At 60.2% G+C, this 57,671-nt stretch carries 48 protein-coding genes and 1 pseudogene (1 of these 49 cut by a window edge); 19 read left to right on the forward strand and 30 right to left on the reverse strand.

The window, feature by feature from the left end; genetic code table 11:
• Positions 1–12: 12 nt before the first annotated feature.
• Together C5J24_RS28855 and C5J24_RS28860 are read left to right on the forward strand one after the other, a co-directional pair.
• Positions 13–1,659: a GMC oxidoreductase gene (locus C5J24_RS28855; RefSeq protein ID WP_105422902.1), complete on the forward strand. Its 1,647-nt coding sequence runs from the start codon at positions 13–15 to the stop codon at positions 1,657–1,659.
• Positions 1,643–2,656, forward strand: coding sequence for an NAD(P)-dependent oxidoreductase (locus C5J24_RS28860; protein ID WP_105422904.1), 1,014 nt, complete (start codon positions 1,643–1,645; stop codon positions 2,654–2,656). Before C5J24_RS28855 ends, C5J24_RS28860 begins: the two co-directional genes overlap by 17 nt.
• 45 nt (positions 2,657–2,701) lie before the next feature.
• Here C5J24_RS28860 and C5J24_RS28865 read toward each other — a convergent pair whose 3' ends face one another.
• From C5J24_RS28865 to C5J24_RS28875, 3 genes are all read right to left on the reverse strand, one after another.
• Positions 2,702–2,995, reverse strand: a complete 294-nt coding sequence (locus C5J24_RS28865; protein ID WP_105422906.1) for a hypothetical protein — start codon at positions 2,993–2,995, stop codon at positions 2,702–2,704.
• 140 nt (positions 2,996–3,135) lie between these two features.
• Positions 3,136–4,470 (reverse strand): polysaccharide biosynthesis/export family protein, encoded by a 1,335-nt coding sequence (locus C5J24_RS28870; protein WP_371674849.1) that lies wholly within the window; start codon positions 4,468–4,470, stop codon positions 3,136–3,138.
• Between the two features lie 27 nt (positions 4,471–4,497).
• Positions 4,498–5,616: a glycosyltransferase gene (locus tag C5J24_RS28875; RefSeq protein ID WP_245446834.1), complete on the reverse strand. Its 1,119-nt coding sequence runs from the start codon at positions 5,614–5,616 to the stop codon at positions 4,498–4,500.
• A gap of 284 nt (positions 5,617–5,900) precedes the next feature.
• Here C5J24_RS28875 and C5J24_RS28880 point away from each other — a divergent pair, with 284 nt between their 5' ends.
• The 4 genes from C5J24_RS28880 to C5J24_RS28895 all read left to right on the forward strand — a co-directional run bounded on the left by C5J24_RS28880 (position 5,901) and on the right by C5J24_RS28895 (position 11,693).
• Positions 5,901–6,620, forward strand: coding sequence for a sugar transferase (locus C5J24_RS28880; RefSeq protein WP_105422908.1), 720 nt, complete (start codon positions 5,901–5,903; stop codon positions 6,618–6,620).
• Between the two features lie 287 nt (positions 6,621–6,907).
• Positions 6,908–8,938: a glycosyltransferase family 1 protein gene (locus tag C5J24_RS28885; protein ID WP_245446839.1), complete on the forward strand. Its 2,031-nt coding sequence runs from the start codon at positions 6,908–6,910 to the stop codon at positions 8,936–8,938.
• Positions 8,935–10,608, forward strand: a complete 1,674-nt coding sequence (locus C5J24_RS28890) for a Wzz/FepE/Etk N-terminal domain-containing protein (protein ID WP_105422910.1) — start codon at positions 8,935–8,937, stop codon at positions 10,606–10,608. The genes C5J24_RS28885 and C5J24_RS28890 overlap by 4 nt, the downstream gene beginning before the upstream one ends.
• Complete coding sequence (locus tag C5J24_RS28895; RefSeq protein ID WP_245441282.1) at positions 10,605–11,693, forward strand: glycosyltransferase family 2 protein; 1,089 nt, start codon at positions 10,605–10,607, stop codon at positions 11,691–11,693. Before C5J24_RS28890 ends, C5J24_RS28895 begins: the two co-directional genes overlap by 4 nt.
• A 5-nt stretch (positions 11,694–11,698) precedes the next feature.
• On the opposite strand, the gene C5J24_RS28900 is transcribed toward C5J24_RS28895, so the two are convergent.
• Both C5J24_RS28900 and C5J24_RS28905 read right to left on the reverse strand, forming a co-directional pair.
• The gene (locus C5J24_RS28900; RefSeq protein ID WP_105422912.1) at positions 11,699–13,135 is read right to left on the reverse strand and encodes an oligosaccharide flippase family protein; all 1,437 of its coding nucleotides are present in this window, start codon (positions 13,133–13,135) and stop codon (positions 11,699–11,701) included.
• Between the two features lie 85 nt (positions 13,136–13,220).
• Complete coding sequence (locus C5J24_RS28905; RefSeq protein WP_105422914.1) at positions 13,221–15,185, reverse strand: hydrolase; 1,965 nt, start codon at positions 15,183–15,185, stop codon at positions 13,221–13,223.
• Between the two features lie 307 nt (positions 15,186–15,492).
• Between C5J24_RS28905 and C5J24_RS28910 the strand changes: the two genes are divergently transcribed.
• Both C5J24_RS28910 and C5J24_RS28915 read left to right on the forward strand, forming a co-directional pair.
• Positions 15,493–16,911, forward strand: a complete 1,419-nt coding sequence (locus tag C5J24_RS28910) for an NAD(P)-binding protein (protein ID WP_105422916.1) — start codon at positions 15,493–15,495, stop codon at positions 16,909–16,911.
• 7 nt (positions 16,912–16,918) lie between these two features.
• Positions 16,919–17,995 (forward strand): glycosyltransferase family 4 protein, encoded by a 1,077-nt coding sequence (locus C5J24_RS28915; RefSeq protein ID WP_105422918.1) that lies wholly within the window; start codon positions 16,919–16,921, stop codon positions 17,993–17,995.
• A gap of 21 nt (positions 17,996–18,016) precedes the next feature.
• On the opposite strand, the gene C5J24_RS28920 is transcribed toward C5J24_RS28915, so the two are convergent.
• The 8 genes from C5J24_RS28920 to C5J24_RS28960 form a co-directional block, all read right to left on the reverse strand.
• On the reverse strand, positions 18,017–18,748 hold the full coding sequence (locus C5J24_RS28920) for a hypothetical protein (RefSeq protein ID WP_105422919.1): 732 nt from the start codon (positions 18,746–18,748) through the stop codon (positions 18,017–18,019).
• Between the two features lie 985 nt (positions 18,749–19,733).
• Positions 19,734–20,117 (reverse strand): nucleoside hydrolase, encoded by a 384-nt coding sequence (locus C5J24_RS28930; protein WP_105422923.1) that lies wholly within the window; start codon positions 20,115–20,117, stop codon positions 19,734–19,736.
• 18 nt (positions 20,118–20,135) lie between these two features.
• The gene (locus C5J24_RS28935; RefSeq protein ID WP_245446841.1) at positions 20,136–21,194 is read right to left on the reverse strand and encodes an ABC transporter ATP-binding protein; all 1,059 of its coding nucleotides are present in this window, start codon (positions 21,192–21,194) and stop codon (positions 20,136–20,138) included.
• A gap of 49 nt (positions 21,195–21,243) precedes the next feature.
• Positions 21,244–22,980, reverse strand: coding sequence for an ABC transporter permease subunit (locus C5J24_RS28940; RefSeq protein ID WP_105422927.1), 1,737 nt, complete (start codon positions 22,978–22,980; stop codon positions 21,244–21,246).
• Positions 22,981–23,100: 120 nt separating this feature from the next.
• Positions 23,101–24,171 (reverse strand): ABC transporter substrate-binding protein, encoded by a 1,071-nt coding sequence (locus C5J24_RS28945; protein WP_105422929.1) that lies wholly within the window; start codon positions 24,169–24,171, stop codon positions 23,101–23,103.
• A 69-nt stretch (positions 24,172–24,240) separates the two neighbouring features.
• Positions 24,241–25,446 carry an acetylornithine deacetylase gene (gene argE, locus C5J24_RS28950; protein WP_205836986.1) on the reverse strand — a complete coding sequence of 402 codons (1,206 nt, stop codon included), beginning with the start codon at positions 25,444–25,446 and terminating at the stop codon, positions 24,241–24,243.
• Positions 25,443–27,785, reverse strand: a complete 2,343-nt coding sequence (locus tag C5J24_RS28955; protein WP_205836987.1) for a glycoside hydrolase family 3 C-terminal domain-containing protein — start codon at positions 27,783–27,785, stop codon at positions 25,443–25,445. The genes argE and C5J24_RS28955 overlap by 4 nt, the downstream gene beginning before the upstream one ends.
• A gap of 121 nt (positions 27,786–27,906) precedes the next feature.
• On the reverse strand, positions 27,907–28,860 hold the full coding sequence (locus tag C5J24_RS28960) for a LysR family transcriptional regulator (protein WP_046669338.1): 954 nt from the start codon (positions 28,858–28,860) through the stop codon (positions 27,907–27,909).
• 283 nt (positions 28,861–29,143) lie between these two features.
• Between C5J24_RS28960 and C5J24_RS28965 the strand changes: the two genes are divergently transcribed.
• The 4 genes from C5J24_RS28965 to C5J24_RS28980 all read left to right on the forward strand — a co-directional run bounded on the left by C5J24_RS28965 (position 29,144) and on the right by C5J24_RS28980 (position 33,972).
• Positions 29,144–30,394 carry an NAD(P)/FAD-dependent oxidoreductase gene (locus tag C5J24_RS28965; protein WP_105422933.1) on the forward strand — a complete coding sequence of 417 codons (1,251 nt, stop codon included), beginning with the start codon at positions 29,144–29,146 and terminating at the stop codon, positions 30,392–30,394.
• A 54-nt stretch (positions 30,395–30,448) separates the two neighbouring features.
• Positions 30,449–30,862, forward strand: a complete 414-nt coding sequence (locus C5J24_RS28970) for a RidA family protein (protein ID WP_105422935.1) — start codon at positions 30,449–30,451, stop codon at positions 30,860–30,862.
• Between the two features lie 89 nt (positions 30,863–30,951).
• Positions 30,952–31,629, forward strand: a complete 678-nt coding sequence (locus C5J24_RS28975) for a DUF1028 domain-containing protein (protein WP_105422937.1) — start codon at positions 30,952–30,954, stop codon at positions 31,627–31,629.
• Between the two features lie 771 nt (positions 31,630–32,400).
• A complete protein-coding gene (locus tag C5J24_RS28980; protein ID WP_105422939.1) occupies positions 32,401–33,972 on the forward strand; it encodes a BCCT family transporter in 1,572 nt (523 codons plus the stop codon).
• 412 nt (positions 33,973–34,384) lie between these two features.
• Here C5J24_RS28980 and C5J24_RS28985 read toward each other — a convergent pair whose 3' ends face one another.
• The 3 genes from C5J24_RS28985 to C5J24_RS32125 all read right to left on the reverse strand — a co-directional run bounded on the left by C5J24_RS28985 (position 34,385) and on the right by C5J24_RS32125 (position 37,003).
• The gene (locus C5J24_RS28985; protein WP_105422941.1) at positions 34,385–35,587 is read right to left on the reverse strand and encodes a hypothetical protein; all 1,203 of its coding nucleotides are present in this window, start codon (positions 35,585–35,587) and stop codon (positions 34,385–34,387) included.
• Positions 35,588–35,600: 13 nt separating this feature from the next.
• A complete protein-coding gene (locus tag C5J24_RS28990; RefSeq protein ID WP_105422943.1) occupies positions 35,601–36,608 on the reverse strand; it encodes an ABC transporter substrate-binding protein in 1,008 nt (335 codons plus the stop codon).
• A gap of 74 nt (positions 36,609–36,682) precedes the next feature.
• Positions 36,683–37,003, reverse strand: coding sequence for a hypothetical protein (locus C5J24_RS32125; protein ID WP_172724179.1), 321 nt, complete (start codon positions 37,001–37,003; stop codon positions 36,683–36,685).
• 64 nt (positions 37,004–37,067) lie between these two features.
• Here C5J24_RS32125 and C5J24_RS29000 point away from each other — a divergent pair, with 64 nt between their 5' ends.
• Together C5J24_RS29000 and C5J24_RS29005 are read left to right on the forward strand one after the other, a co-directional pair.
• Positions 37,068–37,958 (forward strand): hypothetical protein, encoded by an 891-nt coding sequence (locus tag C5J24_RS29000; RefSeq protein ID WP_105422947.1) that lies wholly within the window; start codon positions 37,068–37,070, stop codon positions 37,956–37,958.
• Positions 37,959–38,150: 192 nt separating this feature from the next.
• Positions 38,151–38,735, forward strand: a complete 585-nt coding sequence (locus tag C5J24_RS29005; protein WP_105422949.1) for an N-acetyltransferase — start codon at positions 38,151–38,153, stop codon at positions 38,733–38,735.
• Between the two features lie 372 nt (positions 38,736–39,107).
• Here the strand turns inward: C5J24_RS29005 and C5J24_RS29010 are convergent, their stop codons facing one another.
• The 11 genes from C5J24_RS29010 to C5J24_RS29060 all read right to left on the reverse strand — a co-directional run bounded on the left by C5J24_RS29010 (position 39,108) and on the right by C5J24_RS29060 (position 49,956).
• Positions 39,108–39,998, reverse strand: a complete 891-nt coding sequence (locus C5J24_RS29010) for a creatininase family protein (RefSeq protein ID WP_105422951.1) — start codon at positions 39,996–39,998, stop codon at positions 39,108–39,110.
• A 58-nt stretch (positions 39,999–40,056) separates the two neighbouring features.
• A complete protein-coding gene (locus tag C5J24_RS29015) occupies positions 40,057–40,437 on the reverse strand; it encodes a hypothetical protein (RefSeq protein ID WP_105422953.1) in 381 nt (126 codons plus the stop codon).
• A 47-nt stretch (positions 40,438–40,484) separates the two neighbouring features.
• The gene (locus tag C5J24_RS29020; RefSeq protein WP_172724180.1) at positions 40,485–41,774 is read right to left on the reverse strand and encodes an FAD-binding oxidoreductase; all 1,290 of its coding nucleotides are present in this window, start codon (positions 41,772–41,774) and stop codon (positions 40,485–40,487) included.
• A gap of 65 nt (positions 41,775–41,839) precedes the next feature.
• Complete coding sequence (locus C5J24_RS29025) at positions 41,840–42,556, reverse strand: GntR family transcriptional regulator (protein ID WP_105404514.1); 717 nt, start codon at positions 42,554–42,556, stop codon at positions 41,840–41,842.
• A 131-nt stretch (positions 42,557–42,687) separates the two neighbouring features.
• A complete protein-coding gene (locus C5J24_RS29030; protein ID WP_105422957.1) occupies positions 42,688–44,181 on the reverse strand; it encodes an amino acid ABC transporter permease/ATP-binding protein in 1,494 nt (497 codons plus the stop codon).
• Positions 44,182–44,185: 4 nt separating this feature from the next.
• Entirely contained in the window at positions 44,186–45,283 is a 1,098-nt protein-coding gene (locus C5J24_RS29035) for a hypothetical protein (protein WP_105422959.1), read from the reverse strand.
• Between the two features lie 25 nt (positions 45,284–45,308).
• Entirely contained in the window at positions 45,309–46,016 is a 708-nt protein-coding gene (locus C5J24_RS29040) for an amino acid ABC transporter permease (RefSeq protein ID WP_105422961.1), read from the reverse strand.
• 17 nt (positions 46,017–46,033) lie between these two features.
• On the reverse strand, positions 46,034–46,870 hold the full coding sequence (locus C5J24_RS29045) for an ABC transporter substrate-binding protein (RefSeq protein WP_105422963.1): 837 nt from the start codon (positions 46,868–46,870) through the stop codon (positions 46,034–46,036).
• Between the two features lie 122 nt (positions 46,871–46,992).
• Positions 46,993–47,919 carry a dihydrodipicolinate synthase family protein gene (locus C5J24_RS29050; protein WP_105422965.1) on the reverse strand — a complete coding sequence of 309 codons (927 nt, stop codon included), beginning with the start codon at positions 47,917–47,919 and terminating at the stop codon, positions 46,993–46,995.
• Positions 47,920–47,921: 2 nt separating this feature from the next.
• Entirely contained in the window at positions 47,922–49,292 is a 1,371-nt protein-coding gene (locus C5J24_RS29055) for a dihydroorotase family protein (protein ID WP_105422967.1), read from the reverse strand.
• 4 nt (positions 49,293–49,296) lie between these two features.
• Positions 49,297–49,956 (reverse strand): aspartate/glutamate racemase family protein, encoded by a 660-nt coding sequence (locus C5J24_RS29060; RefSeq protein WP_105404521.1) that lies wholly within the window; start codon positions 49,954–49,956, stop codon positions 49,297–49,299.
• Between the two features lie 273 nt (positions 49,957–50,229).
• Here C5J24_RS29060 and C5J24_RS29065 point away from each other — a divergent pair.
• Positions 50,230–50,538 (forward strand): annotated as a pseudogene (locus tag C5J24_RS29065) (ATP-binding cassette domain-containing protein); the annotation flags it as partial.
• 36 nt (positions 50,539–50,574) lie between these two features.
• Here the strand turns inward: C5J24_RS29065 and C5J24_RS29070 are convergent.
• From C5J24_RS29070 to C5J24_RS29080, 3 genes are read right to left on the reverse strand one after another with little or no spacing between them, the layout of a single operon-like run.
• Positions 50,575–51,573: a LacI family DNA-binding transcriptional regulator gene (locus C5J24_RS29070; RefSeq protein WP_245441285.1), complete on the reverse strand. Its 999-nt coding sequence runs from the start codon at positions 51,571–51,573 to the stop codon at positions 50,575–50,577.
• 44 nt (positions 51,574–51,617) lie between these two features.
• Positions 51,618–52,607: an ABC transporter permease gene (locus tag C5J24_RS29075; RefSeq protein ID WP_105422969.1), complete on the reverse strand. Its 990-nt coding sequence runs from the start codon at positions 52,605–52,607 to the stop codon at positions 51,618–51,620.
• A 12-nt stretch (positions 52,608–52,619) separates the two neighbouring features.
• On the reverse strand, positions 52,620–53,297 hold the full coding sequence (locus C5J24_RS29080; RefSeq protein WP_205412894.1) for an ATP-binding cassette domain-containing protein: 678 nt from the start codon (positions 53,295–53,297) through the stop codon (positions 52,620–52,622).
• A gap of 219 nt (positions 53,298–53,516) precedes the next feature.
• Here C5J24_RS29080 and C5J24_RS29085 point away from each other — a divergent pair, with 219 nt between their 5' ends.
• The 4 genes from C5J24_RS29085 to C5J24_RS29100 form a co-directional block, all read left to right on the forward strand.
• Complete coding sequence (locus C5J24_RS29085; protein ID WP_105422973.1) at positions 53,517–54,497, forward strand: NAD(P)-dependent oxidoreductase; 981 nt, start codon at positions 53,517–53,519, stop codon at positions 54,495–54,497.
• A gap of 41 nt (positions 54,498–54,538) precedes the next feature.
• The gene (locus C5J24_RS29090) at positions 54,539–55,531 is read left to right on the forward strand and encodes a substrate-binding domain-containing protein (RefSeq protein WP_046669331.1); all 993 of its coding nucleotides are present in this window, start codon (positions 54,539–54,541) and stop codon (positions 55,529–55,531) included.
• A 145-nt stretch (positions 55,532–55,676) separates the two neighbouring features.
• On the forward strand, positions 55,677–56,624 hold the full coding sequence (locus tag C5J24_RS29095; protein ID WP_046669330.1) for a sugar-binding protein: 948 nt from the start codon (positions 55,677–55,679) through the stop codon (positions 56,622–56,624).
• 82 nt (positions 56,625–56,706) lie between these two features.
• A protein-coding gene (locus tag C5J24_RS29100; RefSeq protein WP_105422975.1) for a sugar ABC transporter ATP-binding protein crosses the window boundary here: on the forward strand, positions 56,707–57,671 show its 5' portion. 541 nt of this gene lie beyond the right edge of the window; 965 of the gene's 1,506 nt are visible here — the first part of the coding sequence; its start codon is at positions 56,707–56,709; its stop codon lies off the right edge, out of view.

Genomic DNA, 57,671 nt, shown 5'->3' on the forward strand with positions numbered 1-57,671 from the left:
AAGGTTTTCTGGATGTCCGTCATCGAGTTAAACGTGACTTTTGGAGAAACTGTACTTCCGCTGCCATCCTGCGACGTCTGCATTGTCGGGTCAGGACCAGCCGGCACGACGCTTGCGCAGGAATTGTCGAATACGAACTTGCGCGTCACTCTTCTGGAGAGCGGCGGCATGGCCCGCGATCCCCTGGTGGATGCGCTTGACGAGATCGACAATGTCGGCCGCCCGCGTGCCAGTGACCAGTGGTCCGTTCGCAATCGTATCGTTGGCGGAAGCTCCCACACCTGGGGTGGACGTTGCGGCCCCTTCGACGCCGTCGACTATGAAGAACGGCCTTGGGTTCCGTATTCCGGCTGGCCGATCGACGGCGCGGATCTCGAACCCTATCTGGCGCGCACTGCCTCCCATCTCGGCCTGGCTTTCGGCAATGGCTACAATGATGAACGTTTCTGGGCGATTGCCAGTCGCCAGCGGCCGGCGCCTGATCTCGACCCGGAAATCCTGATCCCTGTCTTCTGGCAGTTCAGCCGGGATACGGAAGAAGCTTATCCTTACGAATACATGCGCTTCGGTCGTCACGTCGCCAAGCGGATCGGCCCCAATGTGACGCTCGTCACCGGGGCGACGGTGCAGAGCGTCCAGGTATCGGAATCGGGGGATGCCATCCGCGGCGTGCGATTTGTGGCAACCGACGGCAGTCAGCAGGTATTGACCGCATTCGTCGTGATCCTGTGCTGCGGCGGCATAGAAAACGCCCGCATACTGATGAACTCCAATGAGACGAAACCTCATGGAGTGGGAAACGACCATGACCAGGTGGGACGCTGTCTCATGGACCATCTGAGGGGTTCGGTGGCGACCTTTTCGCTGCCGGGTTCCGATGCTCTTCAAAAGCGCTTTGGCCGATACAATGTCAGCCGCCATTTCTTTCGTGCCGGATTTCGGCTGAGCCCCGATATCCAACGGCGCGAACAGCTGCTCAACTGCGCCGGCTGGCTCGGCGAGGTGTTGGCGAAGGATGATCCCTGGGATGCCTTGCGACGCCTGGCGGGGCGCACCCCGAAGCTGCCGCAGGACCTGTTCAATATCATCGCGAACAGCAATTTGCTCGTCAGGGGGGTCAAGGACTTTCTGGGCGCGAAGAATGGGGTCCCGCGCAAGCTGACCGAACTCGACCTGCAATGCATGTGCGAGCAGGTGCCCAATCCCGATAGCCGCGTGACCTTGTCGGAACGACACGATCGTCTGGGCATGCGCTTGCCGCGAGTGGACTGGCGCAGCCATAGCGACGAGTCCCGCACGATGCGCAGAATGGCGGAACTGGCTGTCCAGGAACTGCCGAAAGCCGGCCTGCCCGCGCCGAAGCTGGAGGAATGGGTCAAGGACGGCGCCGAAATTCCCTCGACATTCGTGGATGTCGCCCATCCGACCGGAACGACGCGCATGTCCACGGAGCCCGGCCGTGGTGTCGTCGATGCCAACTGCGAAGTGCATGGCGTCAGCGGTCTCTTCGTGCAGGGCAGTTCGGTCTTCCCGACGGCCGGGCACTGCAATCCGACCCAGATGATCGTCGCACTGGCTGTTCGCCTCGCCGACCACATCAAGATGAAACACCAATATCGAGAACCAGTTCCGGTGACGGCCCATGCCAGATGTGCTTAAGGCAAAGCCAGTTCTGGTGACCGGCGCGACCGGCAGGATCGGCAGGATCGTCGTCGCGGATTTGATCGAACGCGGTTATGCCATACGAGCCACCACATCGAAGCCATTGGCGGCGGATGGAGGCGAGGTTGACGGTCTCCTGGAGTGGCGACGGTTCGACTTCATGACGGACGACAACTGGGATGGGCTCGTCAAAGGCTGCTGCGCCGTTTTGCACCTTGCGGCCGAACTCGGCAAGATGGAGCGCATGCAGCAGGTCAATGTCGAGGCCACCCGACAACTTGCGCAAGCCTGCGAGCGTGAGGGTGTTGCCGCCTTCTGTTATGCGAGCACCGTTTCGGTTTACGGGAGCGGACGAAAGCGCCTGATCGATGAGGCCTCGCCGGTGTTGACCGCCGACCGGGATATCCCCTCGCAATACTGGGCTCTCGACTATGTTCGAATGTATGGGCGAACCAAGCTGGCAGGCGAGCTCGCATTGCGCGCCGTTGCAAGACAGACCCGCTTTACGATCGTGCGGCCCGCCGTGGTCGTCGATATCAACCAGATCATCGGCATTCGGGACTGGAATCCAGTCAAGCGACTGCTCGGCGCACATCGCCATGCACATCATATCTATGTTCGCGACGTCTCCGACGCGATGATCTGGCTTATCGTGCGAGGCCTGGCGGGACACGGCCTGCCGGGTCAGGTCGAGGTCTATAACCTTGCGGAGGATGATTGCCCCGACCCACGGCACATCGATTTCATGCGAAAGGCTTTCGCCATCAGTCGTGACCGACGCTATAGAAGCATGCCGATACCGGCGGTCGCCGACTGGCTTCACGATTTCCTGAGATTTAGAACCTTGCCTTTGAGAAACCCTCTGTGGCGAATGCGCTTTTCCAACCAGCGCCTGAAGGAGGCCGGTTATCGCTTTCGCTACGGAATGGCAGAGGCCCAACGCCTTGCGCTTTCCACCCTTAGGAAAACCGCCGGAAATACTGGAGCCGAGTGACGGAGCATCGCGTGACCGCGCTCATATGCGGGGGTCTTGAGCTTCTCATTCTCCGCAGTATTTCGAATTCGCGCCCAGCGAGGATTGTTCCCGCCCGTTTACCCGCCTCCGGACATAGAGCAGATAAAAGATTCCATTCATGGCGACACAACCCGCCTCAAGCGCCACCGCCGCCAGGAACGCCCAGGTCAGCGTATCGGATATCGAATAATCGAGAACAATTGCGGTTGTCGCCAAAACGATGACGACTGCCAGAACGAAAAGCGTGAAGATCAAAATTGGTAACCGGGCTGCGCAAAGCAAGCCGATGATGAATGCAATGACCAAGACCCAAGTCATCAGCGTCCTTTGACCAGTTTCGTCTCCGGTATTTGAGAATTTTATTCTAACATGTGCTGAATGTTCCTAGCAAGCGGGAATCGGCGGGCTTCCGGCTCCCAGCCGGATGGCTATTTTGTGCTGTCGGATCCGACTGCGGTTTAGAAATTCTTCGGCCGAGTATCTCTCGCTCGCCTTTCCACCCGCACGACGTCGCCCGGACCCACCTCATCATTGTCACTGACGACCAGGGTCTGCATCGCTCCATTGATTGTCCGATTGACCTTGATGAGAAACGCTGGCTCGCCGTCGGCTTCCAGTGCGGCAAGGGCGGCGGGAGCGCGCAATTCGATGTTTGCCAGAAGCGCACGCGCCGTTTTCGCCTTTTCGGAATTGGCCGCCAGCCGATCCCGCAGGTCCACGGCCTCGGTAAGCGCGTCACCTCTGTATTTCTGGCGAAAATCGCCCATTTCCTGATCGAGTTTGGCGAGATCCTGCTGCGTCTTGAGAATTGCAAGCGAGACATCCAGGCTGCGGCTTTCGAGATCCGCGAGGCTTTGGTTTGCGCCCAGTTGCCGAGACGATACCGTCAGCCCCTGGGACACCATCTTGTTGACGGCGTTCAGATCCTTTGCCGCCATTTCGGTCTGCCTGGCGAGCGAGCTTTCCTTGAGCCGCAGGGTTTCGAGCTGGTTCTTGGCCAGAATCTTGGCCTGACCAAGCCTTTCGAGTTCCGTGTTCATCAGGTGCAGCCGGGTCTCAAACAATGCCTGCTCATCCTGCATCACGCGCGCCAACGCCGGTCGGGAGGCTTGCGATGTCAGATCCTGCGGGAACGAGATCGTGGTCGCGCCGGCCAAAAGCGCCTCGACACGCGCTTGACGCGCCAGAAGGCCATAATGTTCGAACTCCAGTTGGCCGAGGTCCCCGTGACTGACCAGCGCATCGCGCTGGAGAGCAAGCATTTCGGGATCTCCCTGCCCGAGCCCGCCAGCCATGCTGATTGCCTGGATCACCGTCAGGCCAGGCACATAGCCATATTTCCCCGGCTTGGACACCAAGCCGGTGACGAAGAATGGCCGGTAGACCGAGACCTCCACGGAAGCATTGGGCCGCTTCTGTAGACCGACCTGTTTCTGAAGCTGCTCCCCGATCAAGCCTGTTACGTCATCCAGCGTCTTGCCGGCGACCGAAACGGTGCCGATGATCGGAAGCGACAACGTGCCTGCCGCGGAAACGGCGAATTCACCTGTCAACGGCACCCATTCGAACGCCACTCCGGCATTCGGCCGCCATTCGAAAACACGAATTTTAAGAACGTCCTGCGGCCCGAGCGTATAGTCGGCCGCACCTGCCGGATTGCCCGGAGAAAAAACCGCAAGCCAGGCCATCAGCATCAGGAGAAACTTGGCCAGGTAGCACAGCCGCGAGGCTGGCGCGGACGATGGCCTGACATACATCGCAAACGGGCGCTGCAAGAAGCTCAGTCGCTGCATCCGGTCACTCCTGTTTCTCCAATTGGCTTAAGCTATTCGCACGTCATCCCAGATCGGCCCCTGCCCGGTCAGATGATTGGCGTAGGACCTGAATTTGTCGATGAAAACCGACGTCCTGAAATCCTGTGCCCGCGCCACGGCATCGGCGGGGTTGAGATCCATTTTATCGAGACGCTCCACGGCATCGATGACGGCCTCGATCGATTGGATGGGGAAAAATACACCGGTCTTGCCGGCGACGACGGTTTCCGTCGCTCCGCCCCGTCCGTAAGCGATGACAGGGCGACCGCTTGCCATCGCTTCAACGGGCACGATGCCGAAATCTTCCTCGCCCGGAAATACGAGTGCCCTGCAGCGTGCGTAGTGGTGCTGAAGGACGTCGAATGGCTGGGCACCCATGATCGTCACGGTCGGTCCAGCGATCTTGCGCAGGCGAGCCAGCATCTCGCCGCCGCCGATGACCACCAGCTTCGCCTTCATCCGGTTGAAAGCTTCCACCGCGAGATCCGGGCGTTTGTAGCTCACCAGTTCCCCAGCCATCAGATAATAATCCTCGAGGTCGCCGGTGACGACCGGTCGAAAAGCCTGGGTATCGACGGGCGGATGGATGATGTGCGCATCCCTGCGGTAATAGCTCTTCACCCGCTGCGCCACCGTCGTGGAATTGGCGATGAATTCATCGACACGGCTGGCCGCCGCGACATCCCAGGTCCGCAAATAATGCGCCAACGGCGGCATCATCATCCGCGTCAACCTTCCGGAGGTTTCATAGTACTTATTGTACATGTTCCAAATGTATCGCATGGGCGAATGACAGTAACAAATATGGATGGCTGGCGAGGTAGGTATTACTCCTTTTGAAGGACCCGACTCGCTACTAATGACGAGGTCATACCCGCTGAGGTCCAGCTGCTCCAAAGCCATGGGCATCAGCGGCAGATATTTTTTGTACATCCGCTTCGCGTAGGGCAAGGAATCAATGAAGGTCGTTTGGATGCGATGCTTCCGGATTTCCGCTGAAATTACAGTGGGATCATACACATGGGTATAGATATCGGCGCCCGGATAAATCCGGCAGAGCGCCTCCAGGACCTTTTCGCCGCCCCGCATCCCGACCAACCAGTAATGGACGATTGCCACCCGCATGAAGTCTCCCCATGACCGAGCAACGGCCAAATTCATCAGCCATTGCAGCAATTTGGCTCACGCTCTAGATCGAAATAAGTAGATAAGATTATCTACCCCGGAATGTGCAGTTTAACTCGCACATGTATCGGTAAATAGTGCCGATACATTCCATGATGCCTAAATAGTGCGCCGCAATAAAAGTATTGTCAAATGAAATACCAGGCGCTAACGTGGGTGTGGATGCCGCTATAGATTGTCTGCCCATACCCTTTCGTCTTTTATCTAGAGTACGGAGCACGCAGATGAATGACATCAATGTCAGTAGTAATTTGAATGCGATGAACGGCTCCCATCTTCAGGCACCCGAACAATTCGCTTTCCCGAGGATCGGAAACGAGGCGTCCCATGGCCTCTCGGTCTATCTGAAACGGGCTCTCGACACGGTTATTTCCCTTATTGCCCTTATCGTTCTCATGCCGATGATCGTGATGCTGATCGCCCTGCTTTATGCCGTCCAGGGCCGCCCAATCTTCGTTGGGCACCGCCGGATCGGCAAGAATGGGGTGATGTTCCCTTGTCTCAAGTTCAGGACAATGGTCCCCAATGCCGATGAAGCTCTGCTTCGGCATCTCTCCGCCAATCCGTCGGAGAGGGCGGAATGGGCCGCCACGCGCAAACTGAAGAACGACCCCAGGATTACGCCGCTCGGCGCCCTGCTGCGCAAGAGCAGCGCCGATGAGATACCGCAGCTCCTGAACGTCATACTGGGACATATGAGCATCGTCGGCCCGCGCCCGATCGTATCGAGCGAGGCGGAGTTCTATGGTCGCCACTTTGTGGATTACATCCGGGTTCGGCCTGGCCTGACTGGGCTTTGGCAGATCAGCGGCCGCAACGACATCAGCTACAACGCACGCGTCGAACTCGACATGCGCTATGTCCGGGAACAAAGCATCTGGGGAGATATCGTCATCATGGCGAAGACCGTTCCGGCGGTCCTGCGCGCGCACGGCAGCTATTGATTGAACCCGCCCCAGCCGGGGCGGTTAGCACATGGCGGACGTTCCGCGGGAGCGGGCGCAATACGGCAGACGCAATGCAATAGCTTTGGGGATCAGTACATCTTGCAAGCCAGCTTTGAGATCGTCAGCAGAAACCTTCAGCAAAAAGAGACCGCCATCTGCTTATCGCCGTGGTCTTGTTTTTTGCAAACCGGAAAATTGGCAGATGAGCGGGGCTCCCTCGTTCATCGCCCTTGGTACCCGCACATTGCCCCTTCTTTCCGCGCGAACGATGATGGAGGGCAGTCGTGAGCTCAATCGAGCACTGCGCCATCAACGGGCGGTTCCTGACGCAAAGTGCGACCGGCGTTCAGCGCTATGCGATGAATGTCGTCAAGGCTCTCGACCGCACCTCCGGTCATGATGAGCGCTTGCCGATAATCGCGCCCGTCGGCACACCGGACCCGGGTTTTGCCCGACTTCCGCTGGTCACCGCCGGTGATTTCGGCGGGCACGCGTGGGAGCAGACCGTGCTTGCCCGGACTTGCCAGGGGCCGCTGCTCAATCTTTGCAATTCGGCGCCCGTCCTTAAGAAGGATCAGATCGTCTGCATCCATGACGCCAACATTTTCGCCGCCCCGGAAAGTTATGGCCGCACCTTCCGTATGGCCTACTCCCGACTGCATCCGCTCCTGGTTCGACGTTCCGCCCGCATCGCCACCGTCTCTCACGCATCGGCCCGGCAACTCGCACGCTACCTGCCTGTCCGGCAGAAAGACATTGCCGTCCTTCCCAATGGCCATGAGCACGCTCTAGAGTGGGACGCCGGGCTGGCGGAGGTCGCGCTGCAAATGGTCAGTGCCATAGTCGCAAGAGGCCGCCAATTCGTTCTCGCGCTTGCCTCTCGTGCCCAACACAAGAACCTTGGCTTGCTGGTGAAGGCTGCAGCGGCTCTTGACGACCTGGATATCGACATCGTCGTCGCCGGCGGAAGTGCCGGTATTTTTGCCTCCGACCTTCTCGAAAAACGGCCCAACCTCCTTCTCGTGGGGCGGGTGTCGGACGACGATCTAGCCTATTTTCTGAAACACGCACTCTGTCTGGCGTTCCCCTCCATCACCGAGGGTTTTGGCTTGCCCATTGTCGAAGCCATGGCCTTGGGTTGCCCCGTCGTGGCGTCCGATTGCGCCAGCATGCCTGAAGTATGCGGCGCGGCGGCGCTGATGGCCTCTCCCTTCCAGCCGGAGGAGTGGGTCAGGCATATCGCGGCCCTGAAGGGGTCCGATCTGCTCAAAGGCGAGCTGCGCGGTCGGGGCTTGGAGCAGGTGCGCAACTTCTCTTGGACGAACACCGCAGCGGGTTATCGGGAACTGCTTCAGAACCCCGCGAAAGACCTTGTTCCGCATAAATCGCCAAGGTCGACGGAACTTAGCCTGGCGGTTGTCATCGCCACCCGCGGTCGCCCGGCCGTCATCAGTGTGACGGTACGCCATCTTCTCGCAACCCAGACGGTTCGGCCGGATACGTTGGTGGTGTCCTGCGCGGATGCGTCCGACGTCGGCGATCTGGTTTCCGATCCCAAGGTGACGATCGTCACAGGAAAGGCGGGCCTTGCAGCCCAACGCAACAGAGCGCTCACCAACCTGCCTGCCGGAACGGACGTGGTCGTCTTTTTCGACGACGATTTCGTCGCCCACGCAAATTGGCTGGCATCCGCCGTCTGCGCGTTTCGCGATGAAAGCCGCCTCGTTGGGTTGACGGGGCACGTGATCGCCGACGGAATCAAAGGCCCCGGCATCCCCTTCGATGAGGCCGTTCGCCTTCTCGATCGTGCGCCATCCCCTGGCTCGAGGTGGCATGAACCCTACAGTCCCTATGGCTGCAACATGGCCTTCCGCATGTCCGCCATCGGCGACGCAAGGTTCGACGAACGGCTGGTCCTGTACGGCTGGCTGGAGGATCGTGATTTCGCGGCCGCGCTTGCCAAGCAGGGTGGACGCTTCATCAAATCGGACGAGGCCTGTGGCGTCCATATGGGCGTCAAGAGCGGCCGCGTGAGCGGTGAGCGGCTGGGATATTCGCAGATCGTCAACCCACTTTACATGATGCGCAAGGGCACCATGACGCTTGCGCAGGTTGCCGACCAGGTTCTGCGCAACATCGCCAGCAATTTCGGCCGGCTGTTATGGGCGGAACCGTTTATCGATCGTCGCGGGAGGGTCAAAGGCAATCTCTTAGGTTTTGCGGATGTTCTGCGGGGACGTCTGGAGCCTGAGCGCGCTGCCCGGTTGCCAGTCTTCAGCGCTCGTCCGCTGCGAGCCGGAGGGAAGGCCAAATGACGTTCAACAGGCCTGGCCCTCTGGAGGAAGCTTCCCGTATGTGGCGCACGGATCGCGCGCCACCAGGCGATCCCGGGGAAGGTCCTCTCGCGCTACTGCGCCTGATGGTCGCGCTTGCGTGGCGTAACAAGATACGGCTTGTCGCGTGCACGGCGGCGGGGTTCCTGCTCGCCTTTCTTTATGCGAACTCTCTTCCCAAGGTGTACAATGCCACGGCAACGCTTCTGCTGGAGCCGCGGCAATTTGCTTCCGCCGACCGCGACATCAGCGGGCAACAGAACCTGGACCTGAACAGCGCCGAAAGCGAGTTGCAGATCATCCGTTCGGAGCGGCTTCTATCCGCCGTCTTCGACAGCCTTGTTCTTCAGGGCGACGCCGAACTCGGCCCCCGGCCGCCGAAGGAATTTACCGGGCTGGCGGTTCAGGTGCAGGACACGATGTCGACGCTTGTGGACAACGGGTTGACAACGCTTGGCAAGACATCAAGGCGGGCCGAGGATGCTCTGGACCCGGCCGCCGACCCCCACGAAAACGCCCGCCGCATTGCCTTCGCGAATTTCGTCAAACGGCTGAGCGCGCGGCGGGTGGGGCAATCCTATGTCGTCGAAATCGAATTCTGGTCATATAATCAGAACCTTCCTGCCCGTGTCGCAAACGCCATGGCGTCGGGATACATCCTCCAATCGATTGCCTCAAAAGAGCAGATGGCACGAGCTGGCACGGACACGCTGCAGGGACGACTGGACTCGCTGGCTACCCAGGTCAACGCTGCCCGGGAGGCAATGAGGAACGGCACGTTACCCGTGCTGGCCACACCGGATGCCGATGCTCGGATCATCGGCGCCGCACTTCCGCCACTCGATCCCTCCGGCCCGCGCAAGGCACTGATCGCCGCATTAGGTGGGCTGCTGGGGTTTCTGATTGGTATGTCGACCATAGCCATCAACGTGGCCTTTGATCGACGGGTGCGCGATACGAAGGAACTCTCGCAGGAAACCGGCATTCCGTGCCTGGCAACGGTTCCGGACACCGGCAAGACGGCAGGCATCGGGTGGCGTTTCGATAGCCCCGCGCTCCAACGATACGCCAGCGTCATTCGCGACTTGAAAACCTCCGTCGATGTCGCCTGCGCATCGCAACGGCGGGAAAGAAACATCGTGATTGCATTCATCGGGGCAACGGCTGCGACCGGCGTTTCAACCCTGTCTCTCAGCATGGCGCAGCTTCTGAGCCGAAGCGGCCACCATGTGACGTTCTTCTATTCGGGGCTGCCGTCCTTGGTCGAAGAAACATCCAGTTCCTCAACCTCCCTGGCCGACGTGGCAATCTCAGGACTGAAGGCGGATCAGCTGTCGTTCGGCAATCTCGATGGCATTGCCACTCTGCCGATCCACTCGACAGACCCGCATATCGATATTTTTGCGGATTTCCGCCATCCCAGCGTCTTGCGGATTCTGGAATCGGCTCGATTGAAGGGAGATGTCATCTTCGATCTTCCGGCCCTTGATACATCCCTGGATGCGCTGGCGCTGGCATTTCATGCCGATGCTGTCTTGATCGTCGCAAAGAGCGGACGCACGACAATTGAGGAGGTGAAGGACGTTCACAACCAGCTGCGGCGCGCCGGCGCGCCGGTGATCGGCACCGTAGTCAACAGGGTCAGGTCATGACCGCAGACCCCATGGCTTCCCCGCAAACACCTCCACAGGCGCAGGATTCCCTCGGATCTGAACAATCCACGGATGATCCGGAGGGCAGTATCTGCAAGCTCGCGATCATCATCACCTGCTTCAACTATTCGCAATTCATCAGGCGCGCGGTTGAAAGCGTCCTCTCGCAAAAGTGCCGGCAGTGCCAGATCCTCGTGATCGACGACGGCTCAACCGATGGTTCGTGGGAGGTGATCCGCGAGCTGGGGGTGCGTGCGTTTCGGCTTACAAATGGCGGTCAGCGCAGGGCCTGTCTTTTTGGCCTCGAGCAGACACAGGCACCCTTCGTCCTATTTCTGGATGCCGATGATGAGCTTCTTCCGCAGGCATTGGAGATGATCCTCGCCCACCTGGACGACGGCGTTGCGAAACTTCAGTTTCCGTTGAAGCGGATCGATGGCGACGGCAATGTCATCAGCGGCCCGATACCCGAACTCCAGGCGTTCAGAGGGCGTGAACTGGCGGGCCGGGTCTTGCGTACCGGTGTCTACGCGACCCCTCCGACCTCGGGCAATGTTTTCAGACGCGACGTGTGCGAGCTCCTGAAGGACGCAGACTATGACAGGGCTGTCGATGGCATTATTCTGTTCGCGGCTCCGTTCATCGGCGACGTGGTGAGCCTGGCGCAGCCGCTCGGTCTTTACCGGGTCCATGACCGCAACGATTCCGGCTTCGGTGACGAATTGAATACACAAGCTTTGCATCGGGATCTTCAGAGATTCGTCGCCAGGACGGAGCATCTACGCCGGATCCTGCCAGACTATGGCCATCGCTCCGGTCTCGTATCCACCGAGCATGCCTATTTCTACCGTGAGCGGCGCTTTTATCTTGCGGTGGCGGAGGACGAACGGATTTCCTTCGCCAGCCTGTCTGGGCTTGTGGGGCGGTTGTGGCGGGACAAAAACCCGCTGCGGATGAAGGTTTCCATGACACTGTTTTTCACGGCCATCAGTCTGCTTCCCAGAGATCGGGCCCGAAAGGCGCTTGCCTATCGTCTGGGCGCCGGGACCCGCTCGACGCGCGGGCTCATTCGGGCGCTGATCTGAGCGGATTATCGATCGACCAGATCAGGTCTTCCGGCTGTAAGGGCAATCCGCATGCCCAGCCCGAACAGTGTGGCGAGGTAGGTGGCGGTACCCGCGCTCGCTACCGCGATAAGCTGTATCGCGACGGGCAGACCGGACGCCGGCATTCCCGTTCGCAGCCAGATGACGACAACTGCCATGACAGCCGCGGAAGTCAGAACTTTCCAGAGGTTCCGGAGCTGCTGCCAAGGCCCCAGCCCGAACAGCCGCCGTGCCTCGACAACGTAGAAAACAGCCATGACGGAAGCGACCAGGATTCGGCCAATGCTCGCTCCATGGGCTGCAAGAAGATAAAAGCCGACGGAGATCAGAACGACCCGGAAGCACAGGTCGATCGCGTTGAGCCTGAAAATGACGGAGGGACGATCGAGAGCGAGGCTCGCGGAATAGAGCGTCTGGAAATAGGGTATCGGAATGACCGAAAGGGCGAGCAGGCTGAGATAAGGAGCCGCGTCGCTCCATTGCGCTCCGAGCAGGATAGCGGTCACGAGATCTGCCGTCAGGGAGAGGCCGACGCAAACTGGAAGCGAAATCAGCATCGCGAAACGGCTTGCCTTGAGGAAAGCCGTCCTCATTCGGTCCGCATTCGAACTGATCTGCGAAAACGCTGCCATGACCGGCTGCAGCGCCGGGCCGATGATGCTCTGGGTCGGGATGACGGCGATGTCGCTTGCAACGGCGTAGCGACCGAGCATGGCGCTGTTTCCGGCAGAGCCAATCAGGAAACGATCAAACTGCCAATTCAAGGCGGACACCAGTTGCGCCGAGCTGAACCAGCCGATAAAGCCCGCAAAATCCGAGAGCCGGCTCAGCGAGAACGCAGGTCTGTAAGGGGCCACGGCATAAGAGGCGACGGTGGCGACAAATGCGGTGGTCACGAAATTGACGACGATCGCCCAATAGCCGCCTCCGGCAGCTACGGTGGCGACAGCGACCGCAAAAGCGCAGAGCTTGCTGATCGTTTCGATCGCGAATGTCGGGCGGAATTCGAGCGCGCGGGCAAAATGCACCATGGCAGGACTCATGAATCCCTTCGCGATAGGGCTGAGCGCCATGGCGGCGATCACCGGAACAAGCAAGGGATTTCCATTCAGCAGCGAATACGGCCAGGTCGCGACAAGGAAGATCACGGCGATCGCCGAACTTCTCAACACACCAAGTGTGAAGCCGGTATCAAGGTGGCTCTTATCGAGCTTCGGCAGTCGCACCAGCGCCTGGGTGACCGGGACCTCCAGAACGGTATCTATGACCACGACCAGCGCCATTGCGAGCGCCGCCAGCCCGAACTCCGCCGGGGACAACAGGCGAGCCAGGATGAGTACGTTGAAAAAGTCGATAAACCGCCCGACGAAGCGAGAAAAGACGAGCCAACTGGCTCCTTTGAGAGCTGCGAACGCAAGCATTCTTCACCATGCCTCTATCTCACTACCGGCTCCATGAACAAGGAAGCCTGCGTCGTTCGTCGTTGGTATTCTCCTCGAATGCTCTTCAACGGTTCAGTTTGGCCGAGAAGCCTCGAAGCACATGCGCCATTCCAACGGCGCGGAGCAAGGCTGGCTTCAACCGCGGAAACTCCTGCGCAATCGCTCCTTCGCGCCACAGCTGGGATTTCACGGCCATCAACTTGCGTGCCATCCCGGCTCGTGTCGCCGGTGTAACCGTCGCGATGAATTCGCCTCGCCCGAAATCAACCGATCGGGGCGCGACGCCCAAGGCGGCCATATCCGCCTTGGATGGATTTATGATCGCTTGTTTAAGTCTGAGCCAGGCCCGATCCGCATCGCGTAGAACCTGCGCGCCGCTGGAGAGACCATCGATATAGCGTAGCGCGCCGGTGAGAAGCGGATTGCCGGCGGCTGGATCGAGCCTGCCGAAGCGAATCTCTCCCGAATTACCGATCACCATGCCGTCATGTCCCATGCTGAGGGTTTTGACGGAAGGTATGGCCGGCTCAAAAAGACTCTCGATGATATGCCAGTACCGCAGGACCACCGTCCTCGTCTTGAACGGATCGTAGAAGCGATCCTCCACCACGAGACCCGCCACATTGGTAAAATGGTCTTCGTTAAGCCCCTTGTAATTGCATCGTGCAAACTGCACCGTCTCGAAACGATGCTCCGGTAGTCCGGCGGACAGAAGCCTCTGGGTGCTGCCGTAAAGTCCGGTGTCACAGAGGATAATACGTTTGGCATCACCTGCGATTTGCCCGACATGGATCTTGAAGCAGTCATTCTGACTGTCGATGTCTTGCGCGACAGCGCTGCCGGCAGCCGTATCGAGCATGTCGAAAAAGCGGCTCGCATCGAAAACCTGCTGCCACTCGTCAGGTAGATCATAAGAACCGTTGCCGAGCGCATGCGCAACGGCGGCGAAACTTGCGCATTCGAATTCGCGCGCAAGTTCATCGAGGACAGCCGGGCTTCTGGCCGCCACCGCTGAGCGGGCAGCAATCAGGCGCGAAATCAGGATGTTCTCGCGTTTTAACGAAAGAGGCAGGTCAAGCACGGATTGGAGACGTTCGAAAGCCTCCCGTATGCCAAGTCCCCCGCGCGCGCAAAAAAGCATCGTCGCATCACGGTCCGAACTCACCTGCTGCCCATACAGCCATAAAAAGAGACAGAATTCTGCGACGATCGGACCGAATACATGCTCCCCGAAGTGAACCTGATCGCCCATTGGGGGTATGGCCCGGCGGGAGGCCGATCCACTTCTGACTTGCCGCAGCCCTTCGGCCAGGGCTCCGTTGCCTTTCGAAACGAGCCGCTTGAGGCGGTTCTTCGGCATATGGATGGTCTGTATCCCCATGCTCTTTGGTACGAAGCAATCGGCAAGGAGGTCATCGCCGATGTGCAGGGTGCGCGAAGCGTCCACCCTTTCAGCCTTTAGAACCAGGGAAAACAGGTCGCCCTGCCGCTTGCTGGCCTTCAGATCCGCACTTGAATAGATCTCGTCCAGAAGGCCCGGACCGTGAAAATGGTCGATGAGTTCGCCGACTTTTTCACCGGACAGCCCCGTATCGGTGATCGCCACGACCCTCACACCGGCTTGACGATGGCGCCTCAACAACATGGCGAAATCGCCGTTCGCAAAAAGCGCCCGCTTTTCGATTTCAATCTCGATAGCGAGCCGCTTCTCTATTACGGAGCGCGACAGCCCGAGAATCGCGACTTGGCGGCAGATGATATCGGAAAGGCACACCTCGCCCCGACCGCCGCCCATGTTCAGGGCACGGTAGGCCATCTTTTCGGCAAGCAGTCTGACCCGGATCAGTTCGTCGGGGCCCATGGGCGAACCCTGGCCTTGCAGAAAGCGGGCAAACGTCTTTTCACCCGCAATGATGCGCGACCGCTGGGACAGGCCATTGCGCAACAAGAGGGTATCGAACACGTCTGTCGTAATCAGCTCTATGGAATGAAGGGGTCGATTGAGATCATCGAGGCTCCAGCGCGGCATCTAGCATTCCCCTCGCAAGTTTTACCGGAACCGGCGCGCCTTCACGGGTCAACGCCAATCCAAAATCCCTGACAGAAGTTTCCCCCGAACGCATCCGCAGAAGAAGGAGGCATCCGTGCCGATGGCGGAGTATAACAGACATAGACAAATGCCTTCAAGTTAAATTACTATATACCAATCAGTATATCTGCTAAAAATATAATCAATCCCGGCATTTATTTGGGCAATCTCGAGAAAACTATGCTATACATTGAATTTCGCGCGCAGCAGTAACTCGGAAGTACTAGATCAAACGGTGGAGACCCGCATGCAGGAGGCGAACTTCCCTACCCCGCAAGAGGCAGCGGACCTTGAGTATGATGCCATTGTTTTGGGAGCGGGGGTCAGTGGTCTCGTTTCGGCTGCCGTGCTGGCCAACCAGGGAGGTCAGCAAATCCTGATTGTCGATGAATACGACCACATCGGCGGAAACCACATGGACTGGTCGACGAATGGATACACGTTCGACATAGGAAGCCTGATTTTCCAGGACGATTCCCCGTTACTGACGCATTTTCCCGAACTCCTCTCTCTCTATGTGCCGATTGAGCCTCGTTGGGGTCGGTTGAACCCCCAGAAAATGGTCACGGACTATCCGATTTCGCTGCGGGACGATATTTTGCGCGCCGGCGCCAAAGGGATGATGCGCATCTTCGGGTCGGTATTCTATGCACGCCTGTTCCAGCGCAAAATGCGCAACGCAAGAGACTTTTCACGCTACTGGATCGGCGCCGAGCTTCTCCGGCGGTCCGGCCTGGAATCCTATATGCGAAGGTTTTACGGGATCGCGCTCGATCAGATCGACATCGACCTGGCGAAAAAAAGGATGTTGTGGATCAGCGAACATGCCTCGCTGGGCAACCTCGCGCATCGCTTTTTCCGTCGCAGGCGCCAGGGTCCAACCAATAAACAGCTCGCCCGCCCCAAATCCGGATTTGCGCCGCTTTACCGGCTCGCTCAACAAAACCTGGAGAAACGAGGCGTGCAATTCGCGCTGGGCGTCAAACCGGTCGCTATCGATCGGTTGGAGAACGGCTTTCAACTGAGGTTGGAGGACCGCGTGATTACCGCAGGTCGGCTGTTTTCGACGATCCCGATCGAGCGGGTGCAGGCCCTGTGCGCCATCGAGCGGCAGCACGTTCTCAATACCACCACCCTGATCAGCCTCTATTTCAGCTTTAGCGGAGAGCGTGGTTTTCAGCAGCCTATCGTCTACAATTTCTCGCATGATGGCGCATGGAAGCGCTTGACGGTCTATTCCGACTTCTACGGCCAGGCTCATGGGCGGGAATATTTCGCCGTCGAAGTCGTTGCCGACCGACCGGACAGCCCGGTTGAGATGGCCGAATTGGACTTTCGCGCGCATGTTTCGGCGAACGGGCTGTTTCGAGGGGATCTGAAACTCGAAGGCGCCCAGGTCCTGACCAATGCCTATCCCGTCTACAGCCGGGACGCCGCCCGCCAGGCGGAAGAGGCCATCGCTGCGCTGCGTGCGTTTGGAATACAGTCCTACGGACGCCACGGCGGGTTCAACTACCAGCCGACAGCACGTGTCTCCACCCTCGATGCGGAAGCTGCTCTCGGTTTCGAGCGGAAGGCCTCTCAGCCGCCGGGAGCGATCGAAGCTTCTCCTCAGACGGAGCCGGCGCCCTCGCCGCTTCTGATATCCTCTCCCACAATTCCGTGAGCCCACCATGCGGATCATGCATGTTCTTAACCACACCAGGCGATTGAACGGCAATGTGCATGCGGCTGTCGACCTCGCCTGCGCTCAGGCAAAGCTCGGCAACACTGTCTGCATGGCAAGCGGTGGAGGCGATTTCGACGGATTGCTTGCCCGCGACAGGGTAGAAACGGTCTTCGTCGATCAGCAGAGAAAGCCTCTCACCGTACTCAAGTCACTTTGGGCGCTGCGACGCCTCATCCGCGACTGGAAGCCGGATATCGTCCATGCACATATGATGACCAGCGCTGTTCTCTCGGTCCCCGCCTGTCGTTTATCATCGACGCCACTTATTACTACGGTTCACAATGCATTCGAAAAAAGCGCTGTGCTGATGGGGCTTGGCACATGCGTGATTGCCGTTAGCGAAGCCGTCGGGAAATCGATGCAGGAGCGCGGCATAGCGGCATCGAAACTGCACGTCGTCCTCAATGGTACAATCGGATCGGCTCGGTTCGAAGGGCGTGACAGGACGCCTGCGGCCCTTCGCAGTCCCAGTATCCTTTTCGTCGGAGGGCTGCATCCCAGAAAAGGATTGCCTGATCTGCTGGAAGCCTTCCGCTTGGCGCACAAGGAATATCCCGGAAGCCACCTTTACATCGTCGGCGGCGGCCCCTTCGAAGCCGCCTACCGGCAATTGGCTGGCGAAACGGGTTGCGCAAGCGCCATCACGTTTGTCGGCCCCATCGACGAACCCTTTCCCTACATGTTGGGCGCCGACATCTTTGTGCTTCCTTCCCATGCCGACCCTGCTCCGCTCGTCCTGCCGGAAGCGCGTGAGGCGGCCTGTGCGGTGATCGGCACGGACGTGGATGGCATCCCGCAGCTGCTCGGTTTCGGCGAGGCCGGAATCCTTGTCCCACCGCGCGATCCGCAAGCCCTGGCAGCCGTTCTCTGCGACCTGCTGGCGGATCCCGCTCGGCTGGATATGTGGAAGGCGAAGAGCCAGCTGCATATCAACAATCTGACGATCGAGCGCGTCGCCCGCGAGACGCTCGGCGTCTACAGGTCTGCCCTGTCGCCTGGAGCCGAGGTCGTCCCGGCCTAGTCGGCGACGGGAAGTATCGGATTAACCGCGGCCGAGCTGCCGCTTCAGGTAACTGTCGGCGTGCGGATCGGCATAATGGAACAGAGCCGTCGCCCGCACGGCGCCTTCGTCGACTGGCTCATTCGTGTGAATGCTGCGATAGCCCCAGAAGAGATAGAGATTGCCCGGAACCAACGACACATGCTTCATGCCCTTTCCACCTGATGCGCGATTGCGCAGGATGCGTTGAGTGAGCGCATTGTCGAGGATCGCTTTGTCGGTGAGATTAAAGAGGTAATTCGATCGGATTGCGCGGGTATTGGGGATGATCAGGAAGTCGCCGCGCCTGCCGAATTTCGGGATTTCGATCGGTAGCAGCGCCGTAATGGCGTAGGAATCATAGTGAAATATCAAAGAGTGCTCCGTCACGCTTTTACCCGTAAGGCAGCGAAGAATCTGATGGAATTTAACGTCAGGCGCAGGCCGGCCTAGACCGATGGAATAGAGGCGGGAAAAAAGAGCCTTGAATTCCGGGGAATTGCCGAGGTCGTCGAGGCCCGATCCCGTAAGCTCATCGCTTTTCAGCGAAATCGTCTGGCGGCCTTTGCCCGTGATCGCGGAGGCGACAAAGTTTTGCATCTGGCTGAGATCTTCGGCTGCCAGGAAGTTGGGAGAGCAAAAAATTCCGTCTTTGTCGATCTGCTGGGCGATGCCGCGAATGTCCCCATTCGATAGCGCAGACAGCCAGTATTTGGCATTGCTGAGATAAGACATGGCAGGCTCCGTATCAGCGCGTGGTTCTGTTCCTGGACCGCATCAGAAAACACCAGGGTCAGGCGAGCGATCAACAGGATCATCCGGAAAACCGTGCCGACTTGGCACGGCGGCTGAAACTGCCCTGCTCCCTGCTGTCGATGCCGTCCGGTAACAACGGGCCGGGCCGGCGGTCGAGGCTCAATCGACCCTTCCTACGCGTAGCCGTCGCCTGGGCAAAGCCGGCACGTGATCGTCCTGGTTTCCTTGCAGCAGCAGCGGCGAGGTCATCCGTCCGGATCAAGCAACCGCCATTCTCTTTCAAGCCGCAGCCTGATGGATATCCAGATGTCGTTTGTCATAACCCACCCTTCGATCAGGATAAAAATCCATCATCCCCAAGGAATCGAACTACGATGATTTCCGCTTAGACCCGGACCAGACCGTGTAAAAGATACCCGCGAAATAGCCAGCTTGCATCAAAAGAAAGCAAACCGATGTATAACCAAAAGAAACCACAGGGTTACCTTGGTACTCATATGTAATTATACCGAAGACAATCGAAGCAATGGTCATCTGCGCCAACGCTGCTGGCGCCAGCAATTTCACCGATTTTCTCAAGAGCAAGCTCATGCGCGCCACTCGCTTCGCTGGTCTTCCTGATGTACCAACACGCTATTCAGGCCATTAACGGTTCAAGGCTTCACCGCTTCCGCCCTTCGATGAAAAGACGAGACTGCGGCTCCGCTTCGGAATTCGAAGCGAACAGCAAATCGCACCGGGAAGGAAGAAACTCTTTGTGATGATGCACTACGCCCAATGACGTAAATCCACGCCGAGGCCTGGACCGTGCCGGGGCAAGCGAGACGCTCACAGGAATTAGTCAGAATGGCCCAGTTTAACGGGGCAAGGCCGCAAGGGCGAAAAACACAAAAAACCTTGTGCGTGGAGGCACAAGGGCATGGGTGAGAATGGGTTTGGTTGCGGGGCCTTGAGCGCAGATTGGTCAGCGGACCGGTGGCGCAGATATGCAATCCCCCTCCTCCCGGGCGATGCGGGAAATCTCGTTTGCCGCATGCCCATCCGCCAGCGGCATTGTCGGGAAAGGCAGCGTGCTGCCGGCAAGCCCATCTGCGCCATGCATGATGGAGGCGCGGCCACGCGAGGCCATGATGGATCGTGCCGCACCCGAATAAACCGGAATATCTCGCCGGCCGCACAGTTCGAGGATTCGCCTTGCATTGTTAAAGACGGGCTCCAGGCCAACATTGCCGGCAACGCAGGTGAGCGCGATCATGTCCAGCGCGTCGGGTCGGCCGAGCACCAGAAGCATCGCCAGCGCATCGTCAGCGCCGGGGTCGCAGTCATAGAGGAAACGCAAGGCGCTCATGTCTCGGTTCCTTGAAGCTCAGCCCTTGTCGGCGAGGAAGCGGGCGGTGTCCGGCGCCCAGCCGAAGCGCACCATTGAGCCAACCGCCACGTCGCCGGCCTGAGCGGGAGCCCGGGCGATGATTTCCTGTTTGCCGGCGTCGATGATCACACGCAGTTCCGAACCGCCATAGACGGTTTCGCGCACCCGGCCCTCGCAGAAGCCTTCACCGAGCGTGATGACTTCCGGTCGAACGACGATCGCACCCTTCGTACCGTCGGCTGGACCCTCGCCGGCGATCGGCAGCGTCCCGATGGCAGTTTCGAGTGCGCCGGCCCTCACGGTGCCACGGATGATCGACGAGATGCCGATGAAATCTGCAACGAACAGGTTCTGCGGCTCGTCGTACATCTGGCGCGGCGTGCCGAGCTGGGCGATCTTGCCGTCGTTCATCAGGCAGATGCGGTCTGACAGTGCCAGCGCCTCCTGCTGGTCGTGGGTGACGAAGATGATCGTCGCCCCCGTCTCGCGGTGGATACGCTTGATCTCGATCTGCATGGCTTCGCGCAGCTTGGCATCGAGCGCGCCGAGCGGCTCGTCCATCAGGATGATCGCCGGATCGTAGACGAGGCAACGGGCCAAGGCGACGCGCTGCTGCTGGCCGCCGGAAAGCTGCGAGGGAGAGCGTGATGCTGCATGCGCGAGGCCGACCGTTTCCAGCGCGTTAGCCACCTTGGCGTCGATCTCGGCCTTCGGCAGACGGCGCATTTTCAGTGCGAAGCCGACATTTTCGGCCACTGTCATATGCGGGAAGAGCGCGTAGTTCTGGAATACGACGCCAATGTCGCGCTTATTGACCGGTGCGAGGGTCTGATCCTTGCCGTCGATGATGACGGTGCCCGACGTCGGTTCCTGCAGGCCGCAGATGAGCTGCAGAAGCGTCGTTTTGCCGGAGCCGGAAGGTCCAAGAAGCGTGAGAAGCTCGCCCGTGCGGACTTCGAGATCGACATGATCGAGTGCGGTGGTCTGGCCGTAGAGTTTGGCAAGGCCATTCACCTGAAGCTTGATTTCCGGCGTGTTCGCAGAGGTGGCTGACATGTCGAATGTGGTTCCTTTGGTCGTGATGGGATCGGCGGCGTTTCGCATGTCAGCGCGGCCTTGCCTTTTCGGCGATGACGAAGAGTACTGTCACCACCGCCACGATGAAGACCGAGGCGGCAGCCAGGGTCGGAGAAATGCTGAGAATGATATCGTCCCACATCTGCTTTGGGAGCGTCTGTTTGACGCCCGCACCTACGAACAGCGCTATGGTGAGTTCTTCGAAGGAGTGCAGCAGGCCGAACAGGAAGGCAGCGATGGCACCGCCCTTGATCAGTGGAAGAAGGACGAGACGGATCTGCTGCCAGCCGTTTGCGCCGAGTGTTCCGGCCGCCTGCAGAAGACGCCAGTCAAAACTCCGGAACGTAGTCAGCAGGATGACGAAGACGATCGGCATGGCCGACAGCGTGTGGCCGAGGATGATGCCGGTATTGGTCGCGATCAGACCGATTTTAGCAAGCACATAGAACAACGATACGCCGATGACGATATTGGGCACGATCATCGGCAGCATGAACGACAGGAAGATCAGGCCGCCGGCCCTGCGTTGTGTGCGTGCCAGTCCATAGGCCGCCATGCCCGAGATGATGGTGGCGACAACACCTGTCACGATCGCGACCACGGCTGAACGCGCGGTTGCACCCATCCACTGATCGGAGCTGAGATAGGTCTGGAACCAGCGCAACGAAAAGCTTTTCGGTGGGAACTCAAGAAAACTCGAGCCGGAAAAAGCCATCGGCGGGAATGCCAGAACCGGCACGATCAAGATTGCAATCACAATCCAAACAAACGTGGTGAAGACGCGACGTCCAAGACGCGCTGGGAACAGGCTGGCAATGAAGTCGCTGACAAACGCACCGATCTCGATCAATGCGCTGCCGATGGCACCGATAACGCCGCCGCGCCTGGCTGCAGCACTATTGCCCGAGACGGCCGACATGCCGAAGAAACGATCGTAACCGGCGATGGTAATCAGCGTCACGGCGAGAAGGAGGGTCGCAAGAGCGCCGCCAAGCCGCAGGTTGAACAGCTGCTGAACCTGGGTAATCATCATCTGGCCGATGACCGTTTCGCGTGGCGAGCCCAGAAGAGCTGGCGTGATGAAGAAACCGAGGCCCATCACGAAGATGAGCAGGCCGGCAGCGGCAACGCCCGGCATGGAAAGCGGCACGAAGATGCGCCAGAAGGACTGGCTACGGCTTGCGCCCATGGTCATGGCGGCGGGGATGAGGCGACCGTCGATCGACAGCATGGTCGGCAGCATTGTGAGGATCGCGAGAGGCAGCATGGCATGCGCCATGCCGAAGATAACCGCGCCGCGGCCGTAGAGCAGGTCGAGTTGGGTATCGAAACCCATGCCGGTCAACATCTGCGCGACGATGCCCTTGCGGGCGAGCAGCACGATCCAGGCGAAGTTTTTCAGAAGCGGGCTGACCCAGAACGGTAGCAGGACCAGCCACATAGCCATGCGCCGGCGACGTTCCGGCATGCCGGCCAGCCAGACAGCGATGGGATAACCGACCAGAAGGCAGACGATGGTGACTTGGGCAGAGATGGCGAACGTGTTGGCGAGCACCTTCACGTAGACGCCGGCCGAGAACATCTGCCGATAGACGGTCAGATCGAAAGCACCGGATCTCGGATCGATGAAGGATTGCCAGATCAATGCGCCAGCCGGCAGGATCAGCAACAGAGCCATGTAGACAAGCCCCGGCATGGTAAGCCAGAGGCTATCCGCTCTCAGGCGCTTCCGTGAGAAGGTGTCTTTGGCGGAAAGCTCAGCCATGGATGTCCCGTTTGTTGAAATGGCCCGTTCAGCTTAGCGCAGAACCGGCCATCCATTGTCAGATAAGCGGCCTCGCCGAACGGCGAGACCTGAAGCTCAGGTGGTCGTTTCCGCTGAAAATCAGCTCAGAATCCACTGTTCGAAGCGCTGGGTTAGTTCGTCCTGATGCTCTGCCCAATAGGCAGCATTGAGAACAGCCAGACCCTTGATGTTGGCGGGTGCCGTCGGCAGAAGCTGGGCCTTTTCCGCGCTCAGGTGCTCGTAGGCCTTCATGTTGGTCGGGCCGCAAGCCAGGATGCCCGTATAAGCTGCCTGACGTTTTGCATCCAGGCACCATTCGATGAACTTGCGGGCAAGATCGGCCTTTTTCGTGTTGCCAGCAATGGTCCACCCATCGATGTTGAATAAGCCGCCATTCCAGACGATGCCAGCCGGTGCACCGGCATTGATGGCTGCTTGTGCGCGTGTCGACCAGGTCGACATCATGTCCAGTTCGCCATTCTGAAGAAGCTGGGTTGCATGAGCGCCCGAAGTCCACCAGATGTCGATGCTGGACTTGACCTTGTCGAGGCTCTTGAAGGCCCGATCGACGTCGAGCGGATAAAGCTTGTCGAGCGGAACGCCATCAGCGAGCAATGCCATTTCCAGCGTCGTGACCGGGCTGCGCCACATGCCACGGCGGCCTTTGAAAGCTTTGGCGTTCCAGAAATCGGCCCAGCTGGTCGGAACCGTCTTCATGGTGTCCTTGCGGTAAGCCATGGCGAGCGCGAAAATCGCGACGCCGGCGAAATCCGGTTCGAACGTGTGCGGGGCGAAGTCGGCCTTGTTGGGGACCTCGATGTTAAGGGGCAACATATAGTTGTTGCCGAGCTTGCGGATGCGCAGCACGTGTTCCGGCGTCATCAGGGCGACGTCGAACAGCTTGGTGTCGGTGTCGATCGCCATCTTGTACTGCGGGATCGGATCTGGCTCGTTGGTGTTGGTCTGTATGGTAACACCCGTCTCGGCGGCAAAGGTGTCATAGAAGGCAACCTTGAAACCTTCGTAGAAGGCGCCGCCCATGTCGCGCACGACCAGCGTTTCGCCGGCAAATACGCGGTTGCCCTTCAGAAGAACCGGAGCTGCAAGCGCCATAGCGGCAAGCCCGGTCGTCGTCTTCATGAAACCACGGCGTGATACATTGTTGTTCATTTTTACCCTCCGGCGTTTTTATTTGGCCTTCATCAACCCTACTCTTCCCGTCGCGACGGCTTCGGTAAATTACATTTTTCCGTGCATCTGCTTTGGGACATGCGAAGCAAGCGGCCGACGGCTTGTGCAAAACCGAATACAGGCCTCGGCAAGCACTGCATCGCACAGGGCAAGCTGGGTTTCCTCGATGAATTCGTCCGGGCAATGCCCCTGATCCATGCTGCCGGGGCCGCAGATCACCACTGGAACGTCCAGCGCCTGCGCAAACAGACCCGCCTCCGTGCCGAAGCTGACACGGCAGTCCCTGGCTCCCTTCGGCAGGCACGACGCAAAGGCTTGCACCATCGGATGGTTGCGATCGACAGAATGGCCTGGATAATTGCCAGTAATCTCGATGTCGATCGATGCCTCCTTGAAGCGATCCTTGTGCGGCGCCACGGCTGCCGCGCCGGCCTTGCGGACCTGCTCGGCAAGAGCAAGCGGATCGTCGGCCGCCATCATGCGGCATTCCATCAGCAGTTCCGCTTGATCCGGCACCAGATTAACCGCGGTTCCACCCGACAGCTTGCCGACATGCACCGTTGCGTAAGGCACCGAGTAACCGGGTTCACGCGAACCACGGGCTTCGATCTCGTCCTGCAGTTTCCGCAGGCCGGATACGAAGTCGGTGGCGATATGCAGCGCATTCAGTGCGAGCGGCGCTTCGGCGGAATGGCGCGGAACGCCCCGGGCCTTGACGTGAAAAGCCATCTTGCCCTTGTGGCCGAGACCAAGCTGCATCGATGTCGGCTCGCCGACGACGATCAGGTCGGGCAGGATGTCCCGCCCTACGATTTCTTCAAGCATCGGCCTGACGCCGACGCAGCCGATCTCCTCGTCATAGGAGATGGCAAGCCATAGCGGAGCGGCCAGGCTTCTGACATCGATTGCCTCGGCCAGCGCCACGGCGGAAGCGACAAAGCCTTTCATGTCGGTCGTGCCGCGCCCGTAAAGCCTGCCATCTTTCCGGGTCAGGCTGAAAGGAGGAACCGTCCAGTCCTGCCCGGCGACCGGCACCACGTCGACATGTCCCGAGAGCATGAGCCCTCCCGGCACATCAGGCCCCAGACGCACCAGAAGTGCCGCCTTTTGCCCGCTCGTATCATAGAAACGCTCGCAGACGGCACCCGCATTCGCCAGCGTCGCCTCAATCTCCTCGATCAGCGGCAGGTTCGTCTCGGAACTGACCGTGGGATGAGCGACCAGGCGCTCCAGCCAATCCTCAGTCGAGGTCACCGTTTTGACTCCGCTCCGTCCATCGCCGCGTTGATTTCGGAGATCAGTCCGGCAACCTCGGCCTCCGGAATGGAGACACGAAGACGGCGTTCGAGCGAGGTGAAGATGCCGAAGAACGAATTCGAGCAGTGGTTGAGCATGCGCATCGCATCCTCTTTCGAAATATTGCAGCGGTTCGTCAGATAGGCGCAGATGTGCTCGCAGGCGATGGCATTCGGCAGGACGTAGGCTGGCTGGGTATCGTAGGCGATGCGACGGAACGGCAGGACCGAAGGCTTGATCGTCAGATCGACGACAAGCTTTGGATCGCGCGAAGAGGCGCCGACGACCAACCGGGCATCAACGCCTTCCAGCACCCAGCGCCCAAGCGCCGGATCCCAGATTGCCAGGTCCGAACCCTTGATGATGATTTCGACCCGCTTGCTTTCGCCCGGCGCCAGCACAGGCTTGGCAAAACCCTTGAGCTCCTGCGGCGAACGCTTCAGCCGCTTGCCCGGCGCCTGCAGATAAAGCTGCGCGACTTCGGCACCGGTCCGGTCACCCGTATTGGTGACGGTGAAGGCGACGGTGATCGCGTCTTGAAGCCCAATCTGGGGCGATGAAACCGTCAGGTCGGAATAGGCAAAGCTGGTATAGCTCAGGCCGTAGCCGAAGGGGAACAGCGGTTCGATTTCGCGCAGATCGTAGGCGCGATAGCCGACATGAATGCCCTCGCCATAGATGTGCCGGCCGTTTTCACCCGGATAATGCAGGAAGCCGGGCACGTCGGCCAGGCGCTTCGGGAAGGTGACGGACAACTTTCCGGATGGATTGACCCTGCCGGTCAGCACCTCGGCGACGGCCCCGCCCATGGCCTGGCCGGAATAGAAGGTCACGAGCACCGCGCCGACCTGATCGACCCACGGCATTTCCACCGCATCCGGGCAGGCGATCACCACCGCCACTTTTTCCGAGGCCGCCCCGAGGGCTGCGATCATCGCATCCTGACCGGGGCCGAGCGCCAGCGTGGTACGGTCGGAACCTTCACCGTCATATGCGCCCTCGGTCGAGGTGTAGACCAGAACCAGATCCGCCTTGGCCGCAAGCGCCAGTGTTTCGGCATCGGCTTCCTCGCGGAACGTCAGGACGTGGTTCCTTCCCAGGGCCTGTTCCAGTTGCTCCAGCGGCTGGTCGACCATGGTCGGGATCGTCGTGGCGCAACCCGAACCCTGGATGACCGGAGTGCCGGCATCGCGGCCGACAACCAGAATGTTCTTCATGTCGGGCCGGATCGGCAGCAGACCTTCGTTGCGCACGAGAACCATCGAGGCTGCGGCCATCGCGCGCGCTTCGGCATGGTGTTCCTCGGCAGTATAGAGCGGTAGCGGCTGGCTTGCGCCTGCGTTGCAGCGCACGATCATCTCCAGCATGCGCCGGCACGACAGGTTCGCCACCTCGACCGGAACAGCGCCGCTGTCGAGCGCCGCAAGAAGATCCGCCTTGCGACGCGGGCTTTCCGGCATATCGAGATCACCACCAGCCATCAGCGAGACTGGACGGTTCTTGATGCCGTGCCAGTCCGAAACGACCACGCCGTCAAAGCCCCATTCGTCGCGCAGGACCCCATTGAGGAGCCATGGGTCCTGCGATGCCTGCACGCCGTTCAGGCGGTTATAGGAGGACATGATCGTCCAGGGTTTGGACTGCTTGATGGCGATCTCGAAACCCTTGAGGTAAATTTCCCGCAGCGCCCGCTCTTCAACGACGCTGTCCATCGTGGTGCGTTCGACTTCGGAATTGTTGCAGGCGAAATGCTTGAGCGAGGTGCCGACGCCCTGGGACTGGATGCCCTCGATGACCGCCGCCGAGAGCTTGCCGGTGACCAGTGGATCTTCCGAGTAATATTCATAGGAACGGCCGGCAAGCGGCGTGCGGCGCAGGTTGATGCCGGGGCCGAGCAGCAGATGGACGCCCATGGCGCGGCATTCCTGGCCGAGCAACACGCCAAGCCGCTGCATCAGACCCTCATCCCAGCTGTTACCCATGGCTGAACCGTTGGGGAAGCAGGTCGCCGGCTTCATTTCGCCCCAGGCGATGGCGACGTCGCTGGCGCGCTGGTTCACCACCGACAGGAAGGCATCGAGGTCCATGCCGCCGCGTTCATCGCTGTCGATCTGCGGCATCGAATAACGTACGCCGTAGGTGCCATCGGTCATGACGATCGGCTTGATGCAGTAAGCGGGAACCGCCGCAGTTTTCCACATTCCGAAACCGGAAAGCAGATCGGCCTTTTCCTGGTTGGTCATCGCATCGACGATTGAAGCGATCGTCTGGTCCGCGGACCGGTTCTTCTCTAACATACTGGACTCCGTGATGCGGCACTCACCGCACTGGCCGGGCGGCGTTTGGCACGCACCCTGTCAGCCGACGATCAAAAAGAAAAATAGGATATTCGGAACTGGTGCTTTGAAAAAAGCGAGCCTAGCTCTGCCCCGTCCGACGCAGGTTGAGGATCGGAGCTTCCATGCCGGGCACGTAACTGTCGGAAATCAGCTGGCTGCAGTGCTCCTCGAAAGTCCGCACCAGCCGGGTGGAGACTTGCTGGCCTACGCGGATCAGGCCAATGCGCATCGGCTTGTGATCACCCGACAGACGGAGGCCGACAAGCCCCCGGCCATCCAGCGCCGCCTTGTTCTTGGGCCGGACGTTGGCAAGCGTATAACCATACCGGCTGGCGACCATCGTGCGGATGACTTCCTGATGCTGGATCTGAGCAACAATATTCGGGTTGGCACCGGCAGCAGCAAAAAGCCCCAAGAAATAATCCCGGGACAGCGGCAGATCGAGCAAGATGAACTCGTGTGCTTCCAATTCGGCAAGCGAGATCGCCGAACGCTCCGCCAGTGGATCGGTCTCGGCTACCTGAACATAGGGCGGCAGTTCGGCAAGCGGGGTAAACTCAAAGCCTTCGGGAACTGACAGATCGTAAGAAAGTGCAATATCCAGTTCAGCACGCTCCAGCCGCGTCAGCAGCGTACGATGATCCGCGACAGTAGGCCGGACCGTCACACCGGGATAGGCAGCCTTGAAGCTCTGGCTGACTTCCGGCAGCAACATGGGCGCAAAGGTCAAAAGGCAGCCGAGCGACAGAGTTCCGCGAATCTGGTCTGTCGCTTCGGACGCCGCCGTATAGAGGTTCTGGGCCTGCTCGATCACTGCCTTGGCTTGGAGCAGCAGTTTCTGGCCGGCCGGTGTCAATGACAGACCCTGTGCGTGGCGCCGCAGGAAAAGCTGGGTGTTAAGCTCGATTTCCAGCTGCGAGATCGCGGTGGAGATGGAGGGTTGCGAAACACGGATGCGATCCGATGCAAGCGTGATGGAACCGGCCTCGGCGGTGGCAATGAAATATTCGAGCTGACGCAGTGTGAAACGCATTTCAGGCCCCGATGCCAAATGTCACGCCCGAAGGCCGACGGGTAAGCCCATGCCAATGCGAAGGGATGGAGGCCAGCTTATTATTTGCGCTTTTCCAAAATGTAAATGTTCTCCTGCAGCCTGACCTGGCGGCAGCGCTTCGCCGCGCCGCCTTGCCCTGCTTTCGCCAATCCTAACCAGTGCTGCAACAAATCGTAATTTTCCGAATGTCAACCGTTCGATAGAGCGGAACCATAGCTGACGCCGTTCGGCGGGTCTTGGCGAAACAGAAAAGGGCGAGTGCATGTCAGTCGAGAAGATCCATACGTTGGTTGTCGGCGCCGGCCAGGCAGGTGTGGCCATGAGCGAACACTTGAGCCGCAACGGCGTCGACTACATCGTGCTGGAGCGCGGCCGCATTGCCGAACGCTGGCGTTCGATGCGCTGGGATTCGCTCGTTGCCAACGGTCCCGCCTGGCACGACTGCTTTCCCGGAATGGATTTTCCCGGCCACCCGGATGCGTTCGTGCCCAAGGATGGCATCGCCGAATATTTCGAAGCCTATGCCGACATGCACAAGGCACCGATCCGCTGCGGTGTCGAAGTCACCAAGGTCGAACGGCTTGAAGACCGCCCCGGCTTCAGCGTCGAAACATCCGACGGCGCGATCGAAGCCCTCAACGTCGTCGTCGCCACCGGACCATTCCAGAGCCCGAGCATTCCGCCGATCGTGCCCGCGGATACCGGCGTTACGCAGATGCATTCGAGCGAGTACCGCAATCCCTCCCAGCTTGCAGACGGCGCCGTGCTGGTCGTCGGCGCCGGTTCGTCTGGCGTCCAGATTGCCGAGGAGCTCATGCTTTCCGGCCGCAAGGTCTACTTATCCATCGGCCCGCATGACCGCCCTCCCCGCGCCTATCGCGGCCGCGATTTCGTCTGGTGGCTCGGTGTTCTCGGCAAATGGGACGCGCAGGCGCAGGCTCCCGGCTCGGAGCATGTGACCATCGCCGTCAGCGGTGCGCACGGCGGCAAGACAATCGACTTCCGCCGCCTGGCATCGCAGGGCATGGTGCTTGCCGGCATGACCGCCGCATACCGTGAGGGATCGGTTTCCTTTGCCGACGATCTTGCACGCAACCTCGATCGCGGCGACCAGAATTACCTGTCGCTGCTCGACGAGGCAGACGCTTTTGTCGCCCGCAACGGTCTTGATCTTCCGCAGGAGCCGGATGCACGTATCCTCGGACCTGAGGTCGATTGTGTCATCAACCCGCTGCGCGAGCTGAACCTGCGCGAGGCCGGTGTCACCACCATCATCTGGGCGACGGGCTTTGTCTCGGACTATAGCTGGCTAAAGGTCGATGCCTTCGACGCGGCCGGCCGCCCCAAACACCAGCGCGGCGTCTCGGCAGAAAAAGGCATCTATTTCCTCGGCCTCCCGTGGCTCTCCGGGCGCGGCTCCAGCTTCATCTGGGGTGTCTGGCACGACGCCAAATACGTCGCCGACCACATCCTCATCCAGGACAATTACCTCGGCTACGCGCCGAAATCCTGATGGACCGGCAGAGGCCTGCCGGCATCCTGCATGAACCATCCGATGGAGAAGAGAATGGCACATACGCGCATTCGCAAGTTCAACACCAAGGAAACCTATCCCGAGCAGAAGCTCGACAACGACCTCTGCCAGGCGGTTGTCGCTCGCGGCACGATGATCTTTCTGCGTGGCCAGTGCCCGCAGGACCTCGACACCGCCAGGAATATCGACAGCCATGATCCGGTCGAGCAGACGCACAAGGTGATGCAGAACATTCGCCAGCTGGTGCAGGAATCCGGCGGCCAAATGGAACATGTGACAAAGCTAGTTGTCTATTTGACCGACGTTCGCCACCGCGAGGCCGTCTACCGGACCATGGGCGAATATATCAAAGGCGTCTTCCCGGTCTGCACCGGGCTCGTCGTCGTGGCGCTGGCACGGCCGGAATGGCTTGTGGAGATTGATGCGACAGCCGTCATTCCGGACTGATAGTTTTTCAAAGCGTTCGGCAGGCATTTCCGGCCGACGCACGCTGCAGACCGGAAATGTTATCCCGCCGTCCTGACACAGGAGTCCCCATGACCTTCTCCATCGTCGCTCGCTGTGAGCAGACCGGCCAGTTCGGTGTGGCGATTTCGTCTTCGTCGCCTGCGGTCGCCTCTCGCTGCGCCTGGGCTCGTGCCGGCATCGGCGCGGTTGCGACCCAGAACGTCACCAATCCCGCACTCGGACCAAGGATGCTGGACGAACTTGCAAAGGGTGCAAGCGCGGCGGACGCCGTGACCTCGGCGCAACAGAGCGACGATTTTCCGAACTATCGCCAGTTGCTGGCGGTGGATGCGCACGGCGGCACCGCTATTCATTCAGGCCGCAACGCTCTCGGAACCTGGACCTCCGTCGTCGGTCACCAATGTGTTGCCGCCGGCAACCTTCTGGCCAATGACGGCGTGCCGAAGGTGATGATCAACTCATTCGAGGCCACTTCGGGTACTTTGGGTGACCGCCTCATCGCCGCGCTCAGAGCGGCTGTCGATGCGGGCGGCGAAGCCGGCCCGGTTCGTTCGGCGGGCCTGCTGATCGTCGACAAGGAAACCTGGCCCTATGCCGAACTCCGGATCGACTGGCTGGACGATGGCTGCCCGATCGCAGCAGTGGCGCGGGCGTGGGACGTCTACAAGCCGCAGGCCGGGGATTACTTGACGCGGGCCCTTAACCCGCTGGCCGCTCCATCATACGGCGTACCGGGCGACGAATGACGACGATCCTGTCGGGTATTCCTTCTGGGCGAGGCATATGAACCTCCGGCCTATTCCTTTGCTCTTGATGGGATCGAGCCGCTGGCCCGCTAAACGTCATGTTTTATTGCCTACTTAGGCGTCCAGTGGGTGGCATTGCTCTCCAAAACCCAGAGGCACTGGATGAATAGCCAGCCCCACGCTGCATAGGCTGATAGCCTGCAGCCATTTCACCGCGCTCGTCATGCACAAAGAGAGCGAGGTTTTTGCGGCCCGATGGCCCGACATCGCTATTGTTACTCTTCTGACAACCCAAAGGTGCCGAGGCTCCGGACGTGTTGCCGGATATCGGGTGTCTGCGTTTCGGTCCAAAAATCGTGCTCTTTGCCGACACCACTTCCGTCGCGATCCAACAACGGGATCTCATGAGAGATGACTGATTGGCAGCTATCTGGTGCTGGTCAAATCGATCCGCAGTCTTCCGACCGGTCTTGGCCATCATTAGCCGCGTTGTTTCGAATGCCGGCTTCTTTCGCAAATAGCCAGGAAATTTGCCTACAAGAATTCGGTTTTGGACAAGCTCATGGTCGCAACTGACCCGAGTGCAAGCGAGTGATCTGTTAATCACTAAGGAAAGCGGCCGTAGATCCGCACAAACACAAAGGCGCGTCCGGCGTCGCTACCTCAACAGCATTATCAGCCCACGACCTGGCCTCTCTCAAGAAGTCGGCCCCGTCGCGGTATCCGGAAAAGTCAAGGGAACGTCACTACATAAATCTGGAGGGATAAAGCATGTCGACTACAGACAGATTGCGAAGCATAGATCCGGCGGTATTCTGGCCGGCCCTAGCAATAACGGCCGGGTTCATCTCATGGGGAGCATTGGCCCCGGATAGCCTCGCCTCAGTCACACAAGCCACGCTTTCGGCGATCATCAATGGTTTCGGATGGGGCTTTGTTGTCTCGACCGCGTTGTTCCTGGTCTTTGCCGGCTTCCTGGCGATTAGTCGTTTCGGCAAGATCAGGCTTGGGGCTGATGACGAGCTTCCGGAATTCCGGACTGTTTCGTGGGTATGCATGATGTTCAGCGTCGGCATGGGCATCGGCCTGATGTTCTGGGGCGTTGCCGAGCCGGTTTTCCATTTTGGCGCCCCGCCTCACGGGCTGGCGGTCGCGCAATCCAAGGAAGCCGCTCTGCTTGCGATGAAATATTCCTATTTTCATTGGGCCCTGCACCCTTGGGCCATCTATGCGATTGTCGGTCTGGCGATCGCCTACTTTACCTACCGCAAGGGCTTGCCCATCCTGATTTCAAGCGCGTTTACCCCCCTGCTGGGCAAGGCGGTCAATGGACCGATCGGTAAAACGATTGATATTCTCGCCGTCATCGCCACACTGTTCGGCACGGCGACGTCGCTTGGACTTGGTGCACAGCAGATCAACAGCGGTCTGAATTTTCTCTGGGGAACTGGTGAAGGGACAGGCATTGCCCTTGCGATCATCGCGGTGCTGTCGATGTTGTTTATCCTGTCGGCAGTGTCCGGGGTGGGCAGGGGCGTACAATTCCTGAGCAACATGAATATGGTGGTCGCCGCCGCGTTGCTGGTGTTCCTGGCCATCGTTGGACCGACCATCTTCATCCTCAACACCTTCACCGAAGCGCTCGGCGACTACCTGGCCGATCTCGTCACAATGTCGTTCCGCACCGCCGCCTTCAGCGACGGCAAGTGGCTGGGGAGTTGGACGATCTTCTACTGGGCCTGGTGGGTGTCTTGGGCGCCCTTCGTCGGCGTCTTTATCGCGCGCATCTCAAAAGGGCGCACCATCCGCGAATTTGTCATTGGCGTTCTGCTCATTCCGAGCGGCGTAACCTTCCTTTGGTTCACCATCATGGGTGGTACGGCGCTGCATTCGGAACTGATGGGGGTTGGTGGTCTTGTCGAGGCGGTCAACAATCAGGGTGCCGCAATCTCACTGTTTGCGCTACTCGAACAATATCCGGGAACGGCGGTCACTTCGTTCCTCGCGATATTCCTTGTTGCGATCTTCTTCATCTCGGGAGCGGATGCCGCCTCGATTGTGATGGGCATGCTGTCGTCTCACGGCGCACTTGAGCCTGCACGTGGCGTCGTCGTCCTCTGGGGCGTCCTTGCCGGCGCGTCGGCCTGCGTGTTGCTGGTGATGGGAGGTTTGCAAGGCCTGCAGACCGCGTCGATCATCGCGGCAGCACCCTTCCTCGTCGTTATGGTCGGGTTGTGCATCTCCCTGTGGATCGCGCTGTTGGACGACCTCGAAGGGCGCAGCAAACTGGCCCCACTCCTGCCCGCAGGCCCGCCTTTAGGCGAAGCACTCGCGGTTAAGTAGGTCACCACGTTGCCACCCAAGCAACCAACCAATCGCACCCTAAACTGAGCTTCAGGTGCGATTGGCAGGAAGCGTGCGCGGGTTAAATTCACCCCCTGCCCGTTTTTATCCTGACCCACGCGAGGCATTGCTCACAATGACCCACGATGCTCAAGCCGTCGAAGACCACATCCGCGAAACCGACCCCACCCGGCTGCGTGCACTGGTGGCCGCCGATGTGCCTGCAGCCAAGCTGTGAATAGGCATCATGCGATGACCCCAGAGCGATAACAATTATTTAACCCGGCGATCGGCACCGGGACCCCACATGCAATCTTCAATGATGAGCGCTCGGGCATCCCGCCAACCAGGATGCTAGGGGGGAACGGATCGCGCTTAAAAGGAACATCGAGCGAGAAGATGTTGTACTCGATCACTTGCCGTGAACAGAGACCTCTATCAAGCGACGGTGCGCTTCGATTACCGGCTCGAGTAGGCTCCGTGAAACCTCCGTCGGAAGATCGAGCCTGGTATGGCAGCTCCAGTTGACCCCTAGGCAGGCGAAAGCCTTCTTGTAGCCTTTCTGTACGATCGTGGATAATTCACCCGCTTCCGATAATACGCGCTGCGGATCGTCCAATCCTGGCAAACCGGCAAAAGCTGCCCCTGCCGCTTCGTGCAAAGCGGGCGTCACCATGCAAATGCGGTTGAAATCCGCAACGTCAAGCATTCGACCACCACGAATTTCCGTTCGAGCGCGAGAAGCTAGTCCCGCGCCAAAATGTGCCCAAACATCTGTCTTATCGGGTGCGGGCGCCAAGTCTAACACCGCGCGGGTCCCTGCAAACCTCAGCTCATGGGCTCCGCTGTTCATCAAGAACAAGGAGTGCGCGGGAAACGCTCGTGGCAGCCACCGCGCGATCTCAAGAAAACCTGCCGTACCAGTGCCGCGTTCGACCGAGCATGTGAAGAAACCAGATCGAGGAGTGGACAACACAATCCATCGATCGCCACGAGCCATCCGCGCGACCAACGTCGGACTATCGCCTGTTTCCACGTCTCCAGTTAGGTAGAGCCTTACAGGTTGTCCGGCAGAAGCCATCGCCGCGTAGCAAGGCAAATCAAGCGGACGGCCAATGGCCACGGGCAACGGAACGAACGGCCGGTCCGCATAAGAGTTCAGGCCGACAATCTCGCCGGTCGGGCCGAACGGCAGAATGATTGCAGCCAGAGCGTCGGCTTTTGTAACCGCTTTCAAGAGTGGTCCAACGACTGACGTCCAGATCGCGGCATGACGACCATAGGGCAGCAGAATGACGGCAATGCAGCCTGCCGCTCTTTGTGCGTCAGAAAGGCTATGAACCATCGCCAATCGCCCTTCCACGCCATGATCCGGCGTTGGGAAAACAACGGGCTGAGGGTAGACCTCAACCGAGGAACCCTGTCCTACCAGCTCACATCGACGCGACCGAAATGTCGGCACAGGAACGGGTATCGTCTCCAGCTGATATCCAGCCTTGGAAAGCTCGCCGGCGATCCAGCTTGCTGTGGCGTGATCCCCAGCACTGCCGGCCGCCTTGTCCCCAAAGCCGGCGTGAGTGAGAAAATCATCCCACAAGCGATTGCCATCCAACATCGCTCGCATTGCCTCACTTGTACATTACTGTCGCACGCTTGAGCATTTCGGCTCGAACCGTTGCGTCCTCCTGCGTGCCGAGCAACGGAGCTTGCAAAAAATCTTTGACGTTAGGAGGATACCGATCCTCAAGACCGGTAACCGTCGGGCGCCGTGCGGAACCTGCATAAATGAGTTGAGCTTTGTCAGAGAGGAAGAAATTCAAGAGCACCCGGGCGGCATTGGGATGTGGCGCGTTCTTGACAACGGCTCCATCAAAGTTGCCATAAACAAGACCCTCGGACGGAAGAATGACTTCAAGAGGCAAACCCTTGTTCAGCAGCGTATCGGGCAGAATGAAGGGAATGTAGATCGGGTACTCACCGCGTGCGACACGACGAGGGCTGTCTCGAATTTCACGAGTGAAGGCGGGCTTGTTTTCAGCAAGGCGCTTTTGATAATCCTCACCGAGTTTGTCGTAGGTTACCGCAAAAAACAGGCCGCCGCCTCCAACGGAGCGAAAATCGTCGGATAGGATCTTGCCCTTCCAAGCAGGATCCGCGAGATCCGCCCAGCTTTTCGGGCGTTTCTCCTTCGGCACTGAAGCATTGACCACGATACCCATGCTTTGCGAAAAGATCGGCAGCCTCAGCTCGCTTCCTGCAAAGTCGGGCGCTAGCCGAGTTGCATTGGGTATGGCACCGTGTTTATCGAGCACGCCCATCGCCTCGAGCGACACGGAACCTCCGCTGAAGGACATGTCCGCGACACCTCGATTGGTCGCAAGTTCGAGGCGCAGCTTCTCAAATAACTCACTCCCTCGAAGTTCGAGCTTCAGTGCCTTGATCCCGTACTCGTCGGTGAATGCAGACAAGATCTCGTCAAGCTGAGGAACGCCGACCTGCGACGTGTAGAGCGTGACAGTTCCTTCCTTCTTCGCCGCCTGGACAACGTCCTCCCAGGGTTGTTGAGCATGGGCAACAGTCGCCAAACCCATGGCCAGGCTGGCCAGGGCAAAGCTTCTCAACATTTTCGAAATCATCACGTCCTCCTCAAGATGATGCGCCTGCACGATTGAACAACAGGACAGCCAGGTTGTTTATCTGGATGGTGCTTTCAGCTGATTTCTTCCAGCGCGGCTTCTGGATTGTCGGCACAACTATCGGTCTTCTGCAGAAATCCGTTTTGCGAACGAAGTGTCGCTCGCAGCTCTTTAAGTTCTGGGGTCTCCTTCACCGACAGGTTCCATTCGTTCTTGGCATCCTCCCGAGTCTGCCGTCGTCTACGACACCTCAACCTTACGAACGCCAGATAGCTTCGAGAAGGCAGCAATATGCCAAGAGTGTTTTCGCGAAGACAGAAAGATCCGGATTCGAGTTCCGCTATGTCGCCGGTGAAGTAGCTCTCAGCTTTGCCGATTTGAGAAAGATGTTTCACTCCCTAAGGCTGTTTACTCCAAACCGGGAGCCGGTAACCTGACCGCGAGACTGGGAGGCAAGGCGTGGAGAACAATGAACTCGTTGCGGTGCGGCTTCTGGACCGACCCATCATCGTGCCCGCCATGTCGCCGCGGATCGGGACTAACATCAATGGACCGAGCCTGATCAGGGTCCCTTCTTGGGTAGAGCGCCCCCTTGGACGTTACTATCTCTATTTTGCCCATCATCGAGGAGATCATATCCGCCTTGCATATGCAGATCGTCTGACAGGCCCGTGGATCATCTACGAGGAGGGAACACTTCCGCTTTCGAAATCCGGTTTCACCCACCATTTGGCGTCCCCGGAGATCGTCATCGATCATCAACAGAAGCAATTCCGCATGTTTTTTCACGGCGGCGACGAGATCAAGAACCAGTTTACACGCTTGGCGATATCGCTCGATGGCATCCACTTCATAGCCCAACCTGACAATCTGATGAACCCGTATGCCCGGTTATTCACTCACGGTCCTTGGGTATACGCGATTGCGATGCCAGGGCAGATTTACCGGTCATCTGACGGAATCTCTGGATTTAGCGCTGGGCCTATGCTGTTCACGCGTCATATGCGCCATTCCGCAGTGTGGATAGAAGACAATATCCTTCACGTGGTCTATAGCAATCGAGGCGATGCTCCTGAATGCCTGCTGTACGCACAAGTGCGGCTCGACGGTGAGTGGTTGACATGGCGGGAAGGACCCTCAAGAATCTTACTTGGGCCAGAGCGGGATTGGGAAGGCGGACGACTTCCCATCGAACCATCAGTGATTGGTCCTGCGGATGAACCTGTTAGGCAACTTCGCGATCCAGCGGTCTACGAAGAAGATGGAAGGCGTTACCTGATCTATTCGGTCGCCGGCGAAGCTGGGCTTGCTCTGGCGGAAATCCATACCCGTAAGCTCGAACCAGAATGAAAACCTTAGCCTTGTTCTCCCGCAAGACCGGTACACGCAGTTGGCATTTCGGGGCTCCGCAGCATGTGGCTAACAGTTCAACGCGTTCTTAGCTAGCAGCAACCGGTATCGCTCCCACGCCGTCCGCGTTACGATGCGTAGCTAAGAACGGACCCGGTCGCTGCGTCGGACCACCTACGTCAGGAGGGCATTATGAAATCTCCAACAGTGAGAGTTATGGCCGCGGCCGAGGAAGATCTGGCGGTCGAAACGGTCATGCTGGCGTTTGCTGCGGATCCTATGGCGCGATGGACCTGGCCGCATGCACACCAGTACCTTGCGGCCATGCCGCGAATGATCCGGGCGTTCGGGAGCAGCGCATTCTCTAACGGAACTGCCTTTTGCACCGACGGTTATGCCGGGACGGCGCTGTGGCTATCGCCCGGGGTCCATTCCGACGAGGAAGGGCTTGGTGCGGTGCTCGAGAGCACGGTTGCGCGCTCTCTTACCCCCGAAACCACGGCCATATTCGAACAGATGGCCGCCTACCACCCGACCGACCCACATTGGTACCTGCCCCTGATCGGCGTCGACCCGGCGCATCAAGGCGAAGGTCACGGCGACGCCTTGATGGCGTACGCGCTCGCACGGTGCGATCAAGACCACGCGCCAGCCTATTTGGAGTCCTCTAACCCGCGTAACATTCCATTCTACCGACGCTACGGCTTCGAACCGCTCGGCGCGATCCAGGTCGGTTCGTCGCCGACGCTCGTCCCGATGCTGAGGCCGCCGCGTTGAGCTTCAGTTCGATCAGATAGTTTGTAAAGGCGCCGAGCGCGCGGCACAGCCGCGAAACGAAGATAGGACGAACCGGCGAGAACGTTCGCCGGCGGCGCCTAGTCGGGTTAATTGGCAATGTCCACTTTTAGAACTCGGACGATGTAGCTTTGACGACGGACATGAGGGCGCGAAGCCGCCGTTGCGCGTTCACCGTGATTGGCATCTGGCGCTGTGCCGGAGGAGCTTCTTCGGCCTTTACAAATATGCGAACCGCCGATTTCTTCCTCGGAAAGGATCTAACACGCTGAATTCATTGGTCAGATCGCCTACAAGGCTTGCATTTCTATAGTCGCTGTTCTGCGCTACCATAGCGGCTAGCCTTCGGCGAGGTCAGCTCCCTTGTTTTGCATTTGAGATCTCACGCGTAAGTCTCGGCGAGGCGGCGTCACGAGCGATTCCCAGCCGCAACGGTGTACGGGCGAATGCTTCCAAAAATGCTGCCAATCCCATAACCGTCGCTTCGAGGATCAAGGCCCCATTTTCCATGGTAGCCTTTGCCGGATCGCCGAAATAGCCGCAGTCGTCGGCCTGGAAGATCGGTGGCCAACCGGCCCCGAACGCGGTGATCGGATCGTCCGCGTGGCCCGGCGCGATCCAGGGCTGCACCAGGCGCGCCGGAAGCCCCTCGATCGCCGATCGGACCCGTTCGCGCGCCGCCGGAGAGGTCAATGCCATCGTCAGCGCCGCCTCCTGTTCGCAGGCATGGCCGGTGCGCGGCAGTGCGCCCTTCAGAAGGGGCAGCCAGTCCTTCTCGCCCGGTGCGAAATAATCGACCATGCCAACCGCATATCCGTCAGTCACCATCTGGGCGCAGAGCGAGCGCAACGGCGCCGAGTTGCCCCCATGGCCGTTGACGAAGACGACGCGCGGAAATCCGGAATCCAGGATTGACCGTGCGGTATCGGAAAGAACCGCCAGATAGGTTTCCAGCCGTAGGCTGATCGTGCCCGGATGGCTGAGGTGATGCGGCGAGAAGCCAACGGGAATAGCGGGCGCCACGACAATTTCCACCCTGGTTACGCGGCTTGCCGCGAGTTCGGAAACGGCGGCCGAAAGCAGCGTATCGGTCTCCACGGGAAGGAAGTCGCCGTGCTGCTCGATCGCGCCGGTCGGCACCACGACCAAAGCACCGGCATCCCGCTTCGCCGCCAGCTCCGCACGCGTCAATTCGGCCCATATGAATGAAGACGGCGCAAAATGCCTGGGTGCTATGCCTGTCATGTCCGGAACCCTCACGGCTGGATTAGCGGGCGGCGGCTTATCCCCGCCCGCACGGAGATTACATGTCACCCGCTTCTTTCGAAGGGTTGGCGCAGACGGCGATCACGAGGCCGGCCTCGCCGATGATGTGGCGGTAGCGGTAATTCACGGGCAGGTACATTGCATCGCCGGGCTTGAAGATGTGCTCCTCGCCGGTCTCCTCAACGATCTGCTTCGACCAGCCATGCAGGCAATAGAGGATCACCTCATGCACGCCATCGCCCTCCACCATGGTGTCGAAGTGCGGCATGTAAGTTGTGATGTGGAAGGAAATCGACGAGCCGTGCAGCTTCCTTGTGATCAGCCGGTGGCTGAACTCCTGGTCCGGATGCACCCAGGTCAGCGCGACCTCTTCCTGGCGAGACCACTTGATCTTGCCGCCAACCCTTTCTTCGCTCATGTCATGACTCCTTGATTGCAAAATTGGATTTCCAGATGTGTGCGGCTCTATCGGAACCGCGCTTCAAAAGCGTCCCGGACCTCCCAGATCGGCAGGATGAGATGCGGTCCAAGCCCGGATATGCGGCTGAAGGGAATCGGCCGCGGAGCGGTCAGCGGCAAGGTCAGGTCCGCGTCTGCCATCCGGCCGGCAAGCCAGGGACCAATTTCTCGTCCGAGAGCCGTCGTCAGCGCGACGCCGCGGCCGTTGCAGCCGATCACCGCGTCGATGCCGGGTTTGATGCGCATCATCCGCGGCAGGAAATCCAGCGTACCGGCAATGATCCCGGTCCATGAATATTGCACGCTGACTTCCGGGAGATCCGGAACCATGCGGCGAAGACGATTTGCAAAAAGCCTGCGGGCCAACGCCATTCGTCCAGGCAGCGGCGGCACCATACCCCCGGTCACCAGCCGTCCGTCAGGAGACCAGCGCAATGCGAAGGTATGACGGCGCGTATCGGCAATCGGGGCCATGTCAGGCAACACGGTCGCACGAAGAGCCCGGGGCAACGGCTGGGTCGCGATCTGGAAAACGCGGGCGGGAATGATCGACGCACGCAGCTCCGGCAACAGGTTGCCGATCAGCGCATTGGTGGCCATGAGCACGCGGCGGGCGCGAACCTCGCCACCCGCAGTCCGCACGCGCCAACCCTGCCCATCGGGTTCGATGCTCTTTACGGAACTGTCGCCGAACAGTCGCACGCCCGCCGATATGGCAGCGCGCGCGAGCCCGTGCGCATAGGCAAGCGGCGTTATCTGCCCGCCGGAAGCCACTCGTATTCCACCATGCAGCGACGGCAGCCCGGTGCGCTTGAGCATGGCATCGCGATCGAGCCATTCGGCATCGACGCCCGCCGAGAGCAGCCGCGGCATGCGACCGTGAAGCACTCCTTCCGCCGCACGCGAATGTGCCGGCTGCAACCAGCCGTTCTGCACAGCGTCGCAGTCGATCTCGTGGCGCTCGATCAGGTCGAACACCGCCTTGCCGGATTCGGCGACGAGCTTCAGCAAGCGTCCCGCATGATCGGTGCCGAGCGCCGCCACGACCTCGGCAGGGCCGAGCGACGTCTTGAGGCTTGGAACCACGAAGCCGGTATTGCGCCCGGATGCCCCGAAGCCGGGCTGATGACTCTCGAGCAGCACCACGTCGAGCCCCGCTTCGGCGGCGTGCAGGGCGGATGAAAGGCCAAGGAATCCCGCACCCACGACCACGACATCGGCGGTGATCGCGTCCGTCAGCTTTGCGCATTTGGGCGCGGCTGGCGTAACCGCCTCCCACAATGACCCGACTTCCATCTTCATTCCTGTTCATGCGGGACCTTGGCCCGCGCCTTCAAAATTTCGGTGCGGATCTCCCAGCGCTAGAGGTTGATCAGGTCGTACCCTCGCCCCGTTGCAAGCGCCTGGAACAGGCCCTGGCGGGTCTGCTCGTTGTGACGGATCATGATTTCCCGCGCCGCTGCCTGGTCACGGCGGGCCAGGGTTTCCACGATCTGGTGGTGGGAGACGTTGGTCTCGTTGTTCACATCCCGCAACTGGGCGCCGAGATAGAAGAAGCGTTCCAGCGCATCGATCTGATGGGTGAGCAGCTGGACGAGCCTTCCATTACCGGTCGCTTCCGCAATCGCCAGATGGAATTCGCGGTTGGACCTTATGAACGTAGCCAGACTGAGCTCCTCGCCCTGATTGTAGGTCGCATCGGCCAGGGAATTCAGGCGATCTATCTGCTCCGGCGTCAGCTTCGTACAGGCGAGTTCAGCCGCTCCCGCTTCCAGGATGGTTCGCACGTCGAACAGTTCGTCCATGTCCGCAAACGTGATCGGCGTGACCTGGTAGCCACGGCGCGGAAAGGACCTGACCAGTCCCTCCTGCCGCAAGGCGGCCAATGCCTCGCGGGCCGGCGTCTTGGATATGTCGAAGCGCTCCGCGACTTCGGCCTCGTTCAATTCCTGACCCGGCCGGATGACGCATGTCAGAATCTGGGTTCGCAGCGCATCATAGACCTGCTCGGTCAGCGAGGCCGGCTTTGCCGGCTGCACCACGCGCCGCCTCTTCCTGATTGGGGTTACCTCACCCATGCATTCTCCTATATGTAACTCGGCGTTTCGGCCTGCAATCCAGCGATTGTTCAAGCAGATATGCACGTCCAAGGCGCAACGGATAGACAGCGTTCCTTGCCAGCAAGCAATTCCACATGGCTTATCCCTGACTATTCGCGAGACAGAAAGGCACGAAAGTAATCAGGCGCTTCATCGTTGAAAGCCTGCTCGCGCGGCAGATCCATCAGAAGTCGCCCACGCTCCATGTAGACGATACGGTCGGCTATTCGTCGGGCAAAGCCGATCTCGTGGGTGACGATCACCATCGTCAAACCTTGTCCGGCCAAATCCGCCATCACGCCCAGGACGCCCCCGGTCGATTCCGGGTCCAGCGCGGAAGTGGGTTCGTCGAAAAGCAGGGCATCCGGCTTCATGGACAATGCCCGGGCAATAGCGACGCGCTGGCGCTGCCCGCCGGACAGTTCTACGGGATAAGAATGCACCTTGTCACCAAGACCGACCTTCTCGAGCAGCCCGTCCGCGGCCGCCAGTGCTTCCGCCTTCGCAATGCCGAGAAGCCTGCGCATGCCGAGAGCAACGTTCTGCCGCGCGGTCATCGTCGGAAACAGGGCAAAACTCTGGAACACCATGCCGATGCGCCGGCGGCGCTTGTCAAGCTCACGCTCCGGTCGCGGGATGTGGCGGGCCGCGTCGGCCCATGGCAGGCTTTCGCCATTCAGCAGTACGTCGCCGCTGTCCGCCGGCTCGATCCAGTTCAGCGCGCGCAGCAACGTGCTCTTGCCCGACCCCGACGGTCCGAGGACCACCACGACTTCGCCTCTGCCGACAGAAAGCGAGACATCGTCCAGTCCCTTGATCGGCCCAAAGCTGCGGGTGAGGTTGCGCGCCTCGAGCACCGGGTCGCGACGAGAAGGTGCATCTGGTCCCGGATCGCCTCGCACTACGGTGCGCTCGATGATCGGCGGCGGTGCGGATACGTGACTGGACGTCTTCAGCGCGACCGCCTTTTCGATCCGGTGCTGGATCAGCATCCAGATCGTCAGGATGACGAGATACCAGAGCGCAACGGCCATATAGACTTCAAGCGAACGGGTGGTCGATTGGGCGAGTTGCTGGGAGACGCGCAGGAGCTCGGCGAAGGAGATGGCAGCGAGCAGCGACGTGGCCTTGATCATGTAGCTGAAATTGTTTCCGAGCGGCGGTATGATTGCCCTTATTGCCTGCGGGAACACCACCTTGAGGAAGATCTGCCAGTGATGAAGTCCCAGCGCCAGGCCTGCCTCGCGTTGATCGCGGGAGACGGACATCAGGCCGCCGCGCACGATATCGGCCATGCGAGCCCCTTCGTTCAGGCCCAGTGACAGCAGGCCGGTCGCGACCAGGCTCAAGGGGACGCCCATCTGCGGCAGCGCAGAATAAAAGAACAGAATCTGCGCCAGGAGCGGCGTGCCCTTGAACACCCAGATGAAGCAGAGTGCCGGCCAGCGCAGCAGCTTGGGCGCCGCCAGCATGCCTGCCAGGACGAAGCCGAGGACCGTTCCAATCGTCTGAGCGACGACGGCAACCCAGATCGTCACCCAGGCCGCCTTCAGCAGCAGAGGCGACTGAACGATATCCAGGAATATGCCAGCGTCGAAACCCACGAAATCAGATCCTTCTCGTCACCGGCAGGTAACCGGGCTTCGCCTGGCGCGACGGATCCACCGCGTAGCGCGAAACGCCGCGCACGGTGCCGCCCGTAGGCAGATCCAGCGGCGACACGAGACCCGGCTCGGCCTCGGCTAGCGGCACGATCGTATTGGCCATGATATTGGCCGCGCCGAACAGCGACTGCATGGCAGGCTTGATTGACATTTTGACAGGCATGGCGCCATCGATCTCGATCCGGTCTTCTTCGACGAGATTGAATTTTTCCGGCTGGTAGTACATGGCAAGCGAGGTGCTGAGCACTTCCCCGCCTTGATGCAGCGCCCGGGCACGCTGGGTGATGCCGATCACGCGGCCGGGCGGCAGGATGCCGAGCGTCGGGTCGCCGCTGTCGACCTCGAAATCAGCCGTTTCCAGATCCCATGCCTCGGTAATCTCGTCGATCTCCAGATTGAGGGCATCTGCGATGCGGATCAGCGATTCCGGCGCACCCATGTGACCCTCGACGCGGCCATTTGCGATGCGGCGGTTGAATTCCTCGGGCGTCAGGCCGTATCCGACATGCTCGATATCCCCCGGCCCCGTGCCGGTGACATCGATGCAGCGATGGATGGTCAGGCGCTTTACGGCGCTGGTGCCGCGCGCCAGAACCAGCGGAAGCACATCGTAGGAAAAACCGGGATTGATGCCGGTGCCGGTGATCGACACACCGTTAGCCCGCGCCGCGCTGTCCAGCGCTTCAGCAAATTCGCCATAGCGAAGGCCGGGATAGAACATGGATTCGGCAGCCGACACCACATTGAGGCCTGCATTCAGGGCATCAAGCAGTTGCTCCTTGATAAGGTGAGGCTTTGACTCCGTCATATGCACCAGCACGTCCGGCTTCTCTGAAATTCCGGCGAGCGCCGAAGCGAGATCACCCACGATCTTTACGCTGCCGAAACGCTGGTAGCCCGTGACGTCGGCCAGCGTGCGGCCGATCTTCGCGGCATCGGCGTCCACGGCCGCGACGATCTCGACGCAAGGATAGTCGGCTTCGAGTACGCGCAGCAGTCGCCCGCCCATGGCGCCGACGCCGAACAGAACAGCGGTCTTCATTCAGTTTCTCCGGAATACGAGTGTCTCAACCTTTCGCCACCGGGGTCGCGGCGTTGGTCATGTTTCGTTTGACGCTGCCGGCTGCGGCGTAACGTTCGAGCTGGCTCTGCACGATGATCCAGGCGGAATACATCAGCAGGTACCAGAAGGCCGCGACCGCATAGAGTTCGACGACAGCATAGGTTTCGTTGATGGCGGTTCGCGTGACGCGCAGAAGCTCGCTGAAGGAAATGACCGAAAGAAGCGATGTGGTGCGCATCATCGAGGAAAATTCGTTGCCGAACGGCGGCAGGATCAACCGCACCGATTGCGGCAGGATCACGTGCAGCATGGCTCCGAGCCAGCTCATGCCCATGGCCCGGGCGGCCTGCATCTGGTCGGGGGGCACGCTCTGCAATGCACCGCGTATGATCTCGGACATGTAGGCGCCCGAATAGCAACCGAGGCCGATCAACCCCGCCTCCAGCACCCCGAGCCGGATGCCGAGCTGGGGCAAGCCGAAATAGAGAAGGAAAAGCTGGACCAACGGCGGCGTGCCACGCCAAAGCCAGACCCAGGTCCCTGAGAATATCCGCAAGACCCTGTGCCGCGACAGGGCACACAGCGCCAAAATCAACCCGATTACGGTTCCGATCGCCTGCGCCGCGATCGCGACCAGCAGGGTGACGCCAGCCACGGTGGCAAACCGTGGCTGGGCCAGATAATGCAGGAATGTCTCGACCGAGAACTGCATCGTCAACCTATATCAGATCACTGCGGGTTGAGGACGAAGGCATCGACCGGAGCCACGCCCCACTTCTCGACGATCTTGTTATAGGTGCCGTCCGCGCGCATCGCTTCGAGCGCCTTGACGATCATGTTCGCCAGCTCGGTATTGTCCTTCAGCGTCGTGATAGCAAGGCGGTTGGCCGCGTTGCCGGTGAACGCCATGTCGAAGGGCGCCTTGCTGGTGGAGATGTAATAGGCTGCCTGCGGGTCGTTCAGATAGGCCGCATCGACCTGCTTGGTCACGGCCGCCTGGATGGCTTCCGAGTTGGAATCGAAGGCGCGGATGTCGATCGCCTTCTTTCCGGCGGCGACCATGCGGTCGCTCTGCGCCTGGAGGTTCTTGTTGGTCGTGCCGCCGGCGGCGACCGAAACAACCTTGCCGGCCAGGCCATCGAAGCAGGCATTGTAGCTGGCCGGCATGCCGATCTTGCCTTCGCACGAAATGCCGCCCGGATTGCCCTTCGGCACCATCATGCCTTCGCCCCACTGGACGTAGGCGATCATGTTCATGATCTTCAGGCGGTCCGGGTTGATGAAGATCGCGGTGCAGAGGCTGTCGAAGCGCTTTGCCTGGAGGCCGGGGACCAGGCCGGGAAACGCAAGGTTGGTCCACTCGACTTCCTGCCCGAGGCGTTTTCCGATCTCACCGCACATGTCCACGTTGAGGCCGTCCTTCTGGCCATCGGTGCGGATGAACTGGTTCGGAGCCGCGGCGAAATCTGCGGCAAACGAGATCTTTCCCTTGGTGAGGGTCGGCTCCGCCAGCGCAGAGGTCGTCATCATGGCAAGGAAAGCAAGGCACAGTGTTTTTTTCATCATGTCATTCCCCTTTTTGTTGGTTCGATTTTACTTACTGATTTATTTCCACGTATTGCACGCCGCGCCAAACCCGCGGCTTGCACCCCGAACCGGCGCCTTGTGTCCGGTAAATCCGTAATCCATCAGCCCAGCTCCACGAGACGTTTTTCCTGCCGGCGAAGCAGCCGCTCCACTTCGGTCTGCGCCAGCGCATCCAGTTGCGCGCCGGGCTGGCGTTGCGCGGCCGAGGCTATGGCACCACGCTTGGCCAGCACGTATTTGCGAACCGCAAGCCCGACGCCGGGCTGCTGCTCGTAACGGACGAGCGGCAGGTAGGCATCGAAGAGGTCCTGAGCACGATCCATCTCGCCGCGACCCGCCAGATCAGTAACCTGCACCAGCATTTCCGGGAAACCGAAGCCGGTCATGGCGCCATCGGCGCCGCGCGCGACCTCTTCGGGGAGGAAAACGCCACCATTGCCGCAAAGCACAGAAATGCGCCGTCGACCCTTCTTTTCCGCATCGCGAAGCTTCGAGATTTTCGACAGGCCCGGCCAGTCTTCATGCTTGAGCATGACGATCTGCGGCAGGTCGTCGATCAAGCGCCCAAGCAGGTCGTCGCTGATCTGCACCGTCGTCGCCAGCGGGAAGCCCTGGAGGACGACCGGCACGTCCCTGCCCAGGAATCCACAGGCCTGGCGGTAGTAGTTCAGGATCTGCGCGTCCGTGCGCAAGTTCATCGGCGGCGCGATCATCACACCGGCAGCACCCTGTGCCATCGCCTCGTGGCTGACTTCGGCGAGAGCCGCAAGACCGGGCGACGAGACGCCGACCACGACCGGCTTGCCCTGCGCCCGTGCGATGACGCGCTGGATGACTTGTCGGGACTCGGCGCCCGTCAGCTTGGGTGCTTCGCCCATCATGCCGAGAACGGTCAGGCCATCGGCACCTGCCTCAAGGTAGAAGTCTGTCACGCGGTCGAGGCTATCCAGATCGAGCGATCCGTCATCCCGGAACGGAGTGGCCGAGATCACGAAGACGCCGCGCACCTTTTCGTCAAGACGTGCCATCGTCAGTCCTTTTCGGTCGCATACCAGCCCGCGGTGGCGCGCGGTACGAATTGTCCGCTGCCGGGGCTGTTGAGAATGTCCTTGCCGTCCCAGACGAGCTGCCCGCGCAGCCAGCTTGCCGCCACGCGGACCGTGAAGGTCTCGCCGTGGAAGGGGCTCCAGTTCAGGCCGTCATGAGAGGCCGTCTCGTCCCAGACGAACGAACCCTGTTCGAGTGCGACTAGGTCGGCATCGCGGCCGACGACGATCGCGCCCTTGCGGTCGTCGATGCCGAAGAAGCGGGCGGGACGCTCAGCCAGATATTCGGCACTGAGGCGCGCAGCGTCGAAGCCACGCGCTTCGGCAGCCGTGAAGAACGCCGGGAAGAGTGTCTCGAGGCCGGGAACGCCAGCACCTGCATCGAAGATCGAGTCGGTCAGCTTGTTGTCGATCGGCCAGCTCGAATGATCGGAGGAAACGAATGCCACGAGGTCGTCGGAAATCGACTGCCACAAGCCATCGATCGCAGCCGAACGGATGGGCGGGTTCACCTTCATCCGCGCTCCGAGCCGATCGCCGTCGCGCGCGGCATCCAGCCAGAGATAATGGACACAAAGCTCGCCTGTTGCCGCGGCACCAAGTCCGGCGACCGCTCCGGTCAGGCGAAAGCCAGCTTCCGTCGTCAGATGGACCGGATGGACATGCGCGCCGCTTGCAAGGCCGAGAGCCAGGAACTGGCCGGTCGCCGCCAGCTCGGCCGCCTCCGGCCGTGCTTGTGCATGCGCAACGATCCCGTTGCGGCCAGCCGCCTTCGCCTGCGCGATGCGAGCCATGACGATCTCCTGATCCTCGTTGTGCAGCCCGAGCGGAATGCGCGTCGAAGCCAGCGACTCCATCAGGTCGAGCGCGAGGTCCTCGCCGATCCGCGGGAAGCGCACGGGATTGCTCTCGAACGACGAGATTTTGAAGGCGACAACGCCGCCTTCGATCAGCGCCACCAAGTTGGCCGTGCCCGTCTCACGGGTCGCCGTTCCATAAAGCGCCATGTCGGCATGAGAATACGCTGCGATCGCTGCGACCTTGGCATCCAGACGCCCCGGCCGATCAAGCGGTTCCGGATTGTCATATGGCATGTCGACCAACGTGGTGACCCCTCCTGCGATCGCCGAGCGCGTGGTGTCGGCGATGCCGGGGAGGCCCTTGTAGCTTGTCGCATGGGTTTGGCCATCCACCACACCGGGGAGGATAAGCGCATTCCCACGGTCGTCGATGCGCGCGGCTGCAGGCGCCTCGCCCGTTCCGACAGCGGCTATGCGACCGCCGGAGATCGCGACCCAGCCGTTTTCCAGGATGCCATCCGGCACCACAACGCGACCCTTGACGACAAGCTCCATCGGATCATCCCCTAGCGAAATATTGGAGATCGAGCGCGTTGATCGCGGCCGCAACGGCCGCCTGAACGGGATCGACGACCGGCACGCCCAACTCCTGCTGCAGCACGGGACGATGACCGCCCATGCCGGCACAGCCGAGGATCACGACACCGGCACCATCCGTTTCCGCCATGACCTTGGCAGTGCGCGCGACCGACGCGCCGGCCAGGCTCAGGTCGTTCGCTTCCGCCACGGACATGTTGACAGCCCTGTCGGCTGCAAGACGCGCAGTCAGGCCCAGCCGTTCGATATGGGCCGCATGGCGAGCAACCGAAGAAGCTCCAAGCGAGACGACGCCGAAGCGCGGTGCGAGTTGCAGTGCAGCATAGTATGCAGCCTCCGCGATGCCGACCACCGGTCGGCTCGTCGCCGCTCGCGACGCAGCAACACCCGGATCAGAAAAGCAGGCTACGACGAAGGCATCCGCATCGCTTGCAGCGATCGCGTCGACGACCATAGGCGCGACAAGCGCCACATCCTCATCCGTCTCGATGCCGATCGGCGCATCGGGAAGGCGATCGCATACGATCGTGTGCGCCGTCACCGCCTGCAACGGCGCAATGCTCGATGCGATTGCCTCGGTCACCTTCGCCGAACTGTTCGGATTGAGAACAAGAATTTTCATCACAGCCCTATTCGATAATCACGGTGAGCCTCCAGTATCTCCTGTAATATGTCAATTGATATTTTTATAGCGCATTTTTCGAAGTTACCTGTATTTTCAGATCATTAACTGATCATGAATTCGGCATATGCCTCAAAATTCTGCCTACGCAGTCATCAAATACCTCACCTCGGACAGCACCTTCGGGGTACGGCTGCGGTTCAGGTGGCGTGAAGGCGTGCGCTTTGCCGCCAAGCATCCGAGGCTACGCCTCCCAATTCACGATGGTGGCTGGGGCAACAGCAGCGTGCTGCAATTGCCCGCGCACTCGCCCAGCGCCCGAAGGTTATGCTGTTTGACGAGCCGACGTCGGCGCTTGATCCGGAGCTGGTCGGAGAGGTCCTCAAGGTCATGCGATCGCTGGCCGAGGAGGGACGAACGATGCTGGTCGTCACCCATGAAATGGCGTTCGCCCGCGACGTCTCGAATAAAGTTGTTTTTCTTCACAAGGGAGCCGTGGAAGAAGAAGGCTCTCCCGCGGAGCTTTTTCAGTCTCCGAAGTCACCTAGGTTTCAGCAGTTTCTTGCAAGCGTCCGGCAGTAAAAGCATCCTCTAAATCGTGCTGTATCCCGCGATCGATTACACGGATTCACGCTCGACGAGGGCGCATTCGACCTTCAGCTGGTCATGGCTGCTTTTCAGGCCGCCGGCGATGTCGTGGATCATTTCCACCGCCATGGCGCCCATCTCGAACAGCGGCAGGTGCAGTGTCGTCAGCGGCGGACGGATGAACTGGGCGATGTCGCGATTGTCGAACCCGATCACGGAGACGTCCTTCGGGACGGACTTTCCCCGCTCCTTGAGCGCCTCGACGCACCCCAGCGCCATCAGATCGTTGGCGCAGAAGATGGCGTCGGGGGGATTGGGCAGATCCATCAGGAGATGGGTTTCGCTATAGCCTGATGACGGCTCCCAATTTCCATAGCGCACCAGTTGCGGGTCGAAGGTGAAGTCGTTGCTGGCCAGCGCCTGCTTGTAGCCACGCAACCGGTCACGCGGATTGTCGAGACCCTCCTGGCCGTTGATCAAGGCGACCCGGCTGCGGCCGGCACGGATCAGCCGCTCCGTGGCGGCGCGGCCACCGGCGACGTCTCCCGGCACGATGGAGGGCAGTCGCCTGTCCTGGTCGTAGCAATTGACCAGCACGGAAGGCACGGTGAACAGGGCCGCCGGCGGGTCGATCTTGCGGGTCAGGATGGTGCCGAAGATATAGCCCATCAAGGGCTGCTGCTGGCACAGCGAAAACACGTCCTCCTCGGGGTCCTCGCCCGCGCGAAAAATGCCGAGCGTGACGATGATGCCGAATTCGAGCGCCTTTTCCCGCGCGCCCTCGAAAGCGAGCGCCATCCAGGGATCGGTTGTCAGCTCGTCCGTGATGAAGCAGATGACCCTGTTGTCGGACAGGTCGCCCGACGGCGACCTGTTGGGGAGCCTGTAGCCGAGCTCCTGAACCGCATCCATCACCTTCTTGCGCGTGGCTTCGCTGAAGCGGGCGCCGGCACTGCCGTTGAGGATCAGGGAAACGGTTGCCTGTGACACACTTGCTCGCGCCGCGACATCCATCATGGTTGGTTTCAAGGCGTTCTCCATGTCGCTCGCCACAACACCGCAAAGTTTTCCACCTATCTCCGCATATTCCGGAATCGGTCGAATGCCACAGCAACGATTATGAACGTACCTATGAACATTCCTTGCCAGAAAGTCGAGATGCCCAACAGGATCAGGGAGTTGCGAATCACCTCTATCAACAATGCGCCAACCACCGCGCCAAGCGCATTGCCCTCCCCGCCCGCCAGATTGGCGCCGCCGATCACGGCGGCGGCAATCACGGTCAGTTCCATTCCCTGTCCGAGATTGGTCGTGACGCTTCCCAGCCAGCCGGCCATCAGGATGCCGGCCAGCCCGGCGGTCATGGCCGAGAACATATAGATGCTGACTTTCAGCCGCCGCACCGGAATGCCGGCCAGCACAGCTGCGTTCTCGTTGCCGCCGATGGCGAAAAGATGCTGGCCCCACCTCGTCCAGCGAAACACCAGCGACATGACCACGGCCAGCACGCACAGCACATATAATGGATGGGGAAGCCCGAGTGTCGAGCCGCCGCCGATCCACAGCAGCAGGTCGTGATCGGGACCGAATTCCCAGATCATCTTGTTGTCCGAAAGCACCATCGCCAGGGACCGGGCGGCCGACAGGCTCCCGAGCGTCACGACAAAGGCCGGCATGCCGGCATAGGCGATCAGGATGCCGTTGAACAGGCCGACCAGCAGGGCGGCACCCAACGCAAGAGCGGCAGACAGCCAGAAACCCATGCCGCTGGCCATAGCCACACTTATCACCATGGCGCTCAGCACCACGCTCGAGCCGACGGACAGGTCGATGCCGCCCGATGCGATCACGGCCGTCATGCCGATGGCAATGATCGCCACGAAGGCGAAGTTTCGGGCGACATTGAAGAGATTGCGGTCGCTGGTGAACGCATCAGTCATCAGCGACAGGGCCAGGCATGCCAGCACGGCCGCTATGAAGACCCAGAAGACCTGCAGGTTCTTCAGCCGGGCAAACCAGCTGTCGTGCCGGGAATTGTTGATGATCTCGTCGAGTGTCGTCATGGCGATTTTCTCCTAAGCGGCATCGATGGCGCCGGTGATCAGTCCGGTCACTTCCTCGGGCGATGAGGCGCCCACCGGTTTGCGGCAAACCAAGCGCCCGCGGCGCAGGACGGCAATATTGTCGGACACGCTGAAAATGTCCGGCATCCGGTGGCTGATCAGGATCACGCTGATGCCGCGGTCGCGCAGGCGGCGGATCAGGTCGAGCACTTCGGCCACCTGGCGTACTGAGATGGCCGCCGTCGGTTCGTCCATCATCACGATCTTCGGTTCCGACAGCAGCGTGCGGGCGATCGCGACCGCCTGGCGCTGCCCCCCGGACATGCGCCGCACGAGCTGCCGCGGGCGGGTTTCGGACTTGAGCTGCTTGAACAGGTCGGCAGAGACCGTGTTCATCCGCTTGTAATCGATGTATCGGATCGGTCCGAACCGGCGCAGCGGCTCCCTGCCCAGGAAGACGTTTGAGGCGGCCGAGAGATTGTCGGCGAGCGCGAGGTCCTGGTAGACCATCGCCACCCCCTCGCGCTGCGCATCGATCGGCTTGTGAAAGACGACGGAAATTCCATCGATGCTGATTTCGCCGGTAGACGGGCGGAAATTGCCGGCGATGATCTTGGCCAGCGTGGACTTGCCCGCGCCGTTGTCACCCATCAGTCCCAGCACTTCTCCCGGTTCGATGGACAGCGACACGTCGCTGAGTGCCTGGATCGCCCCAAAGTTTTTCGAAATTCCTGAAAAGACAAGTCGCGACACGTGGTTCTCCCTCCCCGCGATGGTTTCCTGGCGCGCCGGCAGGCCGCTCTTTGCCCGCCGGCGTTCCCGTTTTGCGCATTTAATAACTAATTACTTGACTTAATATTATTAGTAAACAAAATCCCTCATGCAAAAAATGTTGCAGGGGAGTGCGACATGAAACTGCTGGTTACAGGCGGCACGGGGAAGGTAGGGCAGGCTTTCCTGCCGGCGTTCCTGTCTGATCTCCGTTTCGCGGATTGGGAGGTGGTGGCGCTTTGCAACAACAGGACCGTCATGCCTGCAGACCGCCTGTCCGTCGTTGCGGGTTCCATGTCGGATCCCGCCGTGGTCGCCGGGGCCCTGCAGGGCGTGAGCCATGTGATCCACATGGCCGCCGTCAAGGAAACGCCGGAACAGATCTTCGATGTCGCGCTGAAGGGCCTTTTCCTGTTGCTCGACGCGTTCCGCAAATCCGATACCGCCCGGCAGTTCATCCTTCTCAGCGGCGATTGCACCGTGGGCCATATCTTCCAGCGCTACGATGAGCCCATCACGGAAACGTCGGCGCGCCGTGCCTACAAGGGCTGCTATGCCCTGACCAAGACCCTGGAGGAGGTGATGCTGGAACAGTTCGGCATCCAGTATGGGGTGAATTGGACGACCCTGCGGGCGCCCTGGATCATGGAAAAGGATGACTTCCGCTTCGCGCTTGCCTTGGGCGACGACCAATTCGGCGGCCCAAGCTGGGCGGAACTGATCGACGCAGATGCGCTCGAACAGTGCCGCAAGGGCGGCTATGCGCCCGTCATGCGCGACGCGAGGGGCGGCTACCTCAGGCGCAATTTCGTCCATGTCGACGATCTGGTCGGCGCGATCCTGGCTGCTATCGACAACCCGCGCACCACCGGCCAGCTTTTCAACATTTCAATGGACCAGCCAGTGGATTACGGCGATCTCGGCGCCCGTTTGGCGGCGCGGCATGGATTACGGCCGATCGAGATCGACACCCCGTTTCACAGCAACTGGCTCGATAATTCCAAAGCAAGAATGCTGCTTGGCTGGGCACCGCAGGTCGATCTCGAGCAGATGATCGATCGCGCATGGCGCTACGAGCGCGCGGACAACGACCCGCGCATTGTCTGGTATCCCGGCTGAGGCATGAAGCCTCGATCGGTGTAAGAGGAGGAGGAAAGAAAATGAAAATCAATATATTGGCAATGGCGGCCATGGCAGTTGCGGCGCTTGCTGCGGCGCCGGCCGCAGCGCAAGGCAAAAAGACCTTGGCAATCGTCGTCAAGGGTCTCGACAATCCGTTCTTCGAGCAGATCAATCTCGGCTGCAAGAAGTGGAAGTCGGAGAATGCGAGTAGCGAATATGAATGCCTCTATACCGGTCCGGCCTCATCGGCGGACGAGGCCGGCGAGGTCCAGATCGTCGATGACCTGCTGACGAAAGGCGTTGCGGCCATCGCCATTTCGCCCTCGAACGCGCCGGCCATGGCGACCCGCATCAAGGCCATCGCCCCGTCCGTTCCGGTCATGACTGTCGATGCGGACTTTCTCGAGAAGGACCATGCTCTGCGCAAGACCTATCTGGGCACCGACAACTACCTGATGGGCGTGAAGATGGCCGAGCAGACCATGAAGCTGAAGCCGAAGGGCGGGTCGGTCTGCCTGCAACTCGGCAACGTGGCCGCCGCCAATATCAATGCCCGCGCCCAGGGCTTCCGCGACACCATCGGCGGCGCCAAGAACATCGATCGCCTGACCGGACAGGGCGGTTGGAAGGAAATCGGAGGGTGCCCGGTTTACACCAATGACCAGGCAGACCTTGCTAACCAGCAGATGTCGGATGTGTTCACTGCAAATCCCACACTGGACGCCTTCATCCTTGTCGGCGGCTGGGCGCAGTTTGCCCCGCAGGCCTATGCGCAGGTCACGGACCAGGTGATGCCCAAGCTCAAGAGCAAGGAGTTGATCATCATCGCCGGCGATACGCTGCCACCGCAGACCAAGGCCTTCCGCGAAGGTCGCAGCCATTCGCAGGTCGGCCAGCGCCCCTTCGAGATGGGCTACAAGGCGCCTGACGTCATGATCAAGCTGATCAAGGGCGAGAAAGTGGCCGATCCGCTGTTTACCGGCCTTGACGTCTGCAACCTCGACGATCCGGGTTTCTGCGCCAAGAACTAGTGCGTATCCCTGCCAGTAAGGTGCCGGTTGGTCTCCCGGCCCCTTTGGCGGGATGCGAGTTATTAGTAATAATATTACCTGGCCACCAGATGTGAAACCGTGTTTAGCGCGACCTTTGAGGAATGGGGTCGCGGGGAGGAACAACATGAAACGTCTCAATTCGCTCATGCTTGCCGCAGGCCTGGTGCTTGCCGCCAGTCCGTCACTTGCCGAGGACAAGCCGGCGCTCGCCTTTGTCGTCAACGCCGCGTCCGATTTCTGGAAACTGGCTGAGGCTGGCGTGAAGGCGGCCCAGGCTGAATTGCCGGGTTACGACCTGCAGTTCCGTTACCCGGCCCAGGGCACTGCCGCCCTGCAGAATGCCCTGATGGACGACCTGGTCGCCGCCGGCGCGGATGCGATCATGATCTCGTCGGCCGATCCGAAAAACTCGATCGGCGCCTTCAACAGGATCGCGGCCCAGGTGCCGCTGTTCACCACCGATAGCGATGCGCCCGCCAGCAAGCGCATCGCCTATCTCGGTTCGTCCAATACGGATGCTGGGGTCCAAGCCGGCGAGATCGCCCGGGCGGCCATGCCCAAGGGCGGAAAATGCATGGGCTTCGTCGGCTTCCTGGGGGCCGACAATGCCGTCGAACGGATCGCGGGCTTCCGCAAGGCGGTTAAGGGATCCGGCATAGAGTTGGTCGATGTGCGTGGCGACGATGTCGATTTCGCCCGAGCCCGGTCGAATGTCGATGACGTGCTGGCCGCCAACCCTGACATCACCTGCATGGTCGGCTTCTATTCCTATAATCCGCCCAAGATCTACGAAGCGCTGCAGGCGGCCGGTAAGCTGGGAAAAATCCAGGTCATCGCCTTCGACGAAGATCCCGTCACGCTCGGCGCGGTGAGGGAAGGCAAATTCGCCGGAACGGTGGTCCAGGACCCCTACCAATGGGGATACCAGGGCATGAAGCTGATGGCCGCCTACCTGAAGGGCGACAAGTCGCAGGTACCGGCAAACGGCCTGATCATCGTGCCGACCAAGAAGATCGACAAGGGCAATGTCGATGCCTTCGCCGCCGAGTTGAAGGCGCGCGTGGGGAAATAGAAGTCGTCTCCAAAACGGTCCTGCTGCACGAACTTCCGTGGTTCGTGCAGCACCTATCCGTCCCTGCCATCCGGGAGTTTCGATGACGGCCTATCGGCAAAAGGACATATCGCTCGACCTTCTGGGGATTACCAAGGTCTATCCGGGAGCAATCGCCCTCAACAATGTCTCGCTGAGCATTCGCGGCGGCGAAGTGGTCGGCCTGGTTGGAGAAAACGGTGCGGGAAAATCCACGCTGATGAAAGTGCTAAGTGGCGCAATCGCACCTGACGAGGGCCACATCGTCATCGATGGCGAGGAAGTGACATCGCTGACATCGGCGCGCGTGCATGAGCGCGGCATCGCCCTTGTCCACCAGGAACTCAATCCGTTTTCCAATCTCGATGTGACGGCAAACGTGCTTCTGGGGCGCGAGATCAGGCGCGGGATGTTCGGCTTTCTCGACCAGGCCGCCATGGAGCGCAAGGTCGGGCCGATCCTCGCCAGGTTGGATACTCGTTTCGGTCCGAATGACGCTGTCTCCGGCCTGTCCCTGGCCGACCAGCAATTGCTTGAAATCGCCCGTGCGCTTTCGATCGATCCGCGCCTGCTCATTCTCGACGAACCCACGTCCAGCCTGACCCTGTCCGAGACCAAGCGTCTTCTTGACGTCATCAGGCAGTTGAGCGCCGCGGGCGTGGCGGTGCTGTTCATCACCCACCGCCTGGCTGAAGTCGAGGAGGTGGCGAGCCGCGTCGTGGTGCTGCGTGACGGCCGCAATGCCGGAACCCTCGGTTGCGGCGAGATCACCAAGGACGCCATGATCCGGTTGATGATCGGCCGCGATGTCGGCCAGTTCTATGAAAAGGCAGAGCATGACACCGGCAGGCCGGTCCTGGAATTGAAGGGACTGCGCACAAAGGCCTACCCGCAGCATCCGCTCGACCTTTGCCTGCGCGCCGGCGAGATCCTGTGCCTGACGGGCCTGGTCGGCGCGGGGCGTACGGAGCTTGCCCGCGCGCTTTTTGGCATAGACCGCATCGAAGGGGGCGTGCTGGAGATCAAGGG

The sequence above is a fragment of the Neorhizobium sp. T25_27 genome, from assembly GCF_002968565.1.
Lineage (GTDB): Bacteria > Pseudomonadota > Alphaproteobacteria > Rhizobiales > Rhizobiaceae > Neorhizobium > Neorhizobium tomejilense.

Coding starts and splice junctions, on each gene's coding strand:
- C5J24_RS29055 (WP_105422967.1), bottom strand. CDS start 49,292: ATGGAGCTTGTCGTCAAGGGTCGCGTTGTGGTGCCGGATGGCATCCTG.
- C5J24_RS28905 (WP_105422914.1), bottom strand. CDS start 15,185: ATGCCGCGCTGGAGCCTCGATGATCTCAATCGACCCCTTCATTCCATA.
- C5J24_RS28870 (WP_371674849.1), bottom strand. CDS start 4,470: ATGCAGCGACTGAGCTTCTTGCAGCGCCCGTTTGCGATGTATGTCAGG.
- C5J24_RS28960 (WP_046669338.1), bottom strand. CDS start 28,860: ATGCGTTTCACACTGCGTCAGCTCGAATATTTCATTGCCACCGCCGAG.
- C5J24_RS29035 (WP_105422959.1), bottom strand. CDS start 45,283: ATGAAGACCGCTGTTCTGTTCGGCGTCGGCGCCATGGGCGGGCGACTG.
- C5J24_RS29010 (WP_105422951.1), bottom strand. CDS start 39,998: ATGACAGGCATAGCACCCAGGCATTTTGCGCCGTCTTCATTCATATGG.
- C5J24_RS28880 (WP_105422908.1), top strand. CDS start 5,901: ATGAATGACATCAATGTCAGTAGTAATTTGAATGCGATGAACGGCTCC.
- C5J24_RS28940 (WP_105422927.1), bottom strand. CDS start 22,980: ATGGCTGAGCTTTCCGCCAAAGACACCTTCTCACGGAAGCGCCTGAGA.
- C5J24_RS29050 (WP_105422965.1), bottom strand. CDS start 47,919: ATGGCACGTCTTGACGAAAAGGTGCGCGGCGTCTTCGTGATCTCGGCC.
- C5J24_RS29085 (WP_105422973.1), top strand. CDS start 53,517: ATGAAACTGCTGGTTACAGGCGGCACGGGGAAGGTAGGGCAGGCTTTC.
- C5J24_RS28920 (WP_105422919.1), bottom strand. CDS start 18,748: ATGTCTTATCTCAGCAATGCCAAATACTGGCTGTCTGCGCTATCGAAT.
- C5J24_RS28915 (WP_105422918.1), top strand. CDS start 16,919: ATGCGGATCATGCATGTTCTTAACCACACCAGGCGATTGAACGGCAAT.
- C5J24_RS28860 (WP_105422904.1), top strand. CDS start 1,643: ATGCCAGATGTGCTTAAGGCAAAGCCAGTTCTGGTGACCGGCGCGACC.
- C5J24_RS28930 (WP_105422923.1), bottom strand. CDS start 20,117: ATGAGCGCCTTGCGTTTCCTCTATGACTGCGACCCCGGCGCTGACGAT.
- C5J24_RS29005 (WP_105422949.1), top strand. CDS start 38,151: ATGAAATCTCCAACAGTGAGAGTTATGGCCGCGGCCGAGGAAGATCTG.
- C5J24_RS28945 (WP_105422929.1), bottom strand. CDS start 24,171: ATGAACAACAATGTATCACGCCGTGGTTTCATGAAGACGACGACCGGG.
- C5J24_RS28910 (WP_105422916.1), top strand. CDS start 15,493: ATGCAGGAGGCGAACTTCCCTACCCCGCAAGAGGCAGCGGACCTTGAG.
- C5J24_RS29015 (WP_105422953.1), bottom strand. CDS start 40,437: ATGAGCGAAGAAAGGGTTGGCGGCAAGATCAAGTGGTCTCGCCAGGAA.
- C5J24_RS29095 (WP_046669330.1), top strand. CDS start 55,677: ATGAAACGTCTCAATTCGCTCATGCTTGCCGCAGGCCTGGTGCTTGCC.
- C5J24_RS28965 (WP_105422933.1), top strand. CDS start 29,144: ATGTCAGTCGAGAAGATCCATACGTTGGTTGTCGGCGCCGGCCAGGCA.
- C5J24_RS29045 (WP_105422963.1), bottom strand. CDS start 46,870: ATGATGAAAAAAACACTGTGCCTTGCTTTCCTTGCCATGATGACGACC.
- C5J24_RS29020 (WP_172724180.1), bottom strand. CDS start 41,774: ATGGAAGTCGGGTCATTGTGGGAGGCGGTTACGCCAGCCGCGCCCAAA.
- C5J24_RS28895 (WP_245441282.1), top strand. CDS start 10,605: ATGACCGCAGACCCCATGGCTTCCCCGCAAACACCTCCACAGGCGCAG.
- C5J24_RS28865 (WP_105422906.1), bottom strand. CDS start 2,995: ATGACTTGGGTCTTGGTCATTGCATTCATCATCGGCTTGCTTTGCGCA.
- C5J24_RS28875 (WP_245446834.1), bottom strand. CDS start 5,616: ATGCGGGTGGCAATCGTCCATTACTGGTTGGTCGGGATGCGGGGCGGC.
- C5J24_RS29040 (WP_105422961.1), bottom strand. CDS start 46,016: ATGCAGTTCTCGGTCGAGACATTCCTGCATTATCTGGCCCAGCCACGG.
- C5J24_RS29090 (WP_046669331.1), top strand. CDS start 54,539: ATGAAAATCAATATATTGGCAATGGCGGCCATGGCAGTTGCGGCGCTT.
- C5J24_RS28985 (WP_105422941.1), bottom strand. CDS start 35,587: ATGTTGGATGGCAATCGCTTGTGGGATGATTTTCTCACTCACGCCGGC.
- C5J24_RS28975 (WP_105422937.1), top strand. CDS start 30,952: ATGACCTTCTCCATCGTCGCTCGCTGTGAGCAGACCGGCCAGTTCGGT.
- C5J24_RS28935 (WP_245446841.1), bottom strand. CDS start 21,194: ATGTCAGCCACCTCTGCGAACACGCCGGAAATCAAGCTTCAGGTGAAT.
- C5J24_RS29025 (WP_105404514.1), bottom strand. CDS start 42,556: ATGGGTGAGGTAACCCCAATCAGGAAGAGGCGGCGCGTGGTGCAGCCG.
- C5J24_RS28970 (WP_105422935.1), top strand. CDS start 30,449: ATGGCACATACGCGCATTCGCAAGTTCAACACCAAGGAAACCTATCCC.
- C5J24_RS28900 (WP_105422912.1), bottom strand. CDS start 13,135: ATGCTTGCGTTCGCAGCTCTCAAAGGAGCCAGTTGGCTCGTCTTTTCT.
- C5J24_RS28990 (WP_105422943.1), bottom strand. CDS start 36,608: ATGATTTCGAAAATGTTGAGAAGCTTTGCCCTGGCCAGCCTGGCCATG.
- C5J24_RS28855 (WP_105422902.1), top strand. CDS start 13: ATGTCCGTCATCGAGTTAAACGTGACTTTTGGAGAAACTGTACTTCCG.
- C5J24_RS28980 (WP_105422939.1), top strand. CDS start 32,401: ATGTCGACTACAGACAGATTGCGAAGCATAGATCCGGCGGTATTCTGG.
- C5J24_RS28890 (WP_105422910.1), top strand. CDS start 8,935: ATGACGTTCAACAGGCCTGGCCCTCTGGAGGAAGCTTCCCGTATGTGG.
- C5J24_RS28955 (WP_205836987.1), bottom strand. CDS start 27,785: ATGTTAGAGAAGAACCGGTCCGCGGACCAGACGATCGCTTCAATCGTC.
- C5J24_RS29060 (WP_105404521.1), bottom strand. CDS start 49,956: ATGAAAATTCTTGTTCTCAATCCGAACAGTTCGGCGAAGGTGACCGAG.
- C5J24_RS29075 (WP_105422969.1), bottom strand. CDS start 52,607: ATGACGACACTCGACGAGATCATCAACAATTCCCGGCACGACAGCTGG.